Origin of the sequence: Brevundimonas sp. UBA4553 (assembly GCF_002387245.1) — a bacterium.
GTDB lineage: Bacteria > Pseudomonadota > Alphaproteobacteria > Caulobacterales > Caulobacteraceae > Brevundimonas.
This window is the reverse complement of the sequence record NZ_DGLD01000017.1, coordinates 54,939-109,626: the sequence shown is the minus strand read 5'-3', so window position 1 is coordinate 109,626 and position 54,688 is coordinate 54,939. Positions and strand designations below refer to the sequence as shown.

The 54,688-nt window shown below is 67.9% G+C and carries 60 protein-coding genes, 1 tRNA gene and 2 riboswitches (2 of these 63 only partly in view); of the genes, 34 read left to right on the top strand and 27 right to left on the bottom strand.

The features are described 5' to 3' along the window. Together metB and metX are read right to left on the bottom strand one after the other, a co-directional pair. Positions 1–368, bottom strand: the 5' end (the start) of a protein-coding gene (metB, locus tag B4A39_RS11740; protein WP_292036689.1) for a cystathionine gamma-synthase. 811 nt of this gene lie to the left of the window's left edge; only the first 368 of its 1,179 coding nucleotides appear in the window; its start codon is at positions 366–368; its stop codon lies off the left edge, out of view. Further along, positions 365–1,432, bottom strand: coding sequence for a homoserine O-succinyltransferase MetX (gene metX / locus B4A39_RS11735; RefSeq protein WP_409449562.1), 1,068 nt, complete (start codon positions 1,430–1,432; stop codon positions 365–367). Before metX ends, metB begins: the two co-directional genes overlap by 4 nt. 79 nt (positions 1,433–1,511) lie before the next feature. Further along, positions 1,512–1,636: riboswitch (SAM riboswitch) on the bottom strand. 432 nt (positions 1,637–2,068) lie between these two features. On the opposite strand from metX, the gene B4A39_RS11730 reads away from it, so the two are divergent. From B4A39_RS11730 to B4A39_RS11720, 3 genes are all read left to right on the top strand, one after another. Beyond that, a complete protein-coding gene (locus B4A39_RS11730) occupies positions 2,069–3,814 on the top strand; it encodes a Gfo/Idh/MocA family oxidoreductase (protein ID WP_292036687.1) in 1,746 nt (581 codons plus the stop codon). Between the two features lie 2 nt (positions 3,815–3,816). Continuing rightward, a complete protein-coding gene (locus B4A39_RS11725; protein WP_292036686.1) occupies positions 3,817–4,779 on the top strand; it encodes a homoserine kinase in 963 nt (320 codons plus the stop codon). A 63-nt stretch (positions 4,780–4,842) separates the two neighbouring features. Then, the gene (locus tag B4A39_RS11720; RefSeq protein WP_292036685.1) at positions 4,843–5,487 is read left to right on the top strand and encodes a hypothetical protein; all 645 of its coding nucleotides are present in this window, start codon (positions 4,843–4,845) and stop codon (positions 5,485–5,487) included. Between the two features lie 3 nt (positions 5,488–5,490). On the opposite strand, the gene ppk2 is transcribed toward B4A39_RS11720, so the two are convergent. After that, entirely contained in the window at positions 5,491–6,234 is a 744-nt protein-coding gene (ppk2, locus tag B4A39_RS11715) for a polyphosphate kinase 2 (protein ID WP_292036684.1), read from the bottom strand. Positions 6,235–6,331: 97 nt separating this feature from the next. Between ppk2 and B4A39_RS11710 the strand changes: the two genes are divergently transcribed. The 3 genes from B4A39_RS11710 to B4A39_RS11700 all read left to right on the top strand — a co-directional run bounded on the left by B4A39_RS11710 (position 6,332) and on the right by B4A39_RS11700 (position 8,629). After that, on the top strand, positions 6,332–7,429 hold the full coding sequence (locus tag B4A39_RS11710) for a serine hydrolase domain-containing protein (protein ID WP_292036683.1): 1,098 nt from the start codon (positions 6,332–6,334) through the stop codon (positions 7,427–7,429). A 9-nt stretch (positions 7,430–7,438) separates the two neighbouring features. Beyond that, positions 7,439–8,227: an extensin family protein gene (locus B4A39_RS11705; protein ID WP_292036682.1), complete on the top strand. Its 789-nt coding sequence runs from the start codon at positions 7,439–7,441 to the stop codon at positions 8,225–8,227. A gap of 198 nt (positions 8,228–8,425) precedes the next feature. After that, on the top strand, positions 8,426–8,629 hold the full coding sequence (locus B4A39_RS11700; protein WP_292036681.1) for a cold-shock protein: 204 nt from the start codon (positions 8,426–8,428) through the stop codon (positions 8,627–8,629). Positions 8,630–8,760: 131 nt separating this feature from the next. On the opposite strand, the gene gluQRS is transcribed toward B4A39_RS11700, so the two are convergent. Then, complete coding sequence (gene gluQRS, locus B4A39_RS11695) at positions 8,761–9,609, bottom strand: tRNA glutamyl-Q(34) synthetase GluQRS (RefSeq protein WP_292036680.1); 849 nt, start codon at positions 9,607–9,609, stop codon at positions 8,761–8,763. A gap of 7 nt (positions 9,610–9,616) precedes the next feature. Then, positions 9,617–10,750: a JmjC domain-containing protein gene (locus tag B4A39_RS11690; RefSeq protein WP_292036679.1), complete on the bottom strand. Its 1,134-nt coding sequence runs from the start codon at positions 10,748–10,750 to the stop codon at positions 9,617–9,619. 48 nt (positions 10,751–10,798) lie between these two features. Here B4A39_RS11690 and B4A39_RS11685 point away from each other — a divergent pair, with 48 nt between their 5' ends. The 6 genes from B4A39_RS11685 (at position 10,799) to B4A39_RS11660 (ending at position 14,747) form a co-directional block, all read left to right on the top strand. Then, a complete protein-coding gene (locus B4A39_RS11685) occupies positions 10,799–11,455 on the top strand; it encodes a DNA-3-methyladenine glycosylase family protein (RefSeq protein ID WP_292036678.1) in 657 nt (218 codons plus the stop codon). Next, positions 11,452–12,102, top strand: a complete 651-nt coding sequence (locus tag B4A39_RS11680; protein ID WP_292036677.1) for a trimeric intracellular cation channel family protein — start codon at positions 11,452–11,454, stop codon at positions 12,100–12,102. Before B4A39_RS11685 ends, B4A39_RS11680 begins: the two co-directional genes overlap by 4 nt. Positions 12,103–12,113: 11 nt before the next feature. Beyond that, entirely contained in the window at positions 12,114–12,512 is a 399-nt protein-coding gene (locus tag B4A39_RS11675; protein ID WP_292036676.1) for an ASCH domain-containing protein, read from the top strand. Between the two features lie 136 nt (positions 12,513–12,648). Next, entirely contained in the window at positions 12,649–13,224 is a 576-nt protein-coding gene (locus B4A39_RS11670) for an HNH endonuclease (protein ID WP_292036703.1), read from the top strand. 135 nt (positions 13,225–13,359) lie between these two features. Further along, positions 13,360–14,121, top strand: a complete 762-nt coding sequence (locus tag B4A39_RS11665; RefSeq protein WP_292036675.1) for an OmpA family protein — start codon at positions 13,360–13,362, stop codon at positions 14,119–14,121. A 167-nt stretch (positions 14,122–14,288) separates the two neighbouring features. Further along, positions 14,289–14,747 (top strand): hypothetical protein, encoded by a 459-nt coding sequence (locus tag B4A39_RS11660; RefSeq protein ID WP_292036674.1) that lies wholly within the window; start codon positions 14,289–14,291, stop codon positions 14,745–14,747. Between the two features lie 5 nt (positions 14,748–14,752). Here B4A39_RS11660 and B4A39_RS11655 read toward each other — a convergent pair whose 3' ends face one another. Both B4A39_RS11655 and rpmB read right to left on the bottom strand, forming a co-directional pair. Continuing rightward, positions 14,753–16,468, bottom strand: a complete 1,716-nt coding sequence (locus B4A39_RS11655; RefSeq protein WP_292036673.1) for a M1 family metallopeptidase — start codon at positions 16,466–16,468, stop codon at positions 14,753–14,755. A gap of 109 nt (positions 16,469–16,577) precedes the next feature. After that, positions 16,578–16,874, bottom strand: coding sequence for a 50S ribosomal protein L28 (rpmB, locus tag B4A39_RS11650; protein ID WP_292036672.1), 297 nt, complete (start codon positions 16,872–16,874; stop codon positions 16,578–16,580). Positions 16,875–17,076: 202 nt separating this feature from the next. Between rpmB and B4A39_RS11645 the strand changes: the two genes are divergently transcribed. Then, positions 17,077–17,592: a DUF3617 domain-containing protein gene (locus B4A39_RS11645; protein WP_292036671.1), complete on the top strand. Its 516-nt coding sequence runs from the start codon at positions 17,077–17,079 to the stop codon at positions 17,590–17,592. Here B4A39_RS11645 and B4A39_RS11640 read toward each other — a convergent pair. Further along, positions 17,555–18,232, bottom strand: coding sequence for a DUF2306 domain-containing protein (locus B4A39_RS11640; protein ID WP_292036670.1), 678 nt, complete (start codon positions 18,230–18,232; stop codon positions 17,555–17,557). The genes B4A39_RS11645 and B4A39_RS11640 overlap by 38 nt on opposite strands. A gap of 104 nt (positions 18,233–18,336) precedes the next feature. Between B4A39_RS11640 and B4A39_RS11635 the strand changes: the two genes are divergently transcribed. Beyond that, positions 18,337–19,113, top strand: a complete 777-nt coding sequence (locus B4A39_RS11635) for a LytTR family DNA-binding domain-containing protein (protein WP_292036669.1) — start codon at positions 18,337–18,339, stop codon at positions 19,111–19,113. Positions 19,114–19,180: 67 nt separating this feature from the next. Here B4A39_RS11635 and B4A39_RS11630 read toward each other — a convergent pair whose 3' ends face one another. Then, complete coding sequence (locus B4A39_RS11630) at positions 19,181–19,747, bottom strand: CarD family transcriptional regulator (protein ID WP_292036667.1); 567 nt, start codon at positions 19,745–19,747, stop codon at positions 19,181–19,183. A gap of 312 nt (positions 19,748–20,059) precedes the next feature. Further along, positions 20,060–20,401, bottom strand: coding sequence for a ferredoxin FdxA (fdxA, locus tag B4A39_RS11625; RefSeq protein ID WP_017505910.1), 342 nt, complete (start codon positions 20,399–20,401; stop codon positions 20,060–20,062). A gap of 172 nt (positions 20,402–20,573) precedes the next feature. Here fdxA and B4A39_RS11620 point away from each other — a divergent pair, with 172 nt between their 5' ends. Beyond that, positions 20,574–21,209, top strand: coding sequence for a YceI family protein (locus tag B4A39_RS11620; RefSeq protein ID WP_292036666.1), 636 nt, complete (start codon positions 20,574–20,576; stop codon positions 21,207–21,209). Here the strand turns inward: B4A39_RS11620 and B4A39_RS11615 are convergent, their stop codons facing one another. The 4 genes from B4A39_RS11615 to B4A39_RS11600 all read right to left on the bottom strand — a co-directional run bounded on the left by B4A39_RS11615 (position 21,210) and on the right by B4A39_RS11600 (position 25,278). Further along, complete coding sequence (locus B4A39_RS11615; RefSeq protein ID WP_292036665.1) at positions 21,210–21,509, bottom strand: RNA-binding S4 domain-containing protein; 300 nt, start codon at positions 21,507–21,509, stop codon at positions 21,210–21,212. Next, the gene (locus B4A39_RS11610) at positions 21,506–24,004 is read right to left on the bottom strand and encodes a helicase-related protein (protein ID WP_292036664.1); all 2,499 of its coding nucleotides are present in this window, start codon (positions 24,002–24,004) and stop codon (positions 21,506–21,508) included. Before B4A39_RS11610 ends, B4A39_RS11615 begins: the two co-directional genes overlap by 4 nt. A 168-nt stretch (positions 24,005–24,172) precedes the next feature. After that, positions 24,173–24,249: transfer RNA gene (locus B4A39_RS11605), tRNA-Arg, on the bottom strand. A 258-nt stretch (positions 24,250–24,507) separates the two neighbouring features. Beyond that, the gene (locus B4A39_RS11600) at positions 24,508–25,278 is read right to left on the bottom strand and encodes an energy transducer TonB family protein (protein WP_292036663.1); all 771 of its coding nucleotides are present in this window, start codon (positions 25,276–25,278) and stop codon (positions 24,508–24,510) included. 108 nt (positions 25,279–25,386) lie between these two features. Between B4A39_RS11600 and B4A39_RS11595 the strand changes: the two genes are divergently transcribed. The 5 genes from B4A39_RS11595 (at position 25,387) to B4A39_RS11575 (ending at position 30,760) form a co-directional block, all read left to right on the top strand. After that, the gene (locus B4A39_RS11595) at positions 25,387–27,912 is read left to right on the top strand and encodes a TonB-dependent receptor plug domain-containing protein (RefSeq protein ID WP_292036662.1); all 2,526 of its coding nucleotides are present in this window, start codon (positions 25,387–25,389) and stop codon (positions 27,910–27,912) included. A 5-nt stretch (positions 27,913–27,917) separates the two neighbouring features. Continuing rightward, positions 27,918–29,027, top strand: coding sequence for a cytochrome-c peroxidase (locus B4A39_RS11590; protein ID WP_292036661.1), 1,110 nt, complete (start codon positions 27,918–27,920; stop codon positions 29,025–29,027). Between the two features lie 96 nt (positions 29,028–29,123). Next, positions 29,124–29,336, top strand: a complete 213-nt coding sequence (locus tag B4A39_RS11585; RefSeq protein ID WP_292036660.1) for a hypothetical protein — start codon at positions 29,124–29,126, stop codon at positions 29,334–29,336. 90 nt (positions 29,337–29,426) lie between these two features. Beyond that, entirely contained in the window at positions 29,427–29,780 is a 354-nt protein-coding gene (locus tag B4A39_RS11580) for a hypothetical protein (RefSeq protein ID WP_292036659.1), read from the top strand. 32 nt (positions 29,781–29,812) lie between these two features. Further along, a complete protein-coding gene (locus B4A39_RS11575; RefSeq protein WP_349679247.1) occupies positions 29,813–30,760 on the top strand; it encodes a DUF5996 family protein in 948 nt (315 codons plus the stop codon). Here B4A39_RS11575 and thrC read toward each other — a convergent pair. Next, the gene (gene thrC, locus B4A39_RS11570) at positions 30,757–32,145 is read right to left on the bottom strand and encodes a threonine synthase (RefSeq protein ID WP_292036658.1); all 1,389 of its coding nucleotides are present in this window, start codon (positions 32,143–32,145) and stop codon (positions 30,757–30,759) included. The genes B4A39_RS11575 and thrC overlap by 4 nt on opposite strands. 172 nt (positions 32,146–32,317) lie before the next feature. On the opposite strand from thrC, the gene B4A39_RS11565 reads away from it, so the two are divergent. Beyond that, positions 32,318–33,244, top strand: coding sequence for a pepsin/retropepsin-like aspartic protease family protein (locus tag B4A39_RS11565; RefSeq protein ID WP_292036657.1), 927 nt, complete (start codon positions 32,318–32,320; stop codon positions 33,242–33,244). 5 nt (positions 33,245–33,249) lie between these two features. Here B4A39_RS11565 and ypfJ read toward each other — a convergent pair whose 3' ends face one another. The 3 genes from ypfJ to erpA form a co-directional block, all read right to left on the bottom strand. Beyond that, on the bottom strand, positions 33,250–34,101 hold the full coding sequence (gene ypfJ / locus B4A39_RS11560; protein ID WP_292036656.1) for a KPN_02809 family neutral zinc metallopeptidase: 852 nt from the start codon (positions 34,099–34,101) through the stop codon (positions 33,250–33,252). Between the two features lie 81 nt (positions 34,102–34,182). Then, positions 34,183–34,575 carry a hypothetical protein gene (locus tag B4A39_RS11555; protein ID WP_292036655.1) on the bottom strand — a complete coding sequence of 131 codons (393 nt, stop codon included), beginning with the start codon at positions 34,573–34,575 and terminating at the stop codon, positions 34,183–34,185. Positions 34,576–34,618: 43 nt separating this feature from the next. Further along, the gene (gene erpA / locus B4A39_RS11550; RefSeq protein ID WP_292036701.1) at positions 34,619–34,972 is read right to left on the bottom strand and encodes an iron-sulfur cluster insertion protein ErpA; all 354 of its coding nucleotides are present in this window, start codon (positions 34,970–34,972) and stop codon (positions 34,619–34,621) included. Between the two features lie 103 nt (positions 34,973–35,075). On the opposite strand from erpA, the gene B4A39_RS11545 reads away from it, so the two are divergent. The 10 genes from B4A39_RS11545 (at position 35,076) to B4A39_RS11500 (ending at position 42,679) form a co-directional block, all read left to right on the top strand. Beyond that, entirely contained in the window at positions 35,076–36,263 is a 1,188-nt protein-coding gene (locus B4A39_RS11545) for a deoxyguanosinetriphosphate triphosphohydrolase (RefSeq protein ID WP_292036654.1), read from the top strand. 79 nt (positions 36,264–36,342) lie between these two features. Continuing rightward, positions 36,343–37,152 carry an SPOR domain-containing protein gene (locus tag B4A39_RS11540; protein ID WP_292036653.1) on the top strand — a complete coding sequence of 270 codons (810 nt, stop codon included), beginning with the start codon at positions 36,343–36,345 and terminating at the stop codon, positions 37,150–37,152. Positions 37,153–37,163: 11 nt separating this feature from the next. Next, positions 37,164–38,213, top strand: a complete 1,050-nt coding sequence (gene nagZ, locus B4A39_RS11535; protein WP_292036652.1) for a beta-N-acetylhexosaminidase — start codon at positions 37,164–37,166, stop codon at positions 38,211–38,213. Between the two features lie 4 nt (positions 38,214–38,217). Beyond that, complete coding sequence (locus B4A39_RS11530; RefSeq protein ID WP_292036700.1) at positions 38,218–39,045, top strand: segregation and condensation protein A; 828 nt, start codon at positions 38,218–38,220, stop codon at positions 39,043–39,045. Positions 39,046–39,198: 153 nt separating this feature from the next. Further along, positions 39,199–39,867 carry an SMC-Scp complex subunit ScpB gene (gene scpB / locus B4A39_RS11525; RefSeq protein WP_292036651.1) on the top strand — a complete coding sequence of 223 codons (669 nt, stop codon included), beginning with the start codon at positions 39,199–39,201 and terminating at the stop codon, positions 39,865–39,867. Between the two features lie 74 nt (positions 39,868–39,941). Next, positions 39,942–40,409: an AtpZ/AtpI family protein gene (locus B4A39_RS11520; RefSeq protein WP_292036650.1), complete on the top strand. Its 468-nt coding sequence runs from the start codon at positions 39,942–39,944 to the stop codon at positions 40,407–40,409. Positions 40,410–40,424: 15 nt separating this feature from the next. Continuing rightward, positions 40,425–41,210 carry a F0F1 ATP synthase subunit A gene (locus B4A39_RS11515; RefSeq protein ID WP_292036649.1) on the top strand — a complete coding sequence of 262 codons (786 nt, stop codon included), beginning with the start codon at positions 40,425–40,427 and terminating at the stop codon, positions 41,208–41,210. Between the two features lie 57 nt (positions 41,211–41,267). After that, complete coding sequence (locus B4A39_RS11510; RefSeq protein WP_207822907.1) at positions 41,268–41,492, top strand: F0F1 ATP synthase subunit C; 225 nt, start codon at positions 41,268–41,270, stop codon at positions 41,490–41,492. An 88-nt stretch (positions 41,493–41,580) separates the two neighbouring features. Further along, positions 41,581–42,162 (top strand): hypothetical protein, encoded by a 582-nt coding sequence (locus B4A39_RS11505; RefSeq protein WP_292036648.1) that lies wholly within the window; start codon positions 41,581–41,583, stop codon positions 42,160–42,162. A gap of 1 nt (position 42,163) precedes the next feature. Beyond that, entirely contained in the window at positions 42,164–42,679 is a 516-nt protein-coding gene (locus B4A39_RS11500) for a F0F1 ATP synthase subunit B (RefSeq protein ID WP_292036647.1), read from the top strand. A 76-nt stretch (positions 42,680–42,755) separates the two neighbouring features. Here B4A39_RS11500 and B4A39_RS11495 read toward each other — a convergent pair whose 3' ends face one another. From B4A39_RS11495 to gcvT, 6 genes are all read right to left on the bottom strand, one after another. Beyond that, on the bottom strand, positions 42,756–43,226 hold the full coding sequence (locus tag B4A39_RS11495) for a DUF6789 family protein (RefSeq protein ID WP_292036646.1): 471 nt from the start codon (positions 43,224–43,226) through the stop codon (positions 42,756–42,758). Positions 43,227–43,347: 121 nt separating this feature from the next. After that, positions 43,348–43,761 carry a PGPGW domain-containing protein gene (locus tag B4A39_RS11490; RefSeq protein ID WP_292036645.1) on the bottom strand — a complete coding sequence of 138 codons (414 nt, stop codon included), beginning with the start codon at positions 43,759–43,761 and terminating at the stop codon, positions 43,348–43,350. 230 nt (positions 43,762–43,991) lie between these two features. Beyond that, entirely contained in the window at positions 43,992–45,572 is a 1,581-nt protein-coding gene (gene gcvPB / locus B4A39_RS11485; protein WP_292036644.1) for an aminomethyl-transferring glycine dehydrogenase subunit GcvPB, read from the bottom strand. Between the two features lie 15 nt (positions 45,573–45,587). Further along, the gene (gene gcvPA / locus B4A39_RS11480; protein WP_292036643.1) at positions 45,588–46,934 is read right to left on the bottom strand and encodes an aminomethyl-transferring glycine dehydrogenase subunit GcvPA; all 1,347 of its coding nucleotides are present in this window, start codon (positions 46,932–46,934) and stop codon (positions 45,588–45,590) included. A 121-nt stretch (positions 46,935–47,055) separates the two neighbouring features. Continuing rightward, positions 47,056–47,421, bottom strand: a complete 366-nt coding sequence (gene gcvH, locus B4A39_RS11475; RefSeq protein ID WP_292036642.1) for a glycine cleavage system protein GcvH — start codon at positions 47,419–47,421, stop codon at positions 47,056–47,058. Between the two features lie 12 nt (positions 47,422–47,433). Beyond that, positions 47,434–48,549, bottom strand: a complete 1,116-nt coding sequence (gene gcvT / locus B4A39_RS11470) for a glycine cleavage system aminomethyltransferase GcvT (RefSeq protein ID WP_292036641.1) — start codon at positions 48,547–48,549, stop codon at positions 47,434–47,436. Positions 48,550–48,594: 45 nt separating this feature from the next. Next, a riboswitch (glycine riboswitch) is annotated at positions 48,595–48,694 on the bottom strand. A 208-nt stretch (positions 48,695–48,902) separates the two neighbouring features. Between gcvT and B4A39_RS11465 the strand changes: the two genes are divergently transcribed. Together B4A39_RS11465 and pncA are read left to right on the top strand one after the other, a co-directional pair. Then, positions 48,903–49,871 carry a class 1 fructose-bisphosphatase gene (locus tag B4A39_RS11465; protein ID WP_292036640.1) on the top strand — a complete coding sequence of 323 codons (969 nt, stop codon included), beginning with the start codon at positions 48,903–48,905 and terminating at the stop codon, positions 49,869–49,871. Positions 49,872–49,874: 3 nt separating this feature from the next. Then, entirely contained in the window at positions 49,875–50,507 is a 633-nt protein-coding gene (gene pncA / locus B4A39_RS11460; protein WP_292036639.1) for a bifunctional nicotinamidase/pyrazinamidase, read from the top strand. Between the two features lie 174 nt (positions 50,508–50,681). Here pncA and B4A39_RS11455 read toward each other — a convergent pair whose 3' ends face one another. From B4A39_RS11455 to B4A39_RS11445, 3 genes are all read right to left on the bottom strand, one after another. Then, entirely contained in the window at positions 50,682–51,692 is a 1,011-nt protein-coding gene (locus B4A39_RS11455; RefSeq protein ID WP_292036637.1) for an adenosine deaminase, read from the bottom strand. Between the two features lie 166 nt (positions 51,693–51,858). Then, a complete protein-coding gene (gene argS / locus B4A39_RS11450) occupies positions 51,859–53,661 on the bottom strand; it encodes an arginine--tRNA ligase (protein ID WP_292036636.1) in 1,803 nt (600 codons plus the stop codon). Between the two features lie 4 nt (positions 53,662–53,665). Further along, entirely contained in the window at positions 53,666–54,331 is a 666-nt protein-coding gene (locus B4A39_RS11445; protein WP_292036635.1) for a Tat pathway signal sequence domain protein, read from the bottom strand. Between the two features lie 148 nt (positions 54,332–54,479). Between B4A39_RS11445 and ispH the strand changes: the two genes are divergently transcribed. Continuing rightward, positions 54,480–54,688: the 5' portion of a 4-hydroxy-3-methylbut-2-enyl diphosphate reductase gene (ispH, locus tag B4A39_RS11440; protein WP_292036634.1), read on the top strand. It continues 763 nt past the right edge of the window; only the first 209 of its 972 coding nucleotides appear in the window; it begins with the start codon at positions 54,480–54,482; its stop codon lies beyond the right edge, outside the window.

The window sequence follows — 54,688 nt, the reverse complement described above, 5'->3', positions numbered from 1 at the left end:
GCGACGCGGAAATGGCCCTTCTTCGCGCGGGCGCACAGCAGGCGGTGAGTGCCGCCGTAGCAATCATGCGGGGCGATCAGCAGTTCGCCGGGATTGAGCAGGCTCAGCGGCAGGTCGACCGCGGCCATGCCGGTGGCGGTGATGACAGCGCCGGCGCCGCCTTCCAGTTCGGCCAAGGTGTCGGCCAGGACGTCGCGGGTTGGGTTGCCCGAGCGCGAATAGTCGTACTTCCGCTTCTGGTCGAAGCCGGCGAACGAGTAGTTGGACGACAGATACAGCGGCGGCATGACCGCGCCGTGGGCCGTGTCCGTATCCACGCCCGAGCGGGCGGCGATGGTGCGGGGGTCGGCGGGGCGGGCGCGGCTCATTGGTCGATGTCCTTCAGCACGGAAGTCAGGATGTCGGCGACCAGAACGTCTTCCTTGAGGAAGGCGTCGTGGCCGTAGAGGGAGGGATGCTGTTCGAAGCGCCAGAGGTTGGGCAGGCGCGCGGCCAGCTCCTTCATGTCGTCGATGGGGCACAGGCGGTCGGTGGTGAAACCGATCAGGGTGACGGGGGCGGTGATGGCCTCGGGCTCGACCCGGTGGCGGTCGATGGAGTCCGACAGGCTCAGCCAGCGCGACGGGGTGGTGCGGTCGCGGTAGGCGCGGCCCCGAGACGTCAGGTAGTCGCAGACGGGATAGGCTTGCCCTGCGTGGCTGGGGGCCTCGGAATCGAAGCGCTCGCCGAACTCGTCGGCGGTGCGGTAGGTGGTCATGGCCAGTTCGCGGGCCAGGCCCACGGCCTGATCCACGCGGCCGGTCTCCAGACCCAGTTGCAGGATGCGGCGCTGGATGCCGCGCCAGGCGGTAGCCAGCGGGTGAGGGCGGTGGGCGGCGGACACCACCACCAGTTGCTCAGCCCAGTCGGGGAAGATCTCGCCGAAGGCCAGGGCGATCATGCCGCCGTAGGAGCAGCCGATGAAGGCCGCGACCTTTTCGACGCCGAGGTGATCCAGCAGCAGCGCCAGAAGCCGCGCCTGATCCTGGGTGGTGATGGTCAGCGGGGTTTTGGCGTCCTTGACGCCTTCTCCGAATTCCGGCGCGAAATCAAAGGCAAGAACACGGAAGCGGGTCAGGTCGATGGGGGCGCGCACGCCCACGGCGCCCGACCACCAGCCCAGCCCCTTGGTCTCGGTGCGGTGGACGTAACGGTCGGCGGAGATGCCGCCAGCCACGACGATCAGAGGCGCGCCGGCCTTGCCATGCAGGCGGCCGACGATCTGCTTCTGGTTAAGGGTCCCGCCGAAATCCAGGAGGAAGCCGTCGGGGATCGGCACGAAGACGTCATGGGCCCCGTCGCGCGACAGCAACTCGGACGGACGGCGTGCGGAAGGGGGCCGACAGGCGGGCTCTTCGGCGGCGGCGATGGGTTCGATCAGGGCCAGGGTCATGGTCTCGGTCACTCAGCAAAACGGCTCACCAGGGAACCCTTGCAGTGACAGACCGTGGAGCGTCGCCTCGTCGATGCTCCACCCATCTCTCGCAGCCTTCAGGACAAGCCTGAAAACCCCGCAGGAGTTGGCACCGTTTCGGGCGGAACCCGATGGTTGCCCCGGCGTCAAAGGGCCTAATCCCTCAGCCGGTCTTGATGAGTGACCTTACGTTGCGGTTGCGAAGAGCGCCGGTCAAGTGGAAAATTTCACCTCGTTTCATCCGCGTCGTGGAGTTGGTCGGTGAAATCCCGCTCATTTGGCCGGTATGAGAAAAATTTGTTCTTTTCGGGCTTGACGCGATGCAGGGTCCTGGAACATTTTGATGCTAGATTTTCAACCGGACGCCGCCTGTGCTTCACCGCCTCGCCAGCATGCAGATGACCACGATCGCCGCCACGGCGACGGGTCTCTTCGCGTCCGTGATTACCACCACCGGTACCACCACCATGCCCTCGCGGGCGGGGACCGGATGATGCGCGCCGCCTAGGCGAGATACGCAAAAACCGAACACCCCGCCCGGACCCCCGGGCGGGTTTTTTATTGCCCCGGACCCACCCGAACTCCCCGCCAGACCCCGCCTTCAGGATCACCCCGATGCCCGCTTCCGCCCTCGCTCTCGTCGCCGATCAACAGAAACCGCAACCGGCCCCAGCGGCCGCCTGCGCCGCCGAAGTCGTGGTGCTGAAGTTCGGCTCGTCCGTCCTGCGCAACGCCGCCGAGGCCCCCGCCGTGGCCTCGGAAATCTATGGCCATGTCCGCGCCGGGCGGAAGGTGGTGGCGGTGGTTTCGGCTCTGTCGGGTCACACCGACAGGCTGCTGGCCGACGCCCGCTCCCTGGGGCTGGACCACGAGAACGAACTGCTGCCCGCCTATGTGGTCCTGGGCGAGGAGAAGGCGGCGGCCTTGGTCGCCATCGCCTGCGACCGGGTGGGGCTGGACGCGGTGGGTCTGTCGGTGCGGGAACTGGGCATCGTGGTCGAGGGGCCGGCGCAGCACGCCCGCCCTGTCAGCCTGAAGGGCGACCGGTTGGCGCAGGCCCTGGCCGAGCATGAGGTGGTGGTGGTCCCCGGCTTTGGAGGCGTGCGCTCCAACGGTCGCGTGGCCCTGCTGGGACGCGGCGGATCGGACCTGACGGCGGTGGTTCTGGCCGCCGAACTGGGGCTGGATCGGGTGCGTCTGGTCAAGGATGTGGACGGCCTCTACGACCGCGACCCCGCCTGCGAAACGGGCACGCCGCTGCGCTATCGCCGCGCCAGCTGGGAGACGGCGCGCCAGTTGGGCGGGGCGCTTGTCCAGCATGACGCCATCGACCTGGGCGAGGCCTGCGGGGTCGAAATCGAAGTCGCCGCCCTGGGCCGGGCCGAGGGCACGGTGGTCGGCGAGCGCGGAGCGCCTCCCGGGCCCGTGTCGTCGAACGCGCCGCTGCGCGTGGCTTTGGCCGGCTGCGGCGTCGTCGGCGGAGGCCTGTTGAGCCGGCTGTCGCCGGACAGCCGCTATGAGGTGGTGGGCGTCCTGGTGCGCAACCCGTCCAAGGTGCGGGACGTGGCCGCGCCCGCTGACCTGTTCACCAACGACGTCGAGGCCTTGTTGGCCAAGAAGCCGGATCTGGTGCTGGAGGCCCTGTCGGAAGGCGAGGCGGGCCACGCCCTGATCCGCCGCGCGCTGGAGGCCGGCTGCGATGTGGTCAGCGCCAACAAGCAGGCCGTGGCCCGCGACCCGGCGGGCTTGCAGGCCTTGGCCGCCGCCAACGGTTGCCGCGTCGCCTGGTCGGCCTCGGTCGGCGGCGGCGCGCCGATGATCGAGACCCTGCGCGCCGCCCGCGCCGCCGGTCCGGTCGCCGGGTTCGAGGCGGTGCTGAACGGCACGGTCAACTTCATGTTGCAACGTCTGGGCGAGGGCGCGGCCTTTGCTGACGCCCTGTCGGACGCCCGCGCCGCCGGCTTCGCCGAGGAAGACCCGTCGTCGGACCTGGAGGGGCATGACGCCGCAGCCAAGGTCAAGCTGCTGTCCTTCGAGGCCTTCGGTCAGGCGCCCGCCGACCTGCCGCGGGACGAACTGTCGGCCGAGACGCCGCTGGGCGCCAGGCCCGTTCGCCAGATCGGCGCCTGCCATGACCGCGACGGTCGCCTGGACGCCTCGGTCCGGCTTGACGGAGACCTGAAAGACGCGCTGTTTCAATCGCTGAACGGAGAGCGCAACGCCTTGAAAGTCTATGGTCAGGACGGTCGCATCTGGACGTGCAAGGGGCGCGGCGCTGGGCGCTGGGCCACGACCGAGAGCGTTCTGGCCGATGTGGCCGACGTGGTGCGCGCCCGTCGCGCGGCGGCGGAGCTGGTCTAGACATGGCTGTGTTCACGCCCGTCACGCCGGATCAGGCCGCTGACTATCTCATGCGTTACCCCCTGGGTGATCTGGTCGCGCTGGCGCCGATCGCCGAGGGGGTCGAGAACACCAACTACCGGCTGGAGACCACCTATGGGGCCTATGTCCTGACCCTGTTCGAGGGCCGGACGGACGCGGCCTCACTGCCGTTTTGCCTCGGCCTGACCCGACATCTGTCGGCGCGCGGCTTTCCCACGCCTTCGCCGGTGGCCGATCGTCAGGGCGAGCTGATCGGCCAGTTGAACGGCCGCGCCGCCGCCATCCTGAACTGGGCGCCCGGCGCCTGGAAGCGTCAGCCGTCGGACAAGGAGCAGTATCGCGCGGGGCAGGTGCTGGCCCTGCTGCACCTCGACGCCGCCGACTTCGCGCTTGAGCGGCAGAACCCGGTCGGGCCCCAGGCCTGGGCCGCCCTGGCCGCGCGCTGCGACGGTCCCGCGAAAGGCGTCGACCGCAAGATGCTGGAGCAGATCAAGACCCTGCTGCCGCGTTTGGCCGAGCCGTGGGGCGACCCCGCCCTGCCGCGCGGGCCGATCCATGCCGACTACTTCCCCGACAATGTCCTGTTCGCCACGAATGAACATGGAAAGTGCGACGTCGGCGGGGTGATCGACTTCTATTTCGGCTGCACCGACGTGCTGGCCTATGATCTGGCCATAGCGCTCAGCGCCTGGGGCTTTGACGTCGAGGGGCGGCCGATGCCGTCGGCGCTGCGGGCCTTCCAGAAGGGCTATGAGTCCGTGCGGCCCCTGACGCCCGCCGAGGCTGAAGCCCTGCCCGGACTGGGCGCGGCGGCGGCGGTGCGCTTCACCCTGACCCGCCTGCACGACCGCCTGTTCCACGACCCGGCCAACCTGGTCACGCCCAAGGATCCGGCGCCCTTCTTCCGGCGGCTGGACTACTGGAAGGCGGCCGAAGCCGTCTAGGGCTCGACGGCTGGCCGTTCACGGGCGCATCCTGCCTGTCCAGCTTTTGTCGGGAGATGCCCAATGACTCCTCGCGCGCCGGCGGAGCGACCGCCTGTCGTCCTCTATCTGACGTGGCTCGTGCTGATCGGCGCGGCGGTGGGCGGGTTCCTGACGGGCGAGTTCAGCATCACCTTTGTCGGGGTCGGGACGCTGTTGCTGTCGCTGGTCCCGATCTGGCTGGGCGAGCGGGTGGGGGTGACCCTGCCGACAGCCTTCGTCAGCGCCATCGCGGCCTTCCTCTGCGCCACCCTGCTGCTTGGCGAGGTCGGAGACTTTTACGAGCGCTACTGGTGGTGGGACGTGGTCCTGCACGGCGGTTCGGCCATCGGGTTCGGCCTGGTGGGGTCCTTGCTGATGCTGATGCTGGTGAAGGGCGAGCGGTTGACGGCGGCGCCCCTGACCGTGGCCTTCTTCGCCTTCTGTTTCGCGGTCATGATCGGCGCGGTCTGGGAAATCTGGGAGTTCACCCTGGATCAGGTGTTCGGTCTCAACACCCAGAAGTCCGGCTTGGTCGACACCATGTGGGATCTGATCGTCGACACCCTCGGCGCCCTGATCGGCGCCGGCGCGGGCTGGGCCTATCTGAAGGGGCGGCAGAACGGGCCGCTGACCCGCACCATTCACGCCTTCGTCGACAAGAACCGCCGCCTGTTCGGCGACGACTGAGCCCTATTTCGCCAACCGTCCCTTGGCCTTGTCGGCGCTGAAGACGATGTCGGAATCAGGCTTTTTGGCCTCCAGCCCCGGGGCGTCCAGACGGTGCAGGACGTGCCGGATAATGTTCAGGCGCGCCTTCTTCTTGGTGTCGGTGGCGACGATCGTCCACGGGGCATGGTCCACGTGGGTGCGTTCCAGCATCTGATCACGCGCCGCGGAATAGGCGCTCCAGCGCGCCTGGGCCTCGGCGTCGAGCGGCGACACCTTGAAGCGTTTCAGGGGGTGGGTGACGCGCTCTTCCAGCCGTCTCGATTGCTCTTCCTGGCTGATGTCGAGCCACAGCTTTATCAGCATGGTGCCGGACTGGGTCAGCATCCGCTCGAAATGCGGTGCGTCGTGCAGGAAGCGCTCATGCTGTTCCGGCGAGCAGAAGCCCATGACCGGCTCCACCCCGGCACGATTGTACCAGGAGCGGTTGAAGAAGACGATTTCGCCCGCAGCCGGCAGATGGGACGCGTAGCGCTGGAAATACCATTGGGTCAGTTCGCGATCATTGGGCTTGGGCAGGGCGACGACGCGGGTCTGGCGGGGAGCCATGAACTCGGTCATGCGCTTGATCGCGCCGTCCTTGCCGGCGGCGTCCCGGCCTTCGAGGACGATCACGACCTTCAGTCCCTTGTCGATGGCCCAGGCCTGGCTTTCCACCAACTGGATCTGCAACGCTTCGAGGGTGTCGTCGTAGTCGTTCTTACCCATGGCGGAAGCGTCCTGTTGTCGCGATGTGCGAAGCTTGCGGTGAATTTGCTGGCGCAGCCAGCATTGCTGTTGTGGGTGGAACGCAAAGGAGTCTGAAATGATCAATCGTCGTCACGTCATGGTCGCCGGCGCCGCCGCCACTGCCCTCCCTTTAGCCGCCAACGCCGAGCCAGCGGCGGCGTTTGATGCGGCTTTGAATGCTGCCTTTGATGCGGTGAAGCCGGTCGCGCTGGCCGGCGGGTTGGTGACGACGCAGGGGCTTGAATGGTCGGGCGTGAAGGGCGTTCGTCGGAGCGGGCGGGAGGCCTCGGCGCAGCCCGGTGATCGCTGGCACCTGGGCTCCAACACGAAGGCGATGACAGCGGCGGTTTTTGCGCGGTTGGTGGAGCAAGACCGTGCGCGCTGGGGCATGCCGCTGACCGAGGCCTTTCCCGGCCTGACCATCGACGTCGGATGGGACGGGGCGGTTGTGGACGACTTCATGACCCATACGGCCGGTCTGAAGGACGAAGCTGTGATGGGCGCGCCTTGGTTGATGACCGCCCGCGCCGATCCGAGGTCCTTGCCCCAGCAGCGCCGGGCCATTGTCGAGAAGGCTTTGGGTGCGCCGCCCTTGGGGACGCAGGGGACGTTTGAATACGGCAACGCCAACTACGTCCTGGTCGGCGCTGTCATTGAGGCCATCACCGGCGGGTCGTGGGAAGCGGCGATGCAGGCCGAATTGTTCACGCCATTGGGCCTGACCTCGGCCGGGTTCGGCGCGCCGAAAGGTGACAACGCCTGGGGGCATCGCCGCATGGGCGAGGCACAGACGGCCATGGACCCGAGCGACGACGCGTCCGATAATCCTCTGGCGCTTGGCCCGGCAGGGACGACGCACATGACGGCGGGGGACTACGGCCGGTTCCTGCAGGTGTTTCTGACGAAGGGCGACGGCTGGTTAAAGCCCGAAACGATCGAGCGACTGATTACGCCGGCGCCAGGCCAGTCCTACGCCTATGGCTGGATCGCCCTGCCGCCGCAGCCTTGGGCCAAGGGGCCGGTAATCGCGCACGAGGGGTCGAACACGATGTGGCACGCCCTCGCCATTGTCGATCCTGCGGGCAGTCGCGCCCTTTTCGCTCTGTCGAACGACGGCGGTCGCGGTGGTCCGGCCTGTCAGGCGCTGGCTATGGGGATCCTGCGGGCGCTCTAGGGCATTGGCATGGGCATGACCTTGAAGTCTGCACCTCTGGCCGACCTCTGGAGCGGGGCCGTCACCATGGGTTTGGCTGCATGCGGCCTGTTCTTCCTTCTGGACGCCTGGGCTCCGCCGCAGGACCTGCCGTGGAAACCCCTGGACTTGAGGCAGCCGCTTGGCCGGGCCACGGCGGCCAAGGTCGCGCGGCTGGACATTGATGATCGGGCTTCGCCGGAAAGGGTCGCGGCGGCGACGACGGCCTGTCTGAACTTGTTGCGTGATGCTGGCGTCGAGGCGCAGCGCGCAGAAGATCGCAACGACGGCGGCTTCTGCGTCGTGCGCGGTGCGGTGCGCCTGACCGGGGGAGATATGACGCCTATCAGTCCGGCAGGGCTGACGATGCGCTGTCCGGTGGCCGTCCGCCACATTCTGTGGGATCGCCATGTCGTGCAGCCCGCCGCGCGCGAGATCATGGGCGCGGAGGCGCGGCGCATCGACAGCCTGGGCGTCTATGCCTGCCGCCGCGTCTATGGCTCCCAGGACCAGACCGCGCGGCCCAGCCAGCACGCCCGCGCTAACGCCGTGGACGTCGCTGGCGTCCGACTGGCGGACGGGCGAACCGTGTCGGTGCTGCGCGACTGGGACGGGCGCGGGCCGGCGGGGGGCGAGGGCGGGGCCTTCCTGCGGCGCCTGCGCGACGGTGGATGTCGCCTGTTCGGCAACGTTCTGACGCCGGACTATAATGCGGCGCACCTGGATCACTTCCACCTGGACGCCGCCGCGCGTGGCGTGTGCGCTCGCGCGGGACGTTAACCCAAACGCCGTGAGGCGGGATTCGCTTTCCAGTTGACGTGCTGTGGATAGTCGGGTGACAAAGTCGGGCAGTCCGGATTTTGCGTGGGGTCCAAACCCGCGTCTCGCTCCTTCGCCTGAACGAGCTTGTCCAGATGGACTGACGGATTCTCCTGCATGGAAATCCGCCTGGCAAAGCGCGTTTACGGAGACGCTAAGATGGCGACCGGCACGGTCAAGTGGTTCAACCCCACCAAGGGCTATGGCTTCATTCAGCCCGACGACGGCGGCTCGGACGTTTTCGTCCACGTCACCGCCGTTCAAAAGGCGGGCCTGCAAGGCCTCGATGAAAACTCCAAGGTCGAATACGAGCTGGAAAACCAGCGCGGCAAGACCTCGGCCGTGGACCTCAAGGTTCTCTAAGGCCGACGAACCCGATCCGGGTTCTGACGATTGAAAGGCGCGGGACCAGCCGGTTCCGCGCCTTTCTTTTTGGGGCGCTATCGCGCTGCATGAGCGCGAAAAGAGGCGCTGCCGTTGTGCGAGGGTGAGCCTTAGAATCCCAGTTCCGCTCGCAGAGCCTCGGGCGTCAGGCCTCCCGCGCGCAGTTCGGCCAGGGTGACGGACTGGTCGCGCTTGGCGTAGCGGCGGCCGTCCGGGCCGGCGAGCAGGCGGTGGTGGCGATAGGTCGGCGCGGGCCAGCCCATCAGGGCCTGGATCAGGCGCTGGATGTGGGTCGCCTCGAACAGGTCCAGGCCTCGGACGACATGGGTGACGCCTTGCAGGGCGTCGTCGTGGGTGACCGCTAGATGATAGGCGGTTCCGGCGTCCTTGCGCGCCAGCACCACGTCTCCCGCCGTTTCCGGACGGGCCCGGACGACTCCGATCTCCCCTTCGGGGCCTCCGCCCTCCTCGACAAACGACAGGGCGTTCCAGGCCGTTTCGCCCAGAGCCTGGCGCGCCCGATCAAGCGACAACCGCCAGGCGTAGGGGCGGCCTTCGGCCAGCAGGCGCGCTTCCTCGTCGGGGGCGTGAGGCCCGGGGCGGACCGCTTCAGCTGGGCCGTGCGGGGCGTCGCCGATGGCGTCGAGGATGTCCTTCCGTGTACGGAAGCAGCGGTACAGAAGGCCGCGTGCGTTCAGGGCGTCGATCACGGCGGCGTAGTCGGCCAGGTGCTCGGACTGGCGTCGGGCCGGTGTTTCCCAATCGAGCCCCAACCAGGTCAGGTCCTCGAAAATGGCGGCGTCGTACTCGGGCTTGCAGCGGGTCGGGTCGATGTCCTCGACCCTTAGGATGAAGCGGCCGCCGGCCCCGCGCGCGGCGGTCCAGGCGGTCAGGGCCGAAAAGGCGTGCCCCTTGTGCAGGCGGCCGGTGGGCGACGGAGCGAAGCGGGTGGCGAACATCGGCCGACTAGAAGCGCTTGAGAGCGCCCGCCTTTTCGGCTTGATCCACGGCGGCGCGGATATCGGCCTCAGCGACGAAGTCGAACTGGGCGATCAACTTTTCGATGGCGAAGTCCGGCTGGGATAGGGCCCAATGCATGGCATGGGCGGCGGGGCCGATGAAGTTGGGGCCGCGCAGGCCGGTTGGACGATAGGCCGTTAATGCCATCTGCTGAGGCAGGTCGAACCGCGCCGGCCGCGGGATCAGCCTTTCCTGCGTCATCGCCACCTCGTCGCGGAAGGCAGGCAGGGCGGCCAGATGGGCCAGTCGCTGACCCAGGTCGGCGAGATGGGCTTGCAGCGGACGTCCACCGTCCATGGCCGCGGGCGGCATATAGGCGCGGAAGGCCGGATCCTGCATCGCGGCCTGCTCCAGCAGGGAGAAGATGATCCGTCCGTAGAGCGGCGTGACCGAGAAGGTCGCATGCAGCGAGGCGCCGTCCTGGGCCAGGGCGTCGTGATACCAGCCGCGCGGCAGATAGAGGACGTCGCCTGGGCGCATTCGCACCTCGGTCATCACGCCGCCCCGGCTCTGTTCAAGCCAACGGCGGGTCTCGGGGGTGTCGGGAGGGAAGTCGACGGGATTTTCGGCGCGGTTTTCATACAGGCGCCAGACCTTTTCGCCCTCGACCTGAAGGGCGAAGACATCGTGCAGGTCGTAATGGGTGCCAAAGGCCCGCACGCCCTTGAACGAGCAGTAGAGGTTGACCCCTATAGAGGCGGCGAAAGCCCGGCCCAGCATGGCCGAGAGGTTGGCCAAGCGCGGGGTCAGTTCCTGCGCGTCCCCGGCGATGAGGCTGGCCCCGGCGGCCAGAAAGACCGCGACCTTGGCCGGGTCAGGACGCATCACATGGCCTGACTGGGTCTGGACGTGGCGGCAATACTGGTCGGGCGTCACGGCGACAGTATCTCGCACCAGCTTCAGGCTCTGGGCAGTCCAGATCGACGATTGATTCAACAGGGAGTTGAAGCCGTCCCAGTCCAGCAGCGCTTGCTTGCCCACGCCGTCGCCGGCGGGAATGTGCAGCGGTTTCCGGCCGTGAAACTCGGCGAAAAAACGATCGGGGGTGATCGGGTGAAGAAGTTCGTCCAGAGTATGCATCGCCCGCCACGCTAGAGCGACGCCGTTTCCCTGTCGATACGAACCACCATGGCCACAGCTCCTTCCGCACTCTCTATCGCCGCTGCCCGCGAGGCCCTGGCCGCCGCCGATCCGGCGCTGGCGCGGGCGCACGCCTCGACGCCGGTGTTTGAATGGCGGCTGCGGCCCGGAGGATATGAGGGGTTGTTCCGCATGATCGTGGAGCAGCAGGTTTCGGTCGCCGCCGCCGCCTCGATCTGGAAGCGGACGGTCGAGGGGCTGGGCGGGACAGTGACGCCGGACGCCGTGCTGGCGCTGGACGTCGAAACCCTGCGTACCTTCGGCCTGTCGGGGCAGAAGGCGAAATACGGCCACGAGATCGCCCGCGCCCAGACCGAGGGCCACATAGACTTCGACCATCTGGAGCGGCTGGACGACGCCGAGGCCATCGCGGCCCTGGTCGCCATCAAGGGCGTGGGCAAGTGGACGGCCGAGACCTTCCTGATGTTCTGCGAGGGGCGCCTGGATGTCTTTCCCGGCGGCGACGTGGCCTTGCAGGAGGCGATGCGCTGGGCGGACGCCGGCGAGGCGCGGCCGAATGAGAAGCAGGCCTATGCGCGGGCGGAAATCTGGCGGCCGCATCGCGGGGTGGCGGCGCATCTGCTCTGGGGATGGTATGGAGGGGTCAAGCGTGGCGATATCGCGCTGGAGGACCCGCCGACTTGACCCCGCTGATTGACGCCGACCTGACCCGGCCCGAGACCGTTCTGCCGCTGCTGGACTTCGCCGGCGTGGCCGTCTTCGCCGCCACCGGGGCCCTGGCGGCCGCACGCGAGAAGCACGATCTGGTCACCTTCGCCTTCTTCGGGGCCATCACCGGGGTCGGGGGCGGGACGCTCCGCGATCTGCTGATCGGTGCGCCGGTCTTCTGGGTGCAGGACTGGCGCTATATCGCCGTCTGCCTGCTGGCGGCGGCGACCTTCTGGGTGCTGGGCGCGCGCAGCTGGCGTTTCCGCGCCCTGCTGTGGCTTGATGCGGTGGGTTTGGCGGCCTATGGCGTCATGGGGGCGGCCAAGGCGGCCTCCTATGGCGTGGCGCCCCTGATTTGCGTCGTCATGGGGGTGCTGACGGCCTGCTTTGGCGGGGTAGTGCGCGATGTGCTGGCGGGCCAGCCGTCGATCCTGCTGCGGCGAGAGCTGAACATTACCGCAGCGCTTCTGTCGGCGGGCCTGTTTGTGAGCCTTAAGGCCCTGACCGTGCCGACCTGGCCGGCGGTGGCGGTGGCGGTGGCGGCGGGTTTCGCCCTGCGCGCCGGCGCCTTGCTGTGGGGCTGGAGCCTGCCGGCCTTCCCCAGCGCGCCGACAAGACACTGAGGACCGTGACCATGGCTGATATTCCCGCCGCTTATCGCGACGCGCCGCGCTGGCCCTTTGGCGACAGTCCCGAAATGGCCGACGAGTTGCTGGCCCTGGTGCTGGCGGGCGACAAGCGGGCGACCTGTTCCTCGCTGGCGTCGTGTGTGGCCGACATCATGCCGACGGTCGGCGAGGTCAGCGTCATCCTGGACGGGGCCGGGGTTCCGCGTTGCGCCATCCGCACCACCGAGGTCGAGATCATGCCCTTCGAGGCGGTCAGCGAGGATTTCGCCCGCGCCGAGGGGGAGGGCGACCTGACCTATGAATGGTGGCGCGATGCGCACGAGGCCTACTATCGCCGCGAAGGCAGCTGGGCGCCGGGCATGAAGGTGGTCTGCGAACGCTTCGAGCTGGTCGAGGTCTTCTGAGGCGGCGTCACGAAAACGCTGCATCCCGGTCATGGCGACGAGGGAGAATCGGGCGTAGGCTCTTCCCATCAGACTAGGGAAGGAGACGTGTCCTCACTCCTGTCGCTTCACGATCCCCCCGTATGCGCGGGAGGGCCTGATGCAGGTCCTGACCCGTCCCCCGTCCGGCTTCCCGGCCCTGGTGCTGAACGCCGACTTCCGTCCTCTGTCCTACTATCCCCTGTCGATCTGGCCCTGGGAAGAAGTGGTCAAGGCGGTCTGGCAAGAACGCGTCGACGTGGTCGCCACCTATGACAAGGTGGTCCGCAGCCCGTCGATGGAGATGCAACTCCCCAGCGTCATCTCGCTGAAATCCTACGTCGATCAGGACCGCAAGCCCGCCTTTACCCGCTTCAACGTCTTCCTGCGCGACGGCTTCGCCTGCCAGTATTGCGGACAGGGCGGCCTGGCCCAGGACCTGACCTTTGATCATGTCATCCCCCGCTCGCGCGGCGGCCGCACCACCTGGCAGAACATCGTCGCCGCCTGCGGCCCCTGCAATCTGCGCAAGGGCGGACGCACGCCGCAGCAAGCCGGCATGCCCCTGCTCAAGCGCACTGCGCATCAACCCAGCTCGTGGGAATTACAGGAAGCCGGTCGCCGCTTCCCGCCTCACTACCTGCACCAGAGCTGGCTCGACTACCTCTACTGGGACATCGAACTGGAGCCCTGAGGCGCCGCTTCGTTTCAAGCGAATCTCACCGAACAGTGTAATGACACGTGGCGCGTTTGCTGCTCATTAGCCCGCGACTCAAGGGGGACGTGAACCGTCCTGCCTGCGGCCGCCCGGCAATGAGGAGTAGTCCTGATGAACGGCGTCACCAAATTCATCATCGGCGCGGTTGTGACGGCGCTGATGGCGATGGCCAGCCACAGCGCCTTCGGGCTGGGTCTTCGCTTCATCGACAAGTTGCAGGCCGAGGCGCAGGCGAGGGTCGCCGCCAGCGGTCTGCCCGGCGTCACCGCCGCCATGGTCACCAAACCCATGCTGGATCGGGTCGTGGTTCTGTCTGGGCCCGCGTCCGAAGCGGACCGGCAGAGGTTGCTGGCCGAGGCCCGGGCCATACCGGGGGTCAAGGGCGCGCGCTGGGCCGATGGACCGAGCCTGCCGGCCCCGGCCGCCGCGCCCGTCGCTGCGCCCGTAACCCCGGTTGCGCCCGAGGCGGTCGTGAACTGTCAGGCCGAGGTTGATAGCGCGGTCGCCGGCAAGGTCATCCTGTTCGACACCGGCACGGCGGCGCTGGATCCCGCTTCGACGCCGCTTCTGGAGACGGTCGCTGTTTCGCTGAAGAACTGCACGGGCGCCCTGATCGAGATCGCCGGCCATACCGATCTGACAGGCGGCGTGGAGGCCAATCAGCGTCTGTCCGAGGCGCGTGCGAGAACCGTGGTGGCGGCGTTGGAGGCGCGCGGCGTGCCGGCTGCGCGACTGGCGCCCAAGGGTTACGGCGAGATGCAGCCCAAGGCTCCGGGCGAAGGCGAGGTCGCCAACGCCGCCAACCGACGCATTGAATTCGTCGTCAGCCGGGCGATGTCCGCGCCGGTCGCTGCAACGCCCCAGGCCCAGTGAGGAGATTGAGCCATGAGCCTGTTCGTCGAATCCCTGCTGACCCTGCTGGTCTTCTACGTGATCGGCGTGGCGGTCGCCTGGATCGTCTGGGGTCGATCCTCCCGGACCAGGACCTAGGCGCCTGACGCAGCCCGCCCAACACCCAAGTTTCGCAAAGGGGACATCCCGTGCTTACCTGGATTTCGGACTATTGGTATCTGTGCCTGATCGCTCTCTTGATCGGCGTTGCGACCGGCTGGTGGATATGGGGCCGGGTGGCCGCCGCCGTCGCGCCCGTCGTGAGGCCCATCGTCGAGCCCGGGGCGCGCGTGGAGCCGGTCGCGGCCTTCCCTGACGCCCGGCCTGTGATCGCCCCGGCTGTCGGCGCGCCTGATGATCTGGAATTGATCAAGGGCGTGGGACCGGCGCTGAACGCGCTTCTGATCGGGCTGGGCGTGCGACGCTTCGATCAGATGGCGGCGTGGACGGCGCGCGACATCGCTGAAGTCGATCAACATCTGGGCGCCTTCAAAGGGCGGATCGAGCGTGATCACTGGGTGGATCAGGCCGGTTATCTGGCGCGCGGCGACACGGCGGGTTTCGAGGCGCGATACGGCGCGCTGGGCAGCGAGATCGACCGCACCTGATCGCCTTAGTCCTTGGCGGACTGGGAGGCCTTCCAGACTTCGAGGTATTCCAGCCGGCGCAGAACCCTGGAGCCGGGGTCCAGCAGGATGTGGGCGGATGCGGGGGCGGTGAAGGTCGCGCGCCCGTCTGTCATGGTCAGGGCGCGGGTGCGCCCATCCACCTCTACCTCCACCGGCAGGGGGAAGGGGCGACCGTTTCCAGTCCTCCACTCCAGGGTCACGCGCTCGCCGTCGCGGGTCATGACCAGGTCGGGCAGGGCGGCCTGATAGAGGTAGGCGTCGAAGAACCAGTTCAGGTCGCGGCCGGTCACCTCGTTGACGATGGCCACGTAGTCGGGGGTCGTAGCGTAGCGCGGCTGGAAGTTGCCCGGCTTCGGATCGGCGCGTCCATAGACCAGCCGGCGCAGGCTCTCATAGAAGGCGTCGTCACCGATGTAGAGGCGCAGGGTGTGGGCGATCAGCGCGCCCTTGTAATAGAGGTCCAGCCCCGGCCCGGTCTCGCCGTCATAGACCGTGCCTGCGTCCTGGGGCTTGCCTGACACCATCGGAAAGCGGTTTGACAGGGTCAGCCGCATGGTCTGCAGTTCGGACTGCATGGCCCGCTCGCCGTTCAGCCACCGGGCGTAGAGCGGCTGCATATAGGTGCCGAAACCCTCGTGCAGCCACATGTCGTCCCAGTCGGCGTTGGTCAGTTGATTGCCGAACCATTCGTGCGCCAGTTCATGCTGCAACAGCCAGTCGTAGCCCTTGCCGTCCAGCTTGTAGCCGTTGCCGTAGGCGTTGATGGTCTGGTGCTCCATGCCCAGGTGCGGGGTCTCGACCACGCCCATTTTCTCGTCGCCGAAGGGGAAGGGACCAATGGTCGCTTCATAGAAGTCCAGCTGTTTGGGGAATTCGGCGAAAAGGGCGGCGGCCTTGGCCGGGTCGTCCGGGGCCAGATGCCAGAAGCGCAGAGGGACGGTGTTGCCGAAACGGCTCGGGTAGTCGGCGGTCATTTCCATGAAGGGGCCAACGTTCAGGCTGATGGCGTAGGTGTCGGGCTGTCGCGCGGTCCAGTTCCAGGTGGTGGTGCCGTCGCCGTTGTCGGTCTTGCCCAGGAATCGGCCATTGGCGGGGGCGCTGAGGGCGGATGGTATGGTGATGTGCAGATCCACGCGGTCCGGCTCGCCCTGCGGATGATCGACGCAGGGCCAGAACAGGTCGCAGCCCTCGCCCTGAACCGCGCTGGCGATCCAGGGCTGGCCGTCGGGCGTGGTGGTCCAGACGAAACCGCCGTCCCACGGGGCGCGCTGGGCCTGATGCGGGCGGCCGGAATAGGCGATGCGGACGGAGGCCCTATGACCGGGCGTCAAAGGCTGGGCCAGAGGGATGGTCAGGCGGCCCTCGGGGTTGGACCAGCCGGTGACCGACTGGCCGTCCACGGCGACGGCGGTGATGGCGAACAGGGTGTCCAGTTCGACCACGACGGCGGAGGCGGGGGCCGTGGCGGTGAAGTCCAGGACAGCGACGCCTTCGATCGACTGGGTGTCCGGCAGCAGTTTGAAGGACAGATCGGCCTTGTCGAAACGCAACGCCAGTTGCTCGGGCGTGCGAGGCGTTCCGCTGGACAGGGTGAAGGGTGTGGAATCGCGCGCGGGCGCGGCGTCTTGAGCCCACGCCGGACTGAGGGCGGGCGCCGACATCAGGGCTGTGGTCAGGCAGAGGGCGGCGGTCAGGCGCAAGGCAGGGCTCCGGCAAGTCTGACCGCGAGCCTAGCCGGGGCCGGCAAGCGCGCAAAGAAAAAGGCCGGTGTTTCCACCGGCCTCTTCAAATCGGGTCAGACGACGCGGCTTAGGCGGCGGTCTGTTCAGCCAGCTTGGCCTTGACCTGACGCTTGATGCGCAGGGCGGCGACCGACAGCTTCTCGTCGCGAGCCTTGACGATGAAGGCGTCCAGACCGCCCTTGTAGTCGAGGGTGCGCAGCGCGGCGTTCGAGATGCGCAGCGAGAAGGTTTGGCCCAGCGACTCGGAAGCCACCTTGACCGTCTTCAGCGAGGGCAAGAACCGGCGCTTGGTCTTGACGTTCGAGTGGCTCACATTGTGGCCGACCATCGGGCCGATACCCGTGAGTTCGCAGCGACGCGACATCTTAAGATCCTCAAGGTCACATCCGCGAGCGTTGCGGACGCATGAAACAGGTGCACGCAGCGGGCGGACCCCTGCGAGAGAGGGGCCGTATAGAGGAATGACTCGGAGGCCGTCAAGGCTGGAGTCGAGTCAGGCCGGGGATCAGCGGCGGGGATCGGCTTCGTTCAGCCTGCGTTCAACGACCTGCTATATAGAGGATCGCATGAAGACCTATCGCAAACCTTCCCCTGTCCAGACCCCGCGCTCTTCGTGGACGCGCGCCCTGAGCCGCGCTGTCCTGACGGCGGCGCCCGTCGCGGCGGGCGCGGTGATGCTCGCCGCCCCCACGACGGCGCTTCAGGCGCAGACCGCGGCGCCGGCCCAGCCCGTGCTGCCTGGCTATTGGGAATACACGACCAGCGCCTTGGGCAGCCGCGATACGGAGCAGAAGTGCGTGCGTCCCAGCGAGATCAACCGCTTCTTCGGCGGCCTGTCGACGCGCAAGTGGCAGTGCACCTATCCGACACGTCAGGTCGGGGACGGCAACGCCCGCTTTGAAGGCAGCTGCCAGGACCGCAAGGGACGTCGCATCAATGTGCGCCTGAACGGCACCTATCAAACCGAGAGCTTCCGCTTCAACGGCGGAGCCCAGCTCGCGCGCGGTACGCCCTACATCCCCGCCAGCATCACCGCCCGGCGCCTCAGCGCCCAATGCCCTGCCAACGCCGAGTATTTCTGACGGCGGGCGGGAGGGAAGGCTGCGCGCGACGCAGCCATAGCTCCGCTGCGATCAGATTCGGGACCCAGCACGCGAACGAGATGGCGCGGTACCAGGGCGGGAACGGCAGGTCGAGAATCATGACCAGCGGCAGATAGAGCCGCAGCGTCACCGCAGCCAGCGTCAGGGCCCAGGAGCGGATCATCCAGCGGCGGTGCTCGTCGAACCGGCCCTGGACCGCCGCGCGCCAGCCAAGCGAGGTCGTGGCGATCCAGAGGACGGCCAGAGCGCCGAATCCCGCCGAGGCGATGGGGCCGGCGTGCGAGCCGGCTGCCAGAACCAAGCCCGCCAGACCGCCGATCAGGCAGCCCGCGACATAGACGCGACCCACCCAGCGGTGCGGCGGACGCGAGCCTCGACGCAGGACGGGCAGGAACTGCAGCGATCCGAGCAGCAGGGCGACGACGGCGCCCGCCACATGGATAAAGAGCCAGGGAACGCCGAGGGGGTTGCCCAGCGCCTGGGCGGGCGTCTGCGGCGGATGTAGCAGATAGCGGGCGGAGTATGCGGCGACGCCCAGACAGAGGATGGCGAGGATCAGCCAGGCAAGACGGGCGCCCCATGGCGCGGCGCGTGTTGGAAGAGGGGCGGCGGGGGTCATTCAGCGGTCCTCGTGGCGGTTTGAACGAACGCCATTGCCGGACCTGCGATCGCTCGCTAGGCCTTGCTTCGCGAGCGGCGCCAGGGTTGCGCGAACGGGACAGCATGACCGGAAAGGCGACAGTGACGGGCGTGGCGCCCTCGGTGCGACGGTGGGGCGTCGATCTGGCGATCCTGGCCGCGATCGGCCTGCTGATGGGCTTTCTGGGACCTTTCGGTTCGGACCGCGTCCCCGTCGTCGGGCGCTATGTCTACTGGATGATCTGCATGGTCGGAGGCGGCCTGGTCGGCGTCGCCGCCGACGAACTGCTGAGCCGGCGCGTCAGGGTCGTCTGGCTACGCGTCGCGGTGGTGTCGGTTCTCATGACGCCGGCGGTGTCGTTGGTGGTGCTGGTCGCCGAGCATCTGGTCATGGGCGGGCGGATCGACTGGTCCGGCTTCATGCGGCTGCACTGGCAGGTGTGGCCCATACTGCTGGCGGTGATGGCGGTGCGGGCCCTGGTCTGGCGCCGTTCGCCGGCCCGGATCGAGACGCGAACCGTTATCGCTCCGCCCCTGCCCGAGGCCGAGGTCGCGTTTCGGCGAAGGCTGTCGGCGAAGCGTCGTTCGGCGCGGCTGATCGCCGTCGAGGCGCACGACCACTATCTGAAGGTTCATACCGACGCTGGGGCCGAACTGATCACGCTGCGGTTCGGCGACGCCCTGAGCGAACTCGCCGGAGCTCATGGCTGGCGCGTCCACCGGTCATGGTGGGTGGCGGCGGACGCGGTGGAGGACGTGCGATGGCGGCGCGGCGCGGGCGAGGTTCGTCTGGCCGGAGGGCTCACCGCGCCCGTCAGCCGAACCCATGGCTCCACGCTGAAGGAGGCGGGCTGGTTCTAGGACTCGCCCACGAAAAAGGCCCGGCGTTTCCACCGGGCCTCTGTCGTATCGAAGGTTCGCCTGTGAATCAGGCGGCTTCAGCCTCGGCCTCGGCGGCGGCGGCTTCCAGTTCAGCAGCGGTCGGGACCGGCTTCTTGGCGCTCAGCGACTTGCCGAGCAGGGCCACGGCGGCGTCCTTGTCGATCTTGTTGGCGGCGGCGACTTCGCGGGCCATGCGGTCCAGAGCCGATTCATAGAGCTGACGCTCCGAATAGGACTGTTCCGGCTGGGTGTCGGCGCGGTGAAGGTCGCGGACCACCTCGGCGATCGAAATCAGGTCGCCAGAGTTGATCTTGGCTTCATATTCCTGGGCGCGGCGCGACCACATGGTGCGCTTGACGCGGGCGCGGCCCTTGAGGGTCGTCAGGGCCTTGGTGACGGTGTCGTCGGCGGCCAGGGTGCGCAGACCGGCGGTCTTGGCTTTCTTGGTCGGGACGCGCAGGGTCATCTTTTCGTGGTCGAAGGTCACGACATAGACCTCCAGCGACATGCCGGCGACTTCCTGAGTCTCGATCGCGGCCACCTTGCCGACGCCGTGCGCGGGATAGACCACCGCATCGCCAACCTTGAATTCCAGACCGGTCTTGCTCGTCATGTCATTCCTTTCCCGGAACAGGGCTGGCGAGGCGCTGAAACAGCCGATGAGCGAAAACACCCCCGCCGCCGGAAACGAGTCCCGTCGGTTGGGCCGTCAAATCAAACATCAGACGCGAAAGCGGATCACCGAACCTCTGGCCGACCCCGTCTGTTCGGCGGGGGACTGTCGCAAACACAGGCGGTGCGCGCCGGAGGCGTGAAACCGTCTGTCTCGAATAGGGAGGAACCTATCATAAAATTAGGAAATCTCAAAACATCCTCAGGACGTCCGAGTGGTTCCGGCACATTGTGACCGGATTGTGTTTGGACCTTAGGAGCCCTTGCCCGGTTTGGGGCTGAAGTATTTCTCGTACTTGCCGGTCTCGCGCTCATACTGTTCGCGATCGGCGGGGGGCGTGCCCTTCACCGTAATGTTGGGCCAGACCTTGGCGTATTCGGCGTTGACCTGCAGCCACTTGCCGTCCGGCTCGTCCTCGGTGTCGGGGACGATGGCGTCCACGGGGCATTCGGGCTCGCAGACGCCGCAATCGATGCACTCGTCAGGCGCGATGACGAGGAAGTTCTCGCCCTCGTAGAAACAGTCGACCGGGCAGACCTCGACACAGTCCATGAACTTACATTTCACGCAGGCGTCGGTGACGATGTAGGTCATGGCGGTCGGGCGGGCCCTTTGGCGGCGATCAAGGTCGAGGGCGGGCAAATGGCCCCCTCGGAACCAACTGTCAACCGAGGGCGCTGTCGCAATGGTCCGGGAAGCTTGACGGCCCTGCGTCGCGTCTGCATCTCATACGATTACAGATCACAGGTCAGAAGGAGGTTCGCCCATGCGTTTCACCGCTCGTTCCAAAGTCGTTCGCATCGGCGCAGGGGCTATGGCGCTCAGCCTCGTGGCCGGCGGCGCGGTCGTCGCCCAGGCGGCCCTGACCCGCGTGCCGTCCGAAGTCCAGGCCGGCGACTACAAGCTGGATCCCGCCCACGGCAAGATCACCTGGTCGGTCGACCACCTCGGCTTCTCGACCTATGTCGGCCAGTTCGTGAACGTGCAGGCCGAACTGAAGCTGGATCCGGCCAATCCCTCGGCCAGCAGCCTGACGGCGACCATTCCTCTGACCGAGGTGGCTTCGAACTCCGACGGGCTGAACCGTCACCTGCAGACGGCCGACTTCTTCGACACCGCCAATCACCCGGTCGCCACCTTCCGCTCGACCCGCATCGTCGTCGATCCGTCCGACCCTGACGAGGCCACGGTCTATGGCGAGCTGACGCTGCGCGGCGTGACCAAGCCGGTGACGATGGAGGTCGATTTCAATCAGGCGGGCCAGACGCGCGGCGGCTACAAGGCCGGCTTTGACGGCGAGGCCAAGATCAAGCGGTCGGACTTCGGCATCACCTTCGGCCTGCCGGCCCTGGGCGACGAGGTCGAACTGCACATCGAAGGTGAGTTCGTGAAGGCGGGCTGATCACGCCTCCGGCGCGTCGAGTGCGGCATAAAGGGCGCGGGCTTCCTCCGGAGGGCCGCGCCTTTCGCCTAACTGGAGGACGCGCACAGCGATCAGCCGTCCGGCCTGGGCGAAGAGGATGTCGTCGCCGGGGTGGACGCTGCGACTGGGCTTGTCGAGGCGGGTCTGGACGCCGTGGTGGGTGAGGCGGACAGCGCCGCGCTCGACCATGTTCGCGGCCAGACCACGCGTCCGGGCGAAGCGCGCACGCCAGAGCCACAGGTCGATGCGGCAGCTTTGCCCGGCCTGAGAGGACGTCACGCGGAGGCGGCCTTGCGCTTGGGGCGACGCTTGCGACGCGGCGGCGCGGCCGGCCGGGTCAGTTGGGCCAGGGCGGCGAACGGTGAATCCTTGGGTGGAGGCGCCGGCTTGCCCTGACGCGGGGCCTTGTCGGCGCGGGGCAGGCGCAAGGCGGCTTGAACCTGTTTCGCCTGTTCGGCGGTCCACCCCAGTTCGGTCAGGGCTTCATCCGAAAGCTGGGCCTTGCCCGTCGCGCGCGACAGATCGGCCAAGCGTTCGAGCGTCTCGACCGGCGCGCTCCACGGCCCGACGACGCGGCGTCCGAAGGCGGCCAGGGCCCGGGGAGACGGCGCGGACGAGGGCAGGGGCGACAGGGCCTCGCCGCCGGGGCGGAAAGGCTCGGTCACAAAGGCCTGGGCCAGCAGCCGGGCGCGGGGCTTGAGCGCGCCGGGTAGCCAGACCGAATGAGCGCCGACGCGGATGGCGAAGGTCTTGACCGTCCGGCGCTCGTGCTGGCTCAGGGCGGCCAGGTCGCGGTCCACGTCGGCGCGGGGGATGACGCCGCCCGCCTCGATCAGGCGAAAAGCCAGGCCGCGCGGAAGCCCGGTCAGGGCGCCGCTCTCGACCGCCTGACGCAGGCGGCGCAGTTCGCGCAGGGCGCGGCCCGCCTCTGACGCCAGCCAGGCCTCGATGCGCCGCTGGGCCCGCTCGCGCGCAGGGACCGGGCCGAGGTCGCCCAGAAGCCGCACGCGCGGCGCGAAGGGATCGTCGTTGATGATCCGGGCCGTCAAAGCGCCGTTCCACAGGACGTCGCCGCCGCCTGCACGCGGATTGGGAATGACGCTGAAGGCGTCGCCCGCTTCCGCCGCCAGCTTGCCCAGGCGCCGCGCGATCTCGGGTCCGACGGCGCGGGTCGCGGCCTGGCGCAGGGCGCGGTCCGCCAGGGCCGAGCCGCCGGCGTCGGGCGTGAAGTGGACCCCTTCCAGATGGCCGACCACCTCGCCTTCGACCGTGACCTCGCCGTCGTCGCCAACGCCCGCAACGGTGTCGGACCGCACGTTCAGCGCCCGCATCAGGGCCGTGGTGCGCCGATCGACGAAACGAGCCGTCAGACGTTCGTGCAGGATGTCGGACAGGCGCTCCTCCAGCGCCTTGGTCTGGTCGCGCCAGCCTTGCGCCTGATCCATCCAGTCGGGGCGGTTGGCGATGTAGGCCAGGGTCCGCACCCCGGCGAGGCGGGCTGACAACTGGTCGATCTGGCCGTCGTCGCGGTCCAGGTCGTTAAAGCGCGGAGCGACCCAGTCCTCGGTCAGGCGCCCGCGACGGCTGGTCAGGGCGGTGAAGATCTCCTTCGACAGACGGGCGTGCTCGTCCAGGGTCGTCTTCTGGAAGTCCGGCAGCTGGCAGGTCTCCCACAACCGCATCAGGGCGCCGCGCGAGCGGGCGATCTTCTTCACATCCTCGTCGACTGAAAACCGCCGCAGCAAGGTCTCGTCCAGGGCCTGGGCCGTCAGGCGCAGGCCAAAGCGGTTGGGCGTCAGGGTCAGCGAGCGCAGCAGGTCGGGCAGGGTGTCGAAGTCCAGCCGTCCGTGACGCCATTCGGCGGCCTCGACCGGGTCGAAACGATGGCTGACCACCTGTTCGAGAATGTCCTCGTCCAGATCCTCGGCCTCGCCCGTCACGCCGAATGTGCCGTCGCGCAGGTGGCGACCGGCGCGCCCGGCGATCTGGCCGATCTCGGCGGCGTGCAGCCAGCGGGTGCGCGTGCCGTCGAACTTCCTGAGCCCTGCGAAGGCGACATGGTCCACGTCCATGTTCAGCCCCATGCCGATGGCGTCGGTGGCGACCAGGAAGTCCACCTCGCCCGACTGGAACAACTCGACCTGGGCGTTGCGGGTGCGCGGCGACAGGCTGCCCATGACCACAGCGGCGCCGCCCCTCTGGCGACGCAGCAGTTCGGCGATGGCGTAGACCTGCTCGGTCGAGAAGGCGACGACGGCGCTGCGGCGCGGCAGGCGGGTCAGCTTTTTCGATCCGGCGTAGGACAGGGTGGACAGGCGCTCGCGGGTGACGATCTCCGCTTCTGGAACCAGAGCCCGGATCAACGGGGCCATGGTCCCCGCTCCCAGGAACATGGTCTCGGACCGGCCTCGTGCGTGCAGCAAGCGCTGGGTGAAGACGTGGCCGCGTTCGGGGTCGGCGACCAGCTGGATTTCGTCCACGGCCAGGAACTCGACCTGGCGCTCCAGCGGCATGGCCTCGACGGTACAGACGAAATAGGCCGGGCGCGGGGGGACGATCTTCTCTTCGCCGGTGATCAGGGCGACGGCGGCGGCCCCGCGCTGCTTGACGATCCGCTCATAGATCTCGCGCGCCAGCAGGCGAAGCGGCAGGCCGATCATGCCCGAGGCGTGACCCAGCATCCGCTCGACCGCCAGATGGGTCTTGCCGGTGTTGGTGGGGCCCAGGATCGCCGTAACGCGCGACGGGGCCAGACCTGCGGAACGATCACTCATGTCGCCTTCAAGGTGGCGCGTTTTCGAAGAGGGTCAAGCAGGGGCTGTCGCAAAGCCGATCGCCCAGCGGGAATCGGCTGCTGCGCCGCCGGGCGGTGGACCCCGCCCCGGATGCTCTTGAGCGTGCGTCGCGGCCATCTCCATGTTTCTGAATGGAAAACAGGAAGATGGCGACCCCGGCAGGACTCCAACCTGCGACCTCGGCTTTAGGAAAGCCTTGCTCTATGCGGCTGAGCTACGGGGCCGTCGCGCTCCGTCCCTAGCGGGTCGCGGCGGCGAGGGAAAGACAGAGCTGGCCGGACGGGCGCCCGGCAAGAAAATCCTAGCGATTAATCCACGTTAAGATACAATATCTTGTAGGGAACAAATCCTGAATCGGGCCGTGTCGGTGATTCGGTCATGATTCGTTTCGCGCCTGTTCTCGCCTTGAGGCCCTGGGCGTTTACGAACACGAACATGAACACAAGCGTCGGCCAGGCGGCGGGTGTCGCATCGACGCCGACCTAACTGACCAGTTGAAGCGCCCGGAAATCGATGCGGACGGTGAAGTCACGACTGCGCCAGGTGGTGTTCGGCGCGGGGCGGGGAAACGGGGACGCGTCGCGAAGCTGGGACAGGGCGGCGTAGTCCACGCTGCGAGCGCCGCTGCTGGTCACCACCTCGCTGGCCCTGACCGCGCCGCGACGATCCAGGGTGAAGCGCACCGTCACGATCCCGGCCGCGCCGCCCGGATGACGCTTGTGGCGCTCGATCCACGCCAGGACAACGGCTTCGTAGGCGTCCGCCGTGGTCGCGGCCGCTGCGCCGACGACAGGGGCGCCGCCGCCCTGGGTCAGGCCGGCTTCCGACGGCCGGCTCGCCAGGCCGATGGTTGGCGCACCGCGTGTGGTCTTCGTTCCTTGCTGACTGGACGGCTGAGCGGGTCGATCCTGCACAGCGAAGGTTTCGGCGTTGGCGAGCGTAGGCGACAGGCGTCTAGGCAGGAGCGGCGTGACGTCCGAGGCGCTGGGCGGCGTCGCGTCTGGCGTTTCTTCAGGCGGCGACTGGGCAGGAGGGCTGGCGGCCGAGGTGCGCGGCGCATTGACCCCGTCGAAACTTGCGCGCGGCGCCAGGGTCAACTGGATCACGGGGGCGCCCCCGACCATGTCGGGCGCCGGCCGGAGGTTCAGGGACAGTCCCGCGAGCGTCAGCGCATGAAGGGCGAACACGCCCAGGCCGACCAGAAGGCGTGATCGGGTCAGAACGGGAGAAGAAGCGGCGCCGAAACTATGCACCCGCGCCTTCTAACGACGGCGCTCGTTAATCGCAACTGCGAGTCAGTTGCAATTTGTATGGCAAGGGTTTAGGCCGCGCCCCCTGTTCAATGAAGGGGCTCCCCACCCATGCGTATCCTGTTGCTGACCTCTGTCGGCGCCGCCGCCGTCCTGACGATGGCGAGCGCCGCCGCCGCGCAAACTCGGTCCGCGTCCTCGTCACCGACGGCGGCCGACGGCGTGCCGACGGTCGTGGTCGAAGGTCAGGGCCAGGCGCCGCGCAACTATCGCATGGGCGACGCCCAGGATTCCGGAACCAGCACGTTCAACCGTGATTCCATCGAGGCGCGGGCGCCGGGATCCGGCGACGTGAACGAGATTCTGAAGGCCCTGCCCACCGTGCAGTTCACCTCGACCCAGGGCCGGGCCACGCGGGCGGAGCTTCAGGACCTGCGACCGGAGAACATCTCGATTTCGGGGGGATCGGTGAACGAGAACCTGTTCGTGCTGGATGGTGTCGGGGTCAACTCGCGTCTGGACGTCAGCGGCAGCAACTTTGCGGCTTTCGACGATGTGGCCAACGGCTCGGCCCAGACGGTCTGGATGGACGCCAGCCTGATCGGCGAGGTGACCGTGCGCGATTCAAACATTTCGGCCGAGTACGGTCAGTTCACAGGGGGCGTGGTCGAGATCGCGACGCGGGCGCCGGGGCGGGAGTATGGCGGCGAGGCCTACTACGGTCTGACCAGCACCGAGATGGCCAGCTTCCGGGTTTCGGACCGTGTGCGTGATTCCCTGAGCGTCATGCCGACCGAGCCAGACTACGACAAGCGGCGTTACGGCGTCAGCGTCGATCTGCCGGTGTCCGAGCGGTTGCGGATGCTGGCGGCCTACAATCGATCCGAGTCGCGGGTCACCAACTACCCATCGACCAACTATGTCTCCCTGGGCAATCTCAGCCAGCGCAGCGTCAGCGACAACTTTCTGCTGAAGGGAGAATACGATCTGGCCTCGGATCTGCTGTTGACCGGTCAGATCAACTACAGCCCCTATGAAAGCGAGTTCCACCCGATCAACAGCCGGGACAACCTGCTGGAATCCCACGGCGGCGGGCTGACGGCGAAGCTGGGGCTGGAGGGGCGTCGCGGTCTGGCGAACTGGACGCTCGACCTGACCCACGCTTGGTCTGACAACGACCGCGACGGCCCGGCGGGCACCATTCAGATTCCGACGAGCGCCATCGGGTTCGGCGATTGTTCGCTGGGATCGAGCTGTGTTCTGGGCAGCGTCGGCCCGTTGACGCAGCAACAGACCGACACGGGCCTGAAGGGCAAGTGGGAACAGCAACTGGGCGTCGGACAACTGCGCGCCGGCTTCGAGTACGCCCATATCGAAGGCGAGAAACAGCGTCCCGAGACGGTCTATTCCTACCTCGGCGGCGTGGCCAACCCGAACACGGCCTGCGCCAATCACGAGGGACTGAGCTGCATTCCGGGCGTCTATGCAGCGGCGCGCCGGAACGGGTATGCGGCCTTCGACGCCAGCGCCTCGATCGACAGCGTCGGCCTGTGGGCCGAGTATAATTTCGACTGGTCGGGTTTCATGATCCGGGCCGGCGCCCGCTACGACTATGAGAGCTTCCTGGGCAACCACAATGTCGCGCCGCGCCTGTCGGTGTCGCGTGACCTGCCGTGGGCCGGGATCAACATGACGGTCGGCGCCAACCGCTACTACGGCCGCAGCTTCCTCGGCTACGCCCTGCGCGAAGGCGCGGGCGTGACGCGAGGCTACACCCGCACGCCTACGGTCGTGAACGGCCGGACGCTGTGGTCCGACAACTGGGTCCTGACCAGCCATTCGGACACCGCGCGGTGGTCCAACATCGGTCTGGACACGCCCTACTCGGACGAGTTCATGATCGCCGTGAACGGACCGGTGGCGTGGTTGGGCGGCGAATACCGGATCAAGGGGATCATTCGCGAAAGCCGCGACCAGTTCGCCAGCTCTGTGGCTGAAACCAGCTTCTACGACACCGAGACCGGCACGACCGGCCGACGCTCGACGCGCACCATCACCAACGACGGCGAGCGCAGCTACGAGGGCCTGTCACTGGAATACGTGCGCGATTTCGGTCGCAACCACACCCTGTCGTTCAGCACCAACCTGTCGCACACCGACGCCACCAACATCAGCTATTTCGACCTGGCGGATGAGACCGAGTTCGAGGGCGCGCAGGTCTACTACCAGGGCAAGGTCGTGCCGAAGCTCGAGGCCCTGGCGGACAATCAGCTGGAGGACTACGCCAACCCCTTCATCATCAACGCTGACTGGGCGGCGCGCTGGTTCGACGGGCGTCTGCGCACCAACGTCAACGCCCGCTGGCGCGACAGCTTCGAGCGCGTCGACGATACGGGCGTCAACATCACGATCGACGGCGTGCGCTATGATGTCTTCGACAAGATCGCATTCGACTCCTCGGTCGATGTGAACCTGTCGGCCACATTTGAGTTGGCTAAGACCAGCTATGGCGCCGCTTCGCTCGACCTGCGGGTCAACAACCTGTTCAACACGGTTCTGGATCAGGGCTACACGACCAGTTCCCAGCCCTATCAGTTGGGTCGGAACGCCTGGGTCAGCCTCAAGTATCGCTACTAGCGCCGATGCAGGCGGCCTTCCTCAAGGACGTAGCGGCGGTCGGCGTCGCGGTTCTGGCGGTCTATCTGGCCGCCGGGACGGCGGTGTCGGGGGTTCAGGCGCCGGAGACGGCGTCGGAGCTTCGCGCCGCCTACGCCGGGCCGCCCGAAACCTGGCCGCGCCCGACGCTGCACGAAGGGGCCGTGTTCACCGAATTCGGCCCCTTGCCGCCGGTGGAGCATCCGCCGGACAACCCCTTCAGCGAGGCCAAGGTCGCCCTGGGGCAGCGCCTGTTTGATGATCCCAGGCTGTCGAAGTCAGGCCAGATCGCGTGCGCGTCATGTCATGCGCGGGAGTTGGGGTTTGGCGATGCGGTCCGGACCTCGTTCGGCCACGACCGCCAGCGCGGACGCCGCAACGCCCAGTCCCTGTTCACTGTGGCCTGGGTCAAGCCGCTGTTCTGGGACGGGCGCAGCCCCGACCTGGAAGACCAGGCGCTGCATCCGTTGATCGACCCGCGCGAGATGGCGGCGGGCGACCTGGCGGAGGTCGAGCAACGGGTGGCGGGCGACCCGACCTATGCAGCGGATTTCACGTCGGCCTTCGGCGACGATCAGGTGACGGTGCGCCGGATTTCCATGGCGCTGGCGACCTTCCAGCGGTCGCTGCGACCACGGGGCGGGCGCTTCGAACGCTTTCTGAAGGGCGACAGTCGCGCCCTGAACGATCAGCAGTTGAAGGGGCTTCATCTGTTCCGAACGCGCGGGGGGTGCGCCAACTGCCACAGCGGCCCGCTGTTGACGGACATGGCCTTCCATAATCTCGGCCTGCACTTCTACGGTCGCGAGCTTCAGGATCTGGGGCGCTACGAGGTCACCGGGGCGGCCGAGGACGCAGGGCAGTTCCGCACGCCCAGTCTTCGCGGCGTGGGGCAGACCGGCCCCTACATGCACAACGGTCTGTTCCCCTCTCTCGAAGCGACGGTGAACTTCTACACGGCAGGCGGCGCGCGGCCCCGTCCCCGTGCGGGTCAGGAAACCGACCCCCTGTTTCCGACGACAGATCCCTTGCTGCATCGCCTGGACCTCGACGCCGAGGATCGCGCCGCGCTGGCGGCGTTCCTTGAGACGCTTTGACCCGACCGACCAACTGAACGCCGGCGACAGACGTCGCCGCTGCGTGCACAAGACCGCGCATGATGGCCGAGAGCCGTCACAGTGAAGAGCCGCGCCATGCCCAAGGTCAATGACACCGTCCACATCCGCTTCACCATGCGCGGCATGTCGGGCCCGTTCTGGCAGACCAACGCCACCGTGGCGGCGGTCAGCGGGACGTCCTTGCTGCTGGACGGCTTCGATCGCCAGACGCCGGCGGCGGCGTCGGAACTGAAACCGGCCGGGGCGGGACGGTGGACGCTGGACTGGGAGGTTCGCCGCCGACCCTGAGGCGCGGGGCGTTTCCAGGCGGCGAAGCCGACGGGGAACAGCGAGGCTTGGGTGGCGTTGGTTTGCGGACCCCTGCAACGAGAGGCCGCTATGACCCCTGAAGAAACGCATCGCCACGAGAAGGCCGCCGCCGCCGTTCACGCCGGCCGCCCCGTCGCCGCCCGTCATGTGCGCGGAGGAAGGCCCGGCGGTCGTATCCTCACCATTCTGCTTCTTTCGACGGCGGGGGCGGCCGTGCTTCTGCTGGCGCTCTGGGCCCTCAGCAACGGCGCCTTCGACCGTCAGAACCCCACGACGGGCGAGCAGGCGGCGGACGCCCGCACCTTCGAAGGCGACGCCTCGCCGCCTGCCTCGGACGCCCCGACCGGTCCTCGGGGCGAGCCTGCGCCGACGCCCGCCGGTCAGACGCCGAACGTCAACCCGCCCACCGTCCCCTCGAACTAGGACGCGGCGGACACAAGTCAGGGAGCGTCGGGATGACATCGCGAGACGACAGGCCGATGTGGCCCGCGCTTTCAGCAGCCTCATTGTGGCCGACGATGGAGACCCTGCAACTGTGGGCGCAGATCGTCGGCAAGATAAGGTTGTCGCAGACGCCCTGGTTGAACCACGGATGGCACGTATCGCTGCAAGTGTCGGCGCGCGGGCTGGCCACCGGCCTCATTCCCCACGCCAAGGTAGGATTTTCCCTGGAGTTCGACCTTGTCGCCGGGGCCTTGGTCATTCGCGTAAGCGACGGCGGCGAACGTCGGATCGTGTTGAAGTCCGGGACGGTGGCGGACTTCTATGCCGAGGTCATGGACGCTCTGACGGCGCTGGGCGTGGCCTGCCATATCGACCTGACGCCCGACGAAATGGCCGAGGCGACGCCCTTTCCGCTGGACGAGCGATTTCGGACCTATGAGCCCGAGGCCGCGCGCGACTACTGGCGGGCGCTGGTCCAGGTCGATCGTGTATTCAACGCCTTCCGTACCCGGTTCCTCGGCAAGTGCAGCCCGGTTCATCTGTTCTGGGGCGCGTTCGACCTGGCGGTGACGCGGTTCTCGGGGCGGACAGCGCCGCTGCACCCCGGCGGCGTGCCCAACCTGCCCGATGCGGTGACGCGCGAGGCCTATTCGCACGAGGTGTCCAGCGCAGGCTTCTGGCCCGGCGATCCAGGGCGCGAGCCTACCTTCTACGCCTACGCCTATCCCGCGCCGCCGGGGTTCGAGGCGGCGGCGGTGGCGCCGCCCGCGCGCTGGGATGCGGGGTTGGGCGAGTTCCTGCTGCCCTATGAGGCGGTCAGGGCGGCGGACGATCCCGACGCGGTGCTGAGCGCATTCTTGGAGGCGACCTACGCCGCCGCCGCCGATCTGGGCGGATGGGATCGCGCGGCGCTGGAATGCGAGGCAGGCCGTCCGCGCATTCCCCGTCGGGTGGACTAGGCCGTAAAGCCCTTCACCGCCGCCAGCGCGGCTTCCGCCGTGTTGTCGATGATGGTCAGGCGCTCGGGCTGATCGCCCAGGGCGCGGATGACGGGGGCGGCTTCCGGCTCGAAACCCAGCACGTCCGAGACAAAGGCGCCAAACTTGGACGGGTGGGCGGTCGACAGGGCGACGACCGGGCCGTTGGTGCGGTCCAGCTGACGCGCGGCGGCCAGGGCGACGGCGGTATGCGGGCAGACGACGCGACCCCAGGCGGCGTGGGCATGGGCGATTTCGGCCTTGGTCGTCGCCTCGTCGACGGAGACGGCGGAGGCCTCCGCCTTCAGCGCGGCCAGCAGGACGGGAGACAGGGTGACGGACCCGTCGCGGGCGAAGGTCTCGAACAGGGCGCGGGTGGCGTCGGCGTCGCGGCCCGAGGCCTCATAGACCAGCCGTTCGAAGTTCGACGGCGCCTGGACGTCCATCGACACGCTGCCGCTTTCCACGGCGGGTCGGCGGGCATAGACACCCTCGTTAATGGCGCGGGCCAGGGCGTCGTTCTGGTTGACGGCGGCGACGAAGCCCTTGACCGGCAAGCCCATTTTCTTCGCTGCGATGCCGGCGAAGGCGTCGCCGAAATTGCCGGTCGGGACGACGAAGGTCGCCGCCTGACCCAGCTGGGCCGTGGCCGAGATATAGTAGGGAATCTGGCCCGCCAATCGGCCCCAGTTGATCGAGTTGACCGACGACAGGCGACGGCCTTCACGCAGGCCTTCTTCGGCCAGCAGGCCCTTCACCAGACGCTGGCAGTCGTCGAAGTCGCCGCGTACGGCCAGGTTCAGGACGTTGTCGGCCTGCACCGTCGTCATCTGCTTGCGCTGCACCGGGGAGACGCGGTCCAGCGGGTGCAGGACGACCAGGTTGATGCGCTCAGCCCCGGCGAAGGCGCGCACGGCGGCGGCGCCGGTGTCGCCGCTGGTGGCGGTCAGCAGGGTCAGCTTCTGGCCCGTCGCAGCGAGGGCCTCATCCGACAGGGCGGCGACCAGCTGCATCGCCAGATCCTTGAAGGCGGCGGTCGGGCCGTGGAACAGCTCCAGCACGAACAGGCCGGGCTCCAGCTCGACCAGAGGCGTCACCGCCGGGTGGTCGAAGCCCTTGGTCAGGCGGTCCAAGGCCCGGTCGAGCGCGCCGACGGGCAGGGCGTCGCCGATGAAGGGCGAAATCGCCTCCCTGGCCATGTCGGCATAGGTCCGACCCGGACGCGCGGCGTCGGCGGGCAGGGGCGGCCAGGCCTGCGGCATATAGAGGCCGCCGTCGGGGGCGATGCCGCGCAGCAGGGCGTCGGCGAAGCTGGTCGGGGCGGCGTCGCCGCGCGTCGAAAGGTAGCGGTCGGGGGAGGTGCTCATGACGGGTCGTTTCTAGCCGCCGTGCTCCGCTTCGTCATGATTATTTTGCGCTTGCGAAGGGATTTGCGCGATTTCGCGCAACAAGATCGCCGTCTGGGCCGTGCGTCGATTACGGGGCTGGCGCCTGGCGGTCGTCCGGTCCATGTCAGGCGGGATGAGACGCCGTTCCTTCTTGATCCGCGCCGCTGCCGCCGCCGCTGCTGTCGGCGGCGGTCTTTGGCTCAAGGATCATGTGATCTGGCGACGGCCGCGCTTGAGCTTTCCCGATGGCGGGAACAGCGGCTGGTTGCCGTTCGTCGTGGCCAACGCCGCGACGCCGACGGTGCGGACGCGCATCGCCGGGCGAACCGTCACGGCGCTGATCGACAGCGGCGCTCAGTATTCGGTCATTGACCGGGCGCTGGTCGCGGATCTGGGCCTGACGACCTTCTTCGACATGCCGATGGTGGCCTATGGCGTCGGCGGTCAGCCGCAGGTCGGCCGCGGGGTGACCCTGGATCTGGCGGTCGGGGCGATGGCGGTCACGGGGCTGCGCGCCGCCATTCTCGACCTGGGTCCCATAGCCGAAGCGGCGGGCCTGTCAGCGCCACTGGTGCTGGGGCAGGACGTGCTGGGCGAGGCGGTGCTGGAAATGGAGATGAAGCGGCGACGGACGCGGCTGGTTGACCCGGCCGTTCATCAGCTGTCGCCGGCGGTTCGCCCGGTCGAGGTCCGGCGTGCGGGCGCTGCGCTGACCGGCGAAATCACCGTCGAGGGGGCGGTTATCCATGCGGTGATCGACACGGGGGCTTCGGCCCTGCTGGCCCTCAGCGAGAGCTCGGCCCTGGCGGCGGGTCTGCTGGACGGGCGGCCGCAACGGGCAAGCTCAAGCATTGTTCTCGGCGGCGTGGCGCCCGCGCGGGTGGTGCGAGCGCGCACAGTGACGTTCGGCGACGACCTGTGGCGCGGGGTGGCGACCAATGTCTACGCCGACGCGCCGCTGCCCAACTATCCGGCGGCGCTTCTCGGCATGGCCGCCTTCGAGGACCGTGACGTGGTGCTCGACCTGGGGCGAGGACGCCTGCACCTCTCGCCTCAGTTGGACCTGACCATAGGCTAGACGCCCTACAGCCCCTTGAAGGTGTCGCAGGCGGCCGGGTCGCCGGTCTGATAGCCGCGTTGCAGCCATTCGACGCGTTGCGCCGAGGAGCCGTGGGTGAAGCTTTCGGGCGACACGCGGCCGCCGCCGCGACGTTGCAGGGTGTCGTCGCCGATGGCCTGGGCGGTCTTCATGCCTTCTTCCAGATCGCCGGGCTCCAGCGCCACCTGACCGCCCGAGACGGCGGCGGCGTTCCGGGCCCACACACCGGCGTAGCAGTCGGCCTGAAGCTCCAGCGCGACGGAGTATCTGTTGCCCTCGGCCTGCGACCGAGCCGACTGCTGGGCGCGCTGCACCTGGTCGCTGGCCCCCGTCAGGTTCTGGACGTGGTGGCCGAACTCGTGGGCGATGACATAGGCCTTGGCGAAGTCGGCGCCCGAGGCCCCCAGCTTGGTCTCCATCTCACGCCAGAAGCCGAGGTCGAGATAGACCTTCTGGTCAGCGGGGCAGTAGAAGGGCCCCATGGCCGACTGCCCGAAGCCGCAGCCGGTCTGGGTGCCTTGCTCGTAGAGGACCGTCGTCGGCGGAGTGTACCCGCGCAGCTTGGTCTTCCACACGTCGTTGATGTTGGAGCCGATGACCTCGACGAACTGCCCCGCCTGATCCTCGGGCGAGCCCATCTTGCCGGCCTGTTCGGACTGGCTGACGCCGCCGAACTGGCTGGCGACCTGCTGGGTGGTGTTCGGGTCGATGCCGAAGACAAAATAGCCGATGGCCGCCAGCACGAGAACGCCGATGCCGCCGCCCGCCACGGCGCCGCCGCCCATGCCGCGCCGGTCCTCGATTCCGCCGCCGCGCCGTCCGCCCTGCCAACGCATGATGTCGTCTCCGCCCTGAAATCCCGGCCCAAGCTAGGCCCAAACGCGGGGCGCGGGGAAGAGATGCAAATTCGGCGGTCGTCAGTTCGGGCGGCGGTCCAGCCAGGCGTCGATCTCGGTGACGCCGCGGATCATTTCGTCACCCCGGCCGGCCTGAGCCTCGCGGGCCTGCCGCTCCTGTTCCAGCGTAGGCGGGACGTAGGCGGTGGGCGGGGGCGGCGGCGGCGTCGGTTGGCGCGCAGCCTGAAGCCGTTGGATCGTCAACTGCGTCTGAAGTCGCTGTTGCTGGGCCAGGGCGTCGCGCTCCGCCGCCTGGTTGCGCAGACGGTCCATCTCGATGCGGTGCTGGTCGGCGATGGCCGAACCGCGATCGTAGCCGGGCGGCGGCGGTCCTGGCCAGCCGGGCCAGGTCTGGGCCTTGGCCGCCAAGGGCAGGGCAGCCAGAAGCATGGTCATGAGAAACAGACGGCGCATGAGACTCACATGGGCGCCTGTCGCCCTCGCGCCAAGCGTGGCCCTAGATGGCGAAGCTGACGCCGCAGCCGCAGCTGGACGAGGCGTTCGGGTTGCGCACCACGAACTGCGCGCCCGCCAGCTCGTCGACGAAGGCGATCTCGGAGCCCTTGAGGAAGGGGATGGAGACGGGGTCGATCACCGCCGCCTGACCATCGCGACGGACGACCAGATCATCGGCCTCGGCCGCCTCAACCAGTTCCAGCCGATACTGGAAGCCCGAGCAGCCGCCGCCGTCGACGGCGACGCGCAGCATGATCGGCCTGCCCTCGACCTCGGCGAGTTTGGCCAGACGTTTCGCCGCGCTCTCGGCCAGAAGGATGCCTTCCGGGGCGCGGGGGGAAACCGAAAGCGACAGGTCGCGGGCTGATTCTGTGGATTGGACGGTGCTCACGGCTCTCTATATGAGGAGCTGACAGGCGTTCGCAAAGGCCTGTGCTGCAATAGAAGTGCTGTCCGCCTTGAGCCAGACCCGCGCGTCCTTCGCCGAAGACCCCGCCGCCAGCCGCGGCCGCCACGTCTTCGAGCCCGCCAGCCGCACCCGGACCCCCTTCGCCCGCGACCGCGACCGCATCATTCACGCCACCGCCTTCCGCCGTCTGAAGGAGAAGACCCAGGTCTTCGTGGCGCACGAAGGCGACCACTACCGCACCCGCCTGACCCACAGTCTGGAAGTGGCCCAGATCGCCCGTTCCCTGGCCCACGCCCTGCGGCTGGACGACGATCTGGCCGAGACCATCGCCCTGGCCCACGACCTAGGCCACCCGCCCTTCGCCCACGCCGGAGAGGACGAGTTGCAGGCCCAGATGGCCGACTACGGCGGCTTTGATCACAACGTCCAGAGCTTCCGGGTCATCACCGAGCTGGAGGTCCGCTATCCGAAATTCGCCGGCCTCAATCTGAGCTGGGAGACGGTCGAGGGCGTGATCAAGCACAACGGGCCTGTGACGCATCACCTGGATGATCCGGCCTGGAAAGCGGTGGCGGCCTATACGCCGGGCGGGGCGGCGAACTGGGATCTGCGCCTCGACACCTTCGCCTCGCTGGAGGCCCAGTGCGCGGCCATCGCCGACGACATCGCCTATAATAACCACGACGTGGACGACGGGGTGCAGGCCGGCCTGTTCACCCTGGCCGACCTCGCTGACGTCCCGCTGATCGGCCCCTGCCTGGCCGAGGTCCGTCGCGACTGGCCGATGCTGGACGACCGCATGGTGCGTCTGGAGGCGGTGCGCCGCATGATCGGGATCATGGTCGACGACGTCCTGGCCGAGACCGAGCGTCGGCTGGCCCAGCACCGCATCGTCACGGTCGAGGACGTCCGTCTGGCCCCGCAGATGATGGTGCAGTTCTCAGGCGCCATGATGGCCGATCTGGGCGTGCTGCGCCGCTTCCTGTTCGAGCGGATGTATCGCCATTACCGGGTCAACCGCACCCGCAGCCAGGCTCGTCGCGTCCTGTCGCAGCTGTTCCACCTGTTCATGGAAGAGCCCGAGGTCATGCCGCCCGAATGGTCGGCCCCGGCCCTGTCGGAGGACCCGGTCAAGCGGGCGCGGGCGGTGTGCGACTATATCGCCGGCATGACCGACCGCTACGCCATCGAGGTGCACGGCAAGCTGTTCAGTCTCGACCTGGCGCTTGATCTGTGATTCGAAAGCGGCCACGGGCGGGCTAGACTGATACTTCCCGGCGCCGATTCGCGCGGGGCCGATCCAGAAAGCGCGACCCATGTCCTACGACGACGATCACCGAGGCAACCCCAACGCCGGCCGCGAGCGGGGAGCCTATACGCCGCCCACCGACGACGACCTGCCGTTCGAGCGTCGCAGCTATGATCCGCGCCGCGCGCCGGCCGCCAAGTCGCCGCCGATCACCCTGATCATCAGCGCGATCGTGCTGCTGCTGCTGATCGTGGCCGTGGTGGTCTTCTACCGATCAGGCGTGCGCTCCTCGACCGACGCTCCGCCTGCTGTCGGCACGCCGGTCGAAAGCATGAAGGTCGAGGCGCCGTTGGACGCCCAACCGATCGACCCGGAAGCGGGCGTGCGCGTCTATCGCGACGGCGGCGAGGCGACCGACGCCGTCCCCACCTTCACCCCTGGCCCGGAAGCCGTCGCTCCGCGCCCCGCGCCTCAGCCTCTGCCGGCCGCTCCGGTCGCTACGGGCGCCCTGCCGCCCGCCGCCCCCGCCGCGACGGTCCCCGCGCCGGCTCGGCCCGCGCCCGTGACCCCGACGCCCGCCGCCAAGGCGCCGGTTGCGCCCGCTCCGGCCGCTCCGGCTGTTCCGGCCGCCGCCGGTGGTTCTTCCGGCGTGCAGATCGGCGCCTTCTCGTCGACCGCCATCGCCGACCGTGAATACGCCGCTGTCGCTGCCCGCTTCGGCCAATACGCTTCGGGCGCCGAAAAGCGCGTGCAGGAAGTCACCGCCGCCAACGGCTCGACCGTCTATCGCACCACCTTCACCGGCATGAGCCGCGAGCGCGCCGTCGCCTTCTGCAATGCGCTGAAGGCCGCCGGCCGCGACTGCATCGTCCGCTAGGACCTGAGCGAATGACCTCCGCCGCCATCTACGGCTGTTCCGGCCATAAGCTGACGGCGGAGGAGCGCGCCTTCTTCGCCGAGACCAAGCCCTGGGGCTTCATCCTGTTCCGCCGCAACGTGGACAGCCCCGCCCAGGTAAAAGCTCTGGTTGATGACCTGCGCGGCAGCGTGGGCCGCGCCGACGCCCCCGTCCTGATAGATCAGGAGGGCGGCCGGGTGCAGCGCCTTGGCCCGCCGCACTGGCCGAAGTATCCGCCGGGCTCGGCCTATCTGAAGGCCGTCAACGACCCGATGGCGGCGCGCGAACTGGTGCGTCTGGGGGCGCGTCTGATCGCCCATGACCTGCGCGAGCTGGGCATCACCGTCGACTGCGTGCCGGTGCTGGACGTGCCGGTGCCGGGCGCCCACGACATCATCGGCGACCGCGCCTATGCCCAGGATCCTGCCACCGTGACCCAGTTGGGTCGGGCGGCGGCTGAGGGCCTGCTGGCCGGCGGCGTCCTGCCCATCATCAAGCACATCCCCGGCCACGGCCGCGCCTTTTCGGACAGCCACCACGACCTGCCTGTGGTCGAGACCGATCTGGCGACGCTGGACGCCTGGGACTTCGCCCCGTTCAAGGCCCTGTCGGACATGCCGATGGCGATGACGGCACACGTCGTCTTCACCGCCGTCGACGCCCGGCGCCCGGCCACGACGTCGAAGAAGGGCATCCGCCTGATGCGCGAGCATCTGGGCTTCTCCGGCCTGATCATGTCCGACGACCTGTCGATGAAGGCCCTTTCCGGAACCTTGACCGAGCGCGCCGAACAGTCGCTGAAGGCCGGCTGCGATGTGGTCTTGCACTGCAATGGCGACCTTGGCGAAATGCGCCAGGTGGCCGAGGGGACTGGCAAGCTGAAGGGCGAGGCCAGGCGCCGCGCCGAGGCGGCGCTGAACCGCATCGTCCGCGCGCCCGAACCGCTGGATGCGGCCGAGGCCCGCGCGCGGCTGGAAGCGGCCCTGAGCGGACGCTTCGAGGTCGCCAAGGGCCCCGATGTCGGCGAGGCGCAAGCCTGACATGATGGATCAGGCGTTCCAGCCCAATCTGGACTTCGCCGCCGTTGATGACGCTGACGCCGCCGAGGCCTTCGTCGTCGATCTGGAAGGCTATGAAGGACCGCTGCACGTCCTGCTGGCGCTGGCGCGCACGCAGAAGGTGGACCTGCTGAAGCTGTCGATCACCAAGCTGGCGGAGCAGTATCTGGCCTTCGTTCATGAGGCGCGGCGGCGCAACTTCGCCATGGCGGCCGACTATCTGGTGATGGCGTCATGGCTGGCCTATCTGAAGTCGCGCCTGCTGCTGCCCCGTACCGAAAAGGGCAAGGCCGAGGAGCCTCCGGCCGAGGAAATGGCGGCCGCCCTCGCGTTTCGCCTGCAAAAGCTGGAGGCCATGCGCCGCTCGGTCGAGGCTATCACCAGCCGCCCGCAGCTGAAGCGTGACGTCTTCACCCGTGGCGACCCCGAAGCCACCGTCATCATTCCCTCCGACCGCGTGGACGCCAGTCTCTATGAACTGATGGCGGCCTATGTCGCCCAGCGCCGCCGCGAGGAACGTCGCAACTATGCCCCCGGCCAGCGGGTCGAGGCCTTCCAGCTGGAGGCCGCGCGCGACTGGCTGCGCTCCATGATGCCGCGTCTGGCCGACTGGACGCCGCTGGAGCAGGTGGCGCCCGCGCGTGAGGACGAAGACGGGGAGGGGCCGAGCCAGGCCAGCTATACAGCCTCCACCCTGTCGGCCAGCCTGGAGCTGGTGAAGGAGGGGGCCATGGACGTGCGCCAGGCCGAGGCCTTCGCCGACCTCTTCCTCAAACGCCGGGGCCTCGGCCAACCGCTGGAACTGACGCCGTGAGTGCTTTGTGGCCGCTCATCCCTGCGGAGGCGGGGACCCAGTACTTTGGCCAGCGCCGAGATCATTTGCAGTTTCTGACGCGCAGGTCGGTTGGCCGCAGCCGCGCCGCTCAAACCTGGGTCCCCGCCTCCGCGGGGATGAGCGGGAGTATTCATGTCTGACCTCAGCTTCAAACCCGACGAAACCGAGATCGAACGCCGGGTCGAGGCCCTGCTGTTCGCCGCCTCCGCGCCCCTCTCGGCGGCCGAGATCGCGCGCCGTCTGCCGGAAGGCGCCGATGCGGGCCGGGCCATCGCTTCCTTGCGCCAGCGCTATCAGGGCAGGGGCGTCGAGCTGGAATGCGTGGCCGATCGCTGGCGGTTCCGCACCGCCGCCGACCTCGGCTTCCTGATGACCGAGGAGCGCGAGGAGCCGCGCCGCCTGTCCAAGGCCGCGCTCGAGACCCTGGCCATCATCGCCTACCACCAGCCCTGCACCCGGGCCGAGATCGAGAGCGTGCGCGGCGTCTCCCTGTCCAAGGGGACGCTGGATCTGTTGCTGGAGATGGATTTCGTGCGGCTGCGCGGACGTCGCCGGACACCGGGCCGCCCCGTCACCTACGCCACGACCGATCGATTCCTGGAGCATTTCAGCCTGGCCAGCCTGTATGATCTGCCGGGCGTGCAGGAGATGAAGGCCGCCGGCCTGCTGGACCTGTCGATCCCGGTTGGGTTCGAGGTGCCCGATCCGACCCGCAGCGGCGATAGCGAAGGTGAGGACCTGCTGACCGGTCTGGACGAGGGATCGCCCGAGTTCGCCCAGGATTTCGTCAGCGAGGACTGAGAGTCGCCCCGCCGCCAGCGACGCATCGCCACGGTCAAGCCCGAAGTTGCGATAAATGCTGGATTTTCAGGGTCTTGGCGGCCGGTTTCCGCGTCTTGACCTTCCGCCCCCCGGCCTATAGGTTCCGCGCCGAATTCAGACCTTCTCGGCGTTCTCGCCGGGCGCTGGGCGAAGCAACCATGTCTCCTACGAAGGAATCGCGCGAAGAGGCGATCGCACGCCTCACCAAGAGCGCATCCGAACTCGAGACGCGGACGGCCAACGCCCGGTCGGCGGAAATCTCGGCGCACGCCGTGACGAGCCAGGCCTACAAGATCATCGCCGAGCTTCTCGGCGGCGTGATCGTAGGGATTGCTATTGGATTCGGCGTCGACCGTTTGTTCGGCACGGCGCCTTGGGGTTTGATCGGCGGGGTCCTGTTGGGCTTCGCCTTGTCGTTGTGGATGGCGCGCCGGACGGCCAATCGGCTGATGGCGCAGGCTAAGGCGGCGGGGATACAGGCTGAGGCCATCCCCTTCGAGGAAGCCGGCGAGAAAGACTAAGGAGCGAAAGGCCCCATGGCCGATCCGATTCACCAGTTCCAGATTCAGAAGGTCGTGGACCTTCCTGACGTCACGCTGCCCGGCGTCGGCGTGGTTGATCTCGCCATCACCAATTCGCACATCGCCATGACGCTCGGCTTTGTCATGGTCGTCGGCTTCCTGGCCCTCGTCACTTCGGGCGCCAAGGTCGTGCCGGGTCGTCTTCAGGCGGCGGGCGAAAGCCTGTTCGGCATGATCGACAACCTGACCGATTCGATCATCGGCCACGAAGGGCGCAAGTATTTCCCCTTCATCTTCACCCTGTTCACCCTGATCCTGATCATGAACATCCTCGGCATGTTCATGACCTTCACCGCCACGTCGCAACTGGCCGTGACGGTGACCTTCGCGGTCCTGACCTTCGGCCTGGTGGTCGTCGTCGGCTTCGCGAAGAACGGTCTGGGCTTCTTCAAGCTGTTCTGGCCCATGGGCGCGCCTCTGGCGCTGCGCCCCGTCGTCGGCCTGATCGAGTTCGTCTCCTTCCTGCTGCGTCCCGTCACCCTGGCCCTTCGTCTGTTCGGCAACATGCTGGGCGGTCACGTGGCGCTGAAGATCTTCGCCGGTTTCGTCGTCTCGCTGGGCGCGCTCGCCATGGGCGGCGGTCTCAACCTGCTGGCCTTCCCGGTCGCCGCCCTGTCGCTGGGCATGGTGGTCGCGCTGACGGCTCTGGAATTCCTTGTGGCCTTCCTTCAGGCTTTCGTTTTCGCCGTTCTGGCCTGCATCTATCTCAATGATGTGGTCAACCTGGACCACGCCCACTAAGGGCAGGACCAGTCTTCTAAACCCCAACCTCTAAACCCCAACTCTAGGATACACATCATGGACGCTGAAGCCGCGAAGTACATCGGCGCCGGTCTGGCTACCCTCGGCATGATCGGCTCGGCCGTCGGCGTGGGCAACATCTTCGGTCAATTCCTGTCGGGCGCCCTGCGCAACCCGTCGGCCGCTGCCGGCCAAGTCGGCAACCTGTTCGTCGGCGCCGCTCTGGCGGAAGCCCTGGGCATCCTGGCCTTCGTGCTGGGCGTCCTGATGATCTTCGGCTGATCGGTTCACCCGAACGCCTTTTCGAGTCGGCGCCGCTGGGCCTGGGGTCCACGGCGCCGCCTTCATTCTGATTTTCGACAGCACGGTTATGGCCACGACACCTACCCCTATTGCTGCGATCCCGTCTTCGGTTGAGGCGGATCTGCACACCGAGACGGCGGTTCCGGAAGCCCATCACGAATCGGGCGGCCTGCCGCAGTTCGACTTCGCCCACTGGGGCGGGCAGATCGTCTACCTGCTGTTCCTGTTCGTCATTCTCTACATCCTGATCGCCAAGGTCTTCGCGCCGCGTCTGCGTCGCGTGCTTGACGAACGGGCCGAGACCATTTCGTCGGCCGTCGCCACCGCCCGCTCGGTTCAGGCCGAGGCCGCAGGCCAGGCCGAGGCCGCCAAGGCCGAGGTCGAGAAGGCCCGCGCCGAGGCTCGCGCCACCGCCGTCGCCGCCAAGGCCCGCGTGGCCGAGGAGGCCCAGGCGCGTCAGGCCCAGGAAGAAGCCGTCGTTTCGACGCGCATCGCCGAGGCCGAGGCCGCTATCGCCAAGACCCGCGACGCCGCCATGGTCCACGTCTCGACCGTCGCCGCCGACACGGCCAAGGCCATGGTCGAGCGCCTGACGGGCAAGGCTCCGACCGCCGCCGAAGTCGCCGCCGCCGTCAAGGGAGCCGTCTGATATGAACATGTTCATGGAGCCGGGCTTCTGGAGCCTGGGCAGCGCTGAGCTGTGGGTCCTAGTCGGCCTGCTGATCTTCGTCGCCATCGTCGTCGCCGCCGGCGTCCCGAAGATGGTCGCCAAGGCCCTGGACGACAAGGCCGCCAAGATCCAATCGGAACTGGACGAGGCTGCTCGCCTGCGCGCCGAGGCTGAAGCTATGCTGGCCCAGATCCGGCAGGAGAAGGCCGAAGCCGAGGCCCAGGCCGCAGACATGCTGGCCGCCGCCGAAGCCGACGCCCGCCGCATCGAGGCCGAGGCCAAGGCCAAGCTGGAAGAGACCCTGACCCGTCGTCAGGCTCTGGCCGAGCGTCGCATCGCCCAGGCCGAGGCCCAGGCCACGACCGAGGTCAAGGCCGCCGCCGCGGAGCTGGCCGCCAAGGCCGCTCAGGACATCCTGACCGCCCGTCTGGCCGCCGCCAAGTCGGATCCGCTGATCGACGCCGCCATCGGCCAGATCGGCGACAAGCTGAACTAGCTTCGGTCCGAACCACAAACACATCAGGCCCCGCCGGCGACGGCGGGGCCTTTTGCGTTCTGGCGGTGCGCTGGGCCTAGTGGGCGGGCGCGCCGTGGATGAAGCTCGCAGCGCGTTTTTCACGCGCCTGCAAGCGGGCGAAGACGTTGCCCATCACGCCGCCGAAGATCATGTGCGTGATCAGCATCCAGCCGAAGGTGCCGAAGCCCGCGCTGCCGGTGAAGGTGCGGGGATCGCCCATCATCGTGATGATCAGCATCATCGCCACCCAGGCCGCCACGGCGAACAGGATGCCCTTGGTCTCGGGGGTGTTGGTGGGCAGGCGGCTATAAACCACGGCGAACAACGGTCCCATGATCAGCGAGCCGATGACGAAGTGGATGGCCCATCCCGCCGCGAGGTTGCTGCCCAGTCCGAACATGCGGGCGACGACTTCGGGGAAGGGATCGAAGACCTTGGCGAACAAGAGGTTCACCGCCTCAAGAATGGAAACCGCGACGGTCGCTAGGAAGCCGGCGGCGATTCCCTGTTTTACGCGTGACATCATGAGAAGAGCGCCTCCCAACGCCATCTGCTTTTTGACTACGCAAGGGGAAGCATACGCCGTTCAGCGCAAACGCGATCGCACCGCCGTTCACGTTACCGTGTGCGGTGAAATGAGGCTTTTTCTAGTGGAACAGTTTGCGGAGGGCGCGGCGAACGCGCTTACGCACCCGGATCAGCTGGCGTGAAGGGCGTTTGCGCAGCACCACCTTTTCGGCGCGCAGAGCCTGTTGCCAGAAGACAGGAGCGATCTCGGGGTTCTTTCGCATTAGGCGGCGGAAGGGATAGACCCACTTCGGCCGCGCGTACTGGGCGCGGATGAACTGGCGCTTGGCCCACCAGGAGTTGCGCAGCAGCAGGATCAGACCCAAGGCGATGACCGGCGCGCCGCCCGGGCCGGGCAGGGGGGCGATCAGGATGCCCAGGCCGATGATCAGAAAGCCCAGAGCCATCATGCCCCAGCGCTTCGCACGTCGCAGCAGACCGGCCTTCTGGCGAGGCTGGCTGTCGGCGCGGAAGGGGATCAGGGCGAGGGTCACGGGCGTCACAGCAGCGAGAGGAGGAGGCGGGAAGACAACGCCCGCTCGTGCCGCTCGCTCCTTCCTTGCGGAAGTTCACGCCGACCGTGGCGACATCGTCACACTCATCCTAGACACGCGCGACAAGGCCGAACCGTGGCGTGGGGGTGAAGCTTTCGTAAGAGGGGCTGAAATGCAAAACGCCGTGTCCCGAAAGACACGGCGCTTCACTTCAGATCAGGGTCGCAGCCCTATTCGGCGGCGATGTTGGAGCCTTCCGGGGCCGACCAGCGCAGACGCGGCGAACGCGCGGCGCGGGTTTCGTCCAGACGCCGCAGGGGCGCATGGAAGGGGGCGCCCTTGAAGCGGTCAACCTCGCCGGCTTTCGCCGCCTCGGCCAGCAGACGCATGGCGTGGATGAAGCGATCCAGCTCCTGCTTGGATTCCGTTTCGGTCGGCTCGATCAGCATGGCCCCGTGGACGACCAGGGGGAAATACATGGTCATCGGGTGGAAGCCCTCGTCGATCATCGCCTTGGCGAAGTCGAGCGTGGTGATGTCCGTGCCCTTCAGCCATTCATCGTCGAACAGGGCCTCGTGCATGCACGGACCCTCGGGGAAGGCTGGGCTCATCAGGTCCTGCAGGCGGGCCTTGATGTAGTTGGCGTTCAGAACGGCGTCCTCGGCCACCTGACGCAGGCCGTCCGAGCCGTGGCTCATCATGTAGGACAGGGCGCGCACATACATGCCCATCTGCCCCTGGAAGGCGCACAGGCGGCCGAAAGCCTGGACGGCCTCGTCCTCTTCACGTTCGACCAGCTTGTAGCCGTCGCCGGTGTTCACGACCCACGGAGCGGGGGCGAACGGGGCCAGGGCTTCCGACAGGACCACCGGACCGGCGCCAGGACCGCCGCCGCCGTGGGGCGTCGAGAAAGTCTTGTGCAGGTTGATGTGCATGGCGTCGACGCCCAGGTCGCCCGGGCGCACCCGGCCGACGATGGCGTTGAAGTTGGCGCCGTCGCAATAGAAGTAGGCGCCCGCTTCGTGGGTCAGGCGGCTGATCTCCAGGATGTCGCGCTCGAACAGGCCGCAGGTGTTCGGGTTGGTGACCATGATGGCGGCCACGTCCGGACCCAGCTTGGACGCCAGATCGGCCACGTCCACGCGACCGTCGTCGGTCTGGGCCACTTCCACGACCGAATAGCCGACGAAGGCGGCGGTGGCCGGGTTGGTGCCGTGGGCCGAGGTCGGGACCAGGACCTTGCGGCGCTGCTCATGCTCGCCCTTGGCTTCGTGGGCGGCGCGGATGGCCATCAGGCCGCACAGCTCGCCATGCGCGCCGGCCTTGGGCGACAGAGCCACCGCAGGCATGCCCGTCAGCGTCGTCAGCCAGTGGGCCAGCTGGTCCATCAGCTCCAGCGCGCCCTGAACCGTCGATTGCGGCTGCAGCGGGTGAATGTCCGAGAAGCCGGGCAGACGCGCCATCTTCTCGTTCAGGCGCGGGTTGTGCTTCATCGTGCACGAGCCCAGTGGATAGATGGCCAGGTCGATGGCGTGGTTCTTCTGGCTCAGGCGCACATAGTGGCGCATGGCCTCGGGCTCCGACAGGCCGGGCAAGCCGATCGGGTCCTTGCGGACCAGGTCGCCCAGATCCGAACCGTTGGTGGCGGGCTTGGGCAGGTCGACGCCGGTCTTGTTCCAGCCGTCGATCTCGAAGATCAGGGCCTCGTCCTGCAGCAGGCCGCGCGCGCCCGTCAGGGTCGGGTGCTTGTAGTCGTTGTCCGGCAGGGCGTTCGGGGTGGTCGGACGGCCGACAGTGTTCATCGTGCTCATGATTCCAAACTCCCTTTAGGCGGCCAGGACCTTGGCGAGCGAAGCCGCCAGGATCTTGATGTCGGCGTCCAGCGTGGTCTCGGTGGCGGCGACCAGCAGGACGTCGTCGAGACCCGCTTCCGGAGCCAGGCGGCTGTAGGGGACGCCGGCCAGGACGCCGTTGTCGGCCAGGGTCTGAACCACGTCCGCGGCGTTCTTGGGCAGCTTGACCGCGAACTCGTTGAAGAAGCGCGGGGTCAGGACCTCGACGCCGGGAATGGCGGCCAGGGCGTCGCGGGTGGCGAGCGCCTTCTCGTGGTTGAGCAGGGCCATCTGACGCAGGCCCGTCTCGCCCAGCAGGCTCATGTGGATGGTGAAGGCCAGGCAGCACAGGCCCGAGTTGGTGCAGATGTTCGATGTGGCCTTGTCGCGGCGGATGTGCTGCTCGCGCGTGGACAGGGTCAGGACGAAGCCGCGACGGCCGTCGGCGTCCACCGTCTCACCGCAGTAGCGGCCCGGTGTCTGGCGCAGCAGCTTCTCGCGGGTGGCGAACAGCCCGATGTAGGGGCCGCCGAAGTTCAGGGCGTTGCCGATCGACTGGCCTTCGGCCGCGACGATGTCGGCGCCCATTTCGCCGGGCGACTTCAGCAGGCCCATCGACACGGCTTCGGTGACCACGACGATCAGCAGGGCGCCGGCGGCGTGGGCGGCCTCGGCGATCTTGGTGACGTCGGTGGCGGTGCCGAAGACGTTGGGGGTCTGGACGACGACGCAGGCCGTGTCCTTGTCGATGGCGGCGATGACGGCGTCTTCGGCGTCAACGGCGGCGGTCAGGGCCTGGGTCTCGACGCCGACGGCGTGAACCACGGTCTCGGTGGCCCTGACGTAGTGCGGGTGCACGCCGCCCGAGATGACGGCCTTGTTGCGGCGGGTCACGCGGGTGGCCATCAGCACGCCCTCGGCCATGGCGGTCGAGCCGTCATAGAGGGAGGCGTTGGCGACTTCCATGCCGGTCAGGTTCGCGACCTGGGTCTGGAACTCGTACAGGTATTGCAGCGTGCCCTGGGCGATTTCCGGCTGATAGGGGGTGTAGCTGGTCAGGAATTCCGACCGCTGGATCACGTGATCGACCGTGGCCGGGACGTGGTGCTTGTAAGCGCCGGCGCCGCAGAAGAAGGGCACGGTTCCCGCCGTGGCGTTCTTGCCCGCCAGGGCCGAGAGGGCGCGTTCGACCTCCAGTTCGCCCGCCACGCGGGGCAGGTCGACGAAGCCGTCGCGGCGCGCGGCCTGCGGCACGTCGACGAAGAGGTCGTCGATGGATTTGGCGCCGATGGCGGCCAGCATGGCCTCACGGTCGTCGGGCGTCAGGGGGAGGTAGCGCATTACAGGTCCTCGGCGGCATCCCGGAGGTCGCGAGGCGCGACGCTCCGGGAGCGCTTCAAGCGGCGGGGAATCCGGCGATCCCGGATCGGCGCGCCGCGCCGTCCGGGGACGACGGCGGGTCTTAGAGGGTGGTCAGGTAGGCGTCGTAGGCGGCCTGATCCATCAGGGCGTCGATGGCCGAGGCGTCGGCGACCTTGATCTTGGCGAACCAGCCTTCGCCTTCCGGGTCGGCATTGACGGTTTCCGGGGCCGAGGCCAGGGCGTCGTTGCCCTCGATAACCTCGCCGGCGACCGGGGCGTAGACGTCCGAAGCGGCCTTGACCGATTCCACGACGGCGAAGCTGTCGCCGACCGAGACGGTCTTGCCGGCTTCCGGCGTCTCGACGAACACCACGTCGCCCAGGGCGTCAGCGGCGTGCTTGGAGATGCCGACCGTGGCGACGTCGCCCTCGAGGCGGACCCACTCGTGATCTTTGGTGAAGCGCATGTGTCTGATCTCTCAGGCTTTAGGTTTGCGATAGTAGCGGGTAGCCACGAAGGGCATTGCGACGACTTCGGCGGCGGCGGGCTTGCCGCGGACGATGACTTTCAGGTCCGTGCCCAGGGCGGCGACAGCCGGGGGGACGTAGCCCATGGCGATGTTGCGGCCCAGAGTCGGCGAGGGGCCGCCCGAGGTGATCTTGCCGATGACGTTCCCGTCCATGTCGGCGATCTCGGCGCCTTCACGGGCCGGGGCCCCTTCCTTGACGTGCAGGGCGATGCGGACGCGCGCCGGGCCGTCGGCCAGTTCCTTCAGGATGCGCTCGGCGCCGTTGAAGTCGGCGGCTTCCTTGCGCGACTTGGACAGGGCGAAGGTCAGGGCGGCCTCGACCGGGCTGGTCGTGGAGTCGATGTCGTGGCCATGCAGCGGCAGACCGGCCTCCAGACGAAGGCTGTCGCGGGCGCCCAGGCCGATCGGCTTCACGCGGGCGTCTTCCAGCAGCAGGTTCCAGACGCGCTCGGCGTCGGCGTTAGGCACGGAAATCTCGTAGCCGTCCTCGCCGGTGTAGCCCGAGCGGGAGACGAAGCAGTCGACGCCGAACAGCATCAGACGCGCCGAATCCATGAAGCCCATCTCTCCGAGAGCGGGTTCATGCTTGGCCATGACCTCGGCGGCTTCCGGCCCCTGGATGGCCAGAAGGGCGCGGTCGTCCAGGACGGTCAGCTTGGCGTCGCCCGCCAGATTGGCGTTCAGGAAGGCGAAGTCGGCGTCCTTGTTGCCGGCGTTGACCACGACATAGAGGCCGTCATGGTCGGGCTTGCCGGCCATCAGGTCGTCCATGATCCCGCCCTCGGCGTTCAGCAGCAGGGAATACTTCTGCTTGCCGTCCTTCAGGATTTGATAGTCGCCGGGGACGAAGCGCTGGAACTGGACGATGGCGTCGTCGCCGGTGATGCGGGCCTGGCCCATGTGTGAGACGTCGAACAGACCGGCGTGCTCGCGGGTCCAGCGGTGCTCGGCCAGGACGCCTTCGTACTGGACCGGCATGTCATAGCCGCCGAACCCGACCATGCGGGCGCCCAGGGCGCGATGCGCCGCGTTGAGAGGGGTGGTCTTCAGGGCCTGGTCGCTCATCGAGCATCCTCCGGTCGCGGATTGCGGCGATAGCTTCGCCGTCGTCGCGCCCCCGCTGTCCTGAAGCCTGAGAGATTCGCCCGTCCCCGAAAGGTCGGCCTTGCTCCGTCGGCGCGCCATACGGCGACTTTCCAGCGTCCGTGCGCCTTCGCGGTCCTTTTGCCTGAGCGTTTCCGGGGCGGTTGCGCCTTCGGCCCCGACGGCCGCTGCGCGACCGCCGATCTCTCCCGCGAGAGCGTGCGACCTAAGGCCCCGACTCCGGGCCGAAGTCAAGCGGCGCCGGGCTTGCCGCGAACGATCCGACAGGCCATGAGAGGCGCGACCTCCCCCTCGCCACAGGATTGAAGGCCGCCATGACCGCTCGCACCGACCTCGCCGCCCACCTGGCCGCTCTCGATTTGCCGCAGGGCCTGAGCCAGACCCTGACGGCCGCCGCCGCCGCCTGCGTCGAAATCCGCAAGATTGTCTCGGGCGGGGCCCTGGTCGGCGCCCTGGGTGCATCGGGCGTCGTCAACGTGCAGGACGAGGAGCAGAAGAAGCTCGACGTCATCTCCAACGACGTGCTGACCGACATGCTGCTGGCCTGCCCGGCGGTGGCGGGCGTGGCGTCCGAGGAGATGGATACAGTCCAGCCGGCGACCAACCCCGCGGGCGAGTATCTGGTCCTGTTCGACCCGCTGGACGGCTCGTCCAACATCGACATCAACGCCCCGGTCGGCACCATCGTCTCTGTGCTGAAGTCGCCGTCGGCGACGCCGGGCGAGGTCGACTTCCTGCAACCGGGTCGTCAGCAGGTCGCGGCCCTCTATGCCGTCTATGGCGGCCAGACCATGCTGGTGCTGACCACGGGCCAGGGCGTGGCCGGCTTCACCCTGTCGCACGACGGCCAGTGGCTGATGACGCACGAGAAGATCACCGTGCCGGCGGACACCAAGGAGTTCGCCATCAACATGTCGAACCAGCGCCACTGGGCCGAGAGCGTGCAACGCTACATCGACGGCTGCCTGCAGGGCGCGGACGGTCCTCGGGCCAAGAATTTCAACATGCGCTGGGTCGCCGCCATGGTGGCCGACGTCCACCGCATCCTGATGCGCGGCGGGGTCTTCCTCTACCCGTGGGACAAGCGTGAGCCGAACAAGCCCGGCAAGCTGCGCCTGATGTACGAGGGCAACCCCATGGCCTTCCTGATCGAACAGGCGGGCGGCAAGGCCACGACGGACGGCCAGCAGGCCATTCTGGACGTGACCCCGACCGAACTGCACCAGCGCATTCCCGTAGCCCTGGGCTCGGCCAATGAGGTCGATCGGATCGCGGCGGCCTGAGCCATGAGGATCACCGCTTCAGACGCCCTTCTGGTCATCGACGCCCAGAACGACTTCTGCGAGGGCGGCGCCCTGGCGGTGCAGGGCGGGGCGGGGGTCATGCCTCTGATCAACCGACTGGCCGCACGCTTCGACACGGTGATCGCCACCCAGGACTGGCACACGCCGGACCAGATCAGCTTCGCCTCCAACCACGCGGACGCGACGCCCTTCACCGAGATCGAGGTGGCCTACGGCCCTCAGATGCTGTGGCCGGACCATTGCCTGCAAGGGACCTTGGGGGCGGACTTCCACCCCGAGGTTGCCCCCGCGATCCGCAGGGCGCTGGCCGTGGTCCGCAAGGGCTACAATCCGGCGGTCGACAGCTATTCCGGCTTCTTCGAGAACGACCATCGCACGGCGACAGGTCTGGCGGGTCTGCTGCGCGACCGGGGCGTGACGCGCGTCTTCCTGTGCGGCCTCGCCTATGACTACTGCGTCCGCTTCACCGCCGAGGACGCAGTGCGCGAAGGTTTCGAGGCCGTGGTGATCGAGGACGCCTGCCGGGCCATTGCCACGGATACGGCGGCGGCGGCCAAGGCGAGCTTCGCGGCGCAGGGCGTGGGTGAGATCAAGGCGGTTACGATCCTCGGCTGATCAATTCCCCTTCCGTCATCCTCCGGCAAGCCGCGTAGCGGCGCAGACCGGGGGACCCAGCGGCGCCGAAGGCGATCCTTGCGGCGAGCGCTGCGCTTGAAGGTTTCGCGCTCACGCGCGCCGCTGGGTCCCCCGGTCTCGCTACGCTCGCCGGAGGATGACGAAAGTGGGGGCTCAGTGCGCCGCCGCGTAGGCGTCCACTTCCGCGATCCGCGCCGCCTTGTCGGCGTCGCTCAGGAAGCTGCCTTCGAAACTGTTCTTCGCCAGCTGCGTCACCTGCTCGCGGGTCAGGCCCACCGCCTCTGCCAGCTGGATGTAGTTGGCGTTCACATAGCCGCCGAAATAGGAGGGGTCGTCCGAGTTCAGGGTGACGTGCAGGCCGCGGCGCAGCATTTCGGGGACCGGGTGGTCCTTCAGATCCCTGACCACGCACAGCTTCAGGTTCGACAGCGGACAGACCGTCAGGGTCATCTGCTCGGCGGCCAGACGCGTGATCAGGCTTTCATCCTCCATCGAGCGGTTGCCGTGGTCCATGCGGTCGATGTGCAGCAGGTCCAGCGCCTCATGCACATAGGCGGGCGGACCTTCCTCACCGGCGTGGGCGCACAGCTTCAGGCCCAGATCGCGGGCGGCGGCGAAGACGCGCTGGAACTTGGCCGGCGGATGGCCGACCTCGGACGAATCCAGCCCCACGCCGATGAAGTGATGCAGATACGGCTTGGCGGCCTCCAGCGTGGCGAACGCTTCGTCCTCGGATAGGTGGCGCAGGAAGCTGAGGATCAGGCCGCTGGTGACGCCCAGCTCGGCCTTGGCCCGATCCATCCCGGCGATCAGGCCCTCGACCACCACGCCGAAGGGCACGCCCCGGTCGGTGTGGGTCTGGGGGTCGAAGAAGATCTCGGCGTGGCGCACGTTGTCGGCGGCGGCGCGCTGGAAATAGGCGAAGGCCAGGTCCTCGAAGTCCTGACGCGTCAGCAGCACGGCGGCGCCCGCGTAGTAGATGTCGAGGAAGTCCTGCAGGTTCGAGAAGTCATAGGCCGCGCGTACGGCCTCGACGCTGTCGTAGGGAATGGCGACGCCGTTGCGCTGCGCCAGTTCGAACATCAGTTCGGGCTCCAGCGAGCCCTCGATGTGCAGGTGCAGTTCGGCCTTGGGCAGGCCGGCGATGAAGGCGTCGAGGGACATTTGGGGAGGCTCCGTAACAAGCCGGGACCTTAGCGAACCCATGCCCCCTCGTCATCCCGGCCGCAGCGCAGCGGAGAGCCGGGACCGCCCAAGACCGGACATTTCGAACGGTTGCGCTTCCGGCGGTCCCGGATCGGCCCTGCGGGCCGTCCGGGATGGAGAGGGGTTACATCCGCTCGGGCGTCTCGATGCCCAGCAGGTTCAGCGCCGTCTCCAGCTGGTGCAGGCTGGCGGCGGCCAGAGCCAGGCGCGAGCCCTTGGTGGCGGCGTCCGGCGCGACCAGGATCGGGCAGGCGGCGTAGAACTTGGAGAAGCTCTGCGCCAGACGATAGGCGTGCTCGGCGATCAGGTTGGGCGAACGCTTGTCATAGGCGTCCGCCGTGGCCGCATCGAAGGCGTCCAGCGTCAGGGCCAGATCGCGCTCGGTCGGTTCGGCGACGACGATGGGGGCGGTCTCGACGCCCTGATCGGCGGCCTTGCGCAGCAGGGATTTCACCCGCACGGCCTGATACAGCAGATAGGGGCCGGTCTTGCCCTCGAAGCTCATGAAGCGGTCGAGGTCGAAGACGTAGCTGGTGGTGCGGTTGTTCGACAGGTCGGCGAATTTCAGCGCGGCCACCGCCACCTTGCGGGCGATGTCCTCGAATTCGGCTTCCGGCAGGTCGTCGCCCAGCTTGGCCTCGCGCAGACGCTCGCGCGCCTTGTCGGTGGCCATGGTGATCAGGTCGTGCAGCTTCAGCACCCCGCCTGCGCGGGTCTTGAAGGGCTTGCCGTCGGCGCCGTTCATGGTGCCGAAGCCGAGGTGTTCCAGCGACTTCTCCGGCGCGTAGCCGGCCAGATAGGCGGCGCGGAAGACCTGTTCGAAATGCTCGGCCTGGCGTTCGTCGACGACGTAGAGGATCAGGTCGGGGGCGATCGACTTCTTGCGGTCCAGAATGGTGGCCAGATCGGTCGTGCCGTACATGGCCGAGCCTTCCGACGACACCACCAGCAGAGGGGGCGGGGACGGGGCCTCGATCACCGAGCCGTCGGCCAGCTTCTTCTTGCGGGTCTCGCCTTCGCGGGCGACGTGGACCACCTGGGCGCCATCGTCCTCGACCAACAGGCCGGTTTCCTTCAGGTGCGCCAGCATTTCCGGCATCAGGGGATCGGCGTCGGATTCGCCGTTCCACAGGTCGAAGGTGACGTCCAGGGCGCCGAACTCGCGCTTCAACGCGGTGCGGCTGACGGCGACGAAGTGGGCCCACAGGGCGCGGTAGCCCGGGCGGCCGTTCTGCAGTTCAGCGGTGGCCTTGCGGGCGCGGTCGCGGAAGGCCGGGTCTTCCTTGGCCTTGGCGGCCGCCAGCGGATAGAGGCGTTCGAGGTCTTCCAGCGTCACCGGGCTGTCGGCGGGGAAGGGGCCGTCGCCCTCGGCCATGAAGGCCTCGGCCAGGTTCTCGTCGCCGCAGGCGGTGATCAGCAGGCCCATCTGGAAGCCCCAGTCGCCGAAGTGGGCGTCGCCCCAGACGGTGTCGCCACGGAAGCGGAACAGCCGCTTCAGGCTCTCGCCGATGATAGACGAGCGCAGGTGGCCGACGTGCATCGGCTTGGCCACGTTGGGACCGGCGTAGTCGATGACGACCTTGCGCGAGGGCGTGTTCAGCGAGGCGCCGGCCAGTTGCTCGTCAGCCGCGACCTCGGCGGCGCGCTGCGACAGGGCGGCGTCGGAGAGTTTCAGGTTGATGAAGCCAGGACCGGCGACCTCGACCGACGACAGGCGCGGATCGGCGCTCAGGCGCTCGGCCACCCTGGCGGCCAGTTCGCGCGGATTGGCCTTCAGCGCCTTGGCGGCGGCCAGGGCGCCGTTGGACTGGAAATCGGCCAGGTCGGGGCGGTCCGAGGCGACGACGCGGGCGAGGGCGGCGTCCACGCCTTCGGCGGCGAAGGCGGCGGCGACCGCTTCGCTGAGAGAGGTCTTGAGATCAGTCATGTGCCTAGGGGTTCGGTTGGGTCTGGCCGGCGGTGACGCGGAAGCGGCTGCCCGAGCGGTTGAACTCGGCCATTTCCGGCGTGACGTCGAAGCCGATCAGGACCTCGAAATTATTGCCGCTGGTGGTGGCGTCGGCGCGCGGGATGACGATGGTCTGGGCCTGATGGACCGAGGCGGTGGTCTGGCCTTCGAAATTGACCGGCAGGTCGAAGTATTCCTTGGCCAGGACGGCGGAGTTCCGCTCGGTCACGGCGATCCAGTAGCGATAGGTGCGGCCGTCGCCGCTGGCCTGCGGGCCCTTGCCGAGGTTGAACAGGATGTTGAAGTCCAGACGGATCGGGTCTGACTCGCGATAGACGCAGTCGGCGGTCACGCCTTCGATTTCACCGGTAAAGCCCACGCCGGCGACCGACGGGCGGTTGAAATCGGCCAGTTCGACAAACCGGGCGGCGTCGTAGAGCACCTTCACATAGGGGCAGGGGCCGGCGTTGGCGCGGCGCGACAGCGGGGCGATCCGCACCTGACGCGAGCGTTGCGACGTGCCCTGATCAGGCGTTTGTTCGCGGCTCTGTTGACCGCCTTGGCGACCGCTGGACTGGGCCTCGGCGGATTGAGGAATCAGCACGGCCGCGAGGGAGAGGGCGGCGAGGGCGGTCAGGACGCGACGCATCAGGAGCTTTCCGGCAGTCGAAGGGGGCGTGGGACGATCGGAGACCGACCAGGTCACGCTCGGTGGTGATAGCGGCTAAAGCGAGGCGCGGCAAACGCGACCATGCAGGCGGTGGCGGGAAGGCGCGCGAGCGACTAGGTTCCGGGCCATGAACGCCCCTGTCTCGCCCCTCGCCTTCGACCGCCGGCCCCTGAACGTGCGCCTCGCCACGCCGCGCGGCTTCTGCGCCGGAGTGGATCGGGCGATCCAGATCGTCGAGCGCGCGATCGAGAAGTTCGGGTCGCCCGTCTATGTGCGCCATGAGATCGTTCACAACCGGCACGTCGTCGAGCGGCTGAAGAACATGGGCGCGATCTT

Coding starts and splice junctions, on each gene's coding strand:
- metX (WP_409449562.1), bottom strand. CDS start 1,432: ATGACCCTGGCCCTGATCGAACCCATCGCCGCCGCCGAAGAGCCCGCC.
- B4A39_RS11730 (WP_292036687.1), top strand. CDS start 2,069: ATGCCCGCTTCCGCCCTCGCTCTCGTCGCCGATCAACAGAAACCGCAA.
- B4A39_RS11725 (WP_292036686.1), top strand. CDS start 3,817: ATGGCTGTGTTCACGCCCGTCACGCCGGATCAGGCCGCTGACTATCTC.
- B4A39_RS11720 (WP_292036685.1), top strand. CDS start 4,843: ATGACTCCTCGCGCGCCGGCGGAGCGACCGCCTGTCGTCCTCTATCTG.
- ppk2 (WP_292036684.1), bottom strand. CDS start 6,234: ATGGGTAAGAACGACTACGACGACACCCTCGAAGCGTTGCAGATCCAG.
- B4A39_RS11710 (WP_292036683.1), top strand. CDS start 6,332: ATGATCAATCGTCGTCACGTCATGGTCGCCGGCGCCGCCGCCACTGCC.
- B4A39_RS11705 (WP_292036682.1), top strand. CDS start 7,439: ATGGGCATGACCTTGAAGTCTGCACCTCTGGCCGACCTCTGGAGCGGG.
- B4A39_RS11700 (WP_292036681.1), top strand. CDS start 8,426: ATGGCGACCGGCACGGTCAAGTGGTTCAACCCCACCAAGGGCTATGGC.
- gluQRS (WP_292036680.1), bottom strand. CDS start 9,609: ATGTTCGCCACCCGCTTCGCTCCGTCGCCCACCGGCCGCCTGCACAAG.
- B4A39_RS11690 (WP_292036679.1), bottom strand. CDS start 10,750: ATGCATACTCTGGACGAACTTCTTCACCCGATCACCCCCGATCGTTTT.
- B4A39_RS11685 (WP_292036678.1), top strand. CDS start 10,799: ATGGCCACAGCTCCTTCCGCACTCTCTATCGCCGCTGCCCGCGAGGCC.
- B4A39_RS11675 (WP_292036676.1), top strand. CDS start 12,114: ATGGCTGATATTCCCGCCGCTTATCGCGACGCGCCGCGCTGGCCCTTT.
- B4A39_RS11665 (WP_292036675.1), top strand. CDS start 13,360: ATGAACGGCGTCACCAAATTCATCATCGGCGCGGTTGTGACGGCGCTG.
- rpmB (WP_292036672.1), bottom strand. CDS start 16,874: ATGTCGCGTCGCTGCGAACTCACGGGTATCGGCCCGATGGTCGGCCAC.
- B4A39_RS11645 (WP_292036671.1), top strand. CDS start 17,077: ATGAAGACCTATCGCAAACCTTCCCCTGTCCAGACCCCGCGCTCTTCG.
- B4A39_RS11640 (WP_292036670.1), bottom strand. CDS start 18,232: ATGACCCCCGCCGCCCCTCTTCCAACACGCGCCGCGCCATGGGGCGCC.
- B4A39_RS11635 (WP_292036669.1), top strand. CDS start 18,337: ATGACCGGAAAGGCGACAGTGACGGGCGTGGCGCCCTCGGTGCGACGG.
- B4A39_RS11630 (WP_292036667.1), bottom strand. CDS start 19,747: ATGACGAGCAAGACCGGTCTGGAATTCAAGGTTGGCGATGCGGTGGTC.
- fdxA (WP_017505910.1), bottom strand. CDS start 20,401: ATGACCTACATCGTCACCGACGCCTGCGTGAAATGTAAGTTCATGGAC.
- B4A39_RS11620 (WP_292036666.1), top strand. CDS start 20,574: ATGCGTTTCACCGCTCGTTCCAAAGTCGTTCGCATCGGCGCAGGGGCT.
- B4A39_RS11610 (WP_292036664.1), bottom strand. CDS start 24,004: ATGAGTGATCGTTCCGCAGGTCTGGCCCCGTCGCGCGTTACGGCGATC.
- B4A39_RS11595 (WP_292036662.1), top strand. CDS start 25,387: ATGCGTATCCTGTTGCTGACCTCTGTCGGCGCCGCCGCCGTCCTGACG.
- B4A39_RS11590 (WP_292036661.1), top strand. CDS start 27,918: ATGCAGGCGGCCTTCCTCAAGGACGTAGCGGCGGTCGGCGTCGCGGTT.
- B4A39_RS11585 (WP_292036660.1), top strand. CDS start 29,124: ATGCCCAAGGTCAATGACACCGTCCACATCCGCTTCACCATGCGCGGC.
- B4A39_RS11580 (WP_292036659.1), top strand. CDS start 29,427: ATGACCCCTGAAGAAACGCATCGCCACGAGAAGGCCGCCGCCGCCGTT.
- B4A39_RS11575 (WP_349679247.1), top strand. CDS start 29,813: ATGACATCGCGAGACGACAGGCCGATGTGGCCCGCGCTTTCAGCAGCC.
- thrC (WP_292036658.1), bottom strand. CDS start 32,145: ATGAGCACCTCCCCCGACCGCTACCTTTCGACGCGCGGCGACGCCGCC.
- ypfJ (WP_292036656.1), bottom strand. CDS start 34,101: ATGCGTTGGCAGGGCGGACGGCGCGGCGGCGGAATCGAGGACCGGCGC.
- B4A39_RS11555 (WP_292036655.1), bottom strand. CDS start 34,575: ATGCGCCGTCTGTTTCTCATGACCATGCTTCTGGCTGCCCTGCCCTTG.
- B4A39_RS11540 (WP_292036653.1), top strand. CDS start 36,343: ATGTCCTACGACGACGATCACCGAGGCAACCCCAACGCCGGCCGCGAG.
- nagZ (WP_292036652.1), top strand. CDS start 37,164: ATGACCTCCGCCGCCATCTACGGCTGTTCCGGCCATAAGCTGACGGCG.
- B4A39_RS11530 (WP_292036700.1), top strand. CDS start 38,218: ATGGATCAGGCGTTCCAGCCCAATCTGGACTTCGCCGCCGTTGATGAC.
- scpB (WP_292036651.1), top strand. CDS start 39,199: ATGTCTGACCTCAGCTTCAAACCCGACGAAACCGAGATCGAACGCCGG.
- B4A39_RS11515 (WP_292036649.1), top strand. CDS start 40,425: ATGGCCGATCCGATTCACCAGTTCCAGATTCAGAAGGTCGTGGACCTT.
- B4A39_RS11510 (WP_207822907.1), top strand. CDS start 41,268: ATGGACGCTGAAGCCGCGAAGTACATCGGCGCCGGTCTGGCTACCCTC.
- B4A39_RS11505 (WP_292036648.1), top strand. CDS start 41,581: ATGGCCACGACACCTACCCCTATTGCTGCGATCCCGTCTTCGGTTGAG.
- B4A39_RS11500 (WP_292036647.1), top strand. CDS start 42,164: ATGAACATGTTCATGGAGCCGGGCTTCTGGAGCCTGGGCAGCGCTGAG.
- B4A39_RS11495 (WP_292036646.1), bottom strand. CDS start 43,226: ATGATGTCACGCGTAAAACAGGGAATCGCCGCCGGCTTCCTAGCGACC.
- gcvPB (WP_292036644.1), bottom strand. CDS start 45,572: ATGAGCACGATGAACACTGTCGGCCGTCCGACCACCCCGAACGCCCTG.
- gcvPA (WP_292036643.1), bottom strand. CDS start 46,934: ATGCGCTACCTCCCCCTGACGCCCGACGACCGTGAGGCCATGCTGGCC.
- gcvH (WP_292036642.1), bottom strand. CDS start 47,421: ATGCGCTTCACCAAAGATCACGAGTGGGTCCGCCTCGAGGGCGACGTC.
- gcvT (WP_292036641.1), bottom strand. CDS start 48,549: ATGAGCGACCAGGCCCTGAAGACCACCCCTCTCAACGCGGCGCATCGC.
- B4A39_RS11465 (WP_292036640.1), top strand. CDS start 48,903: ATGACCGCTCGCACCGACCTCGCCGCCCACCTGGCCGCTCTCGATTTG.
- pncA (WP_292036639.1), top strand. CDS start 49,875: ATGAGGATCACCGCTTCAGACGCCCTTCTGGTCATCGACGCCCAGAAC.
- B4A39_RS11455 (WP_292036637.1), bottom strand. CDS start 51,692: ATGTCCCTCGACGCCTTCATCGCCGGCCTGCCCAAGGCCGAACTGCAC.
- argS (WP_292036636.1), bottom strand. CDS start 53,661: ATGACTGATCTCAAGACCTCTCTCAGCGAAGCGGTCGCCGCCGCCTTC.
- B4A39_RS11445 (WP_292036635.1), bottom strand. CDS start 54,331: ATGCGTCGCGTCCTGACCGCCCTCGCCGCCCTCTCCCTCGCGGCCGTG.